We start from the raw sequence: 55,756 nt of genomic DNA, 5'->3' as shown, positions 1-55,756 counted from the left end.
CGGCTTGGCGGTGCCGACCTCGCCATTATTCTGGAATGATATGAACACGACCTTGTAGCCTGCGGCAGGCTTGCGGTTCCAGCTGCCATGCAGTCCGACAAAGGCGCCATTGGTGAAAGGCGCGCCCAGTTTCATATCCTTGGCGAAGGACAGACCCAGCGGTGCGACATGGTTGCCCAAAGCATAGTCGGGGCGTTTGGTATATTCGCGAATTTCCGGGCGCTGCGGCTGGACGCGTCGATCCTCATAACCGCCCCAATAATTCCATGGCCAGCCATAGAAGCCGCCAAATTCCACGCGCGTCAGGAAATCGGGAACCAGATCGCTGCCCAGCATATCGCGTTCGTTGACCACGCCCCAGAGCGCGCCGCTATCGGGTTCAAAGGCGAGGCCCGTGGGATTTCGCAGGCCGGATGCGAAGATGCGATATTCGCCCGTCTTTGGGTTGACTTCCAGCACGGCGGCGCGGTTCTTTTCATTGTCGAGGCCGCCTTCACCGATATTGCTGTTCGATCCAATCCCGACATAAAGCAGCCCTTCAGGGCTGACGGTCAGGCTTTTCGTCCAATGATAGTTAGGGGCCTGCGCGGGCAGGTTCAGAAGCTTGCGACCCTTTTCGGTGATCTTCGTCTCGCCTTCCTTATAGCGGAAGGCCATCAACGCGTCGGTATTGGCGACATAGAGCGTGTCGCCGATCAGCGCCATGCCATAGGGCGAATTGAGACCTGTCAGGAAAGCCGTTTTCGTATCCGCCCGTCCATCTCCATCCGTATCTCGCAGCAATGTAATGCGATTGGGGGACGGAACGCCCGCGCCCGCCTTGTCCATCATATAGCTCATGATGCGATTGACTATGCCGCTTTGCGGACGTGGCGGGCTGTTGGTTTCGGCGACCAAAATGTCACCATTGGGCAGGCGCAGCATGGACCGTGGATGGGTCAGCCCATCGACAAAGCGGCTGACGGACAGGCCTTTCGCAGCCACTGGCTTTTCGCCCGCTTTCCAGCCCTCTAGCTCGGCAATGTTGACGGTCGGGATAAGTTCGTTGCGTGGCGTGGTGAAAACGGGTTCCTTGCCTACATCCGCGCCCGGAGCCAGTTGAGCCGTATCGCCTCGCGCGAAATAGAGAAACGCGCCGCCGACGATGAGCAGCGCGATAAGGGCGAGGGCGATGATATGCTTTTTCATGGCGGTCACATCTATGCCGCCATGGTCCTGACGGCAAGGCACAGGATGTTCAGGCCGACAGCTATTTTCCGCGCTCGCGGAGCCATAGCAACAAGGCGATCACCATGCCCACGACTGCGCCGATCAAAAGACCCGCGCTGGGTTGCCCCATCAGTCCGCCCACGATTGCGCCGCCCAGGATCAGCAGGGCAATGATGGCACCGGCGCCGGTGGGGTTGTTCTTTCCTGTCGTCATGTCTGGCCATTGCCATGAGCCGACCGCCAAGGCCAGCCGCTTTTGTTCGCAATCGCCTCTGCCCCGTTTTTGAACGGATTGTCCCTTTATGGGATTTTCGTGCCGGATAGGGATTTGGCTAACGGGCGGTATACTTTCCTATCCCGCTCTATCTCTCAAAACGAACAAATGGCACGCTATTTGAGGGGGGATGGAAAGCCGTGGGGGCTATGCCGAATGGGGGAATCGATGCACGTGCCATATCTTTCGGATCGCAAAAGCTATGAGCAAGCGGCCGAACTGATCAACCTGTTCGGCGACAATGCCGGCTATGAAGCCGCCGCGCGCGCAGATCGCAGCCGCGATCTGGGCAATCACGTCCATTTCTGCCGCTGGCGACAGATCGAGAGGTTGATCGTCCTGCTTTCCCATGACCAGCCGCTCGGCACCATTCACTGATCCGGGGGAGAGGCAACTTTAGAGGCGCAGTCCCGAAGTTTCCGGCAACCCGGCCAGAATATTCAGATTCTGAACGGCTGCACCCGCGGCGCCCTTGCCCAGATTGTCGAGTGCGGCAGCAAGACGCACTTGCCCGCTGTCCTCATTACCGAAAACGAACAGCGTGAGGCGATCGGTCGCACCGACATGCTCGACCCGCAGATGGGTCATGCCGGCACTTTCTTCCAGTGGCACGACCATGACGATCGGCGAGTCCGCATAAGCGGCGGTCAGGGCTTCGTGCAGGCTGGCTACCGAAGGTCTGCCCGGCATGGTGCGTAATTGCAGCGGCACCTCCACCACCATGCCGCGATGCACGTTGGCGACGGCGGGCGCGAAGATCGGCGGATGCACGAGACCGGAATAGCGCGTCATTTCCGGAACATGCTTATGCGCCAGATTGAGGCCATAGGCGCGGAAGGCTGTGGGAGCGCCGTCGGAACCTTCGAATTCCGCGATCATGGATTTGCCGCCGCCTGAATAGCCCGATGCCCCAGATACAGTCACGGGCCATTCTGCCGGCAGAAGCCCTGCCAGTGTCAGCGGTCGCACCAAAGCCAGGAAGCCAGTCGGCCAGCACCCCGGATTGGCGACGAAGCGTGAATGGGCGAGTTTTTCGCGATGTCCCGGTTCCAGTTCGGGAAAGCCGTATGTCCAGCCATCGGTCACGCGATGCGCCGTTGAGGCGTCAATCACGCGCGTCCGATCATTGTCGATCAGCGCCACCGCTTCACGCGCAGCATCGTCGGGCAAGCATAGAAGCACGATGTCCGCGCCGTTTAGCGCATCGCGCCGCGCGCTTGCGTTCTTCCGGTCCTTCTCATCGAGCGCGATGAGCGTCAATTCCGGCCGTCCGGCCAACCGTTCGCCGATTTCAAGACCAGTCGTGCCGACGCCGCCGTCGATGAAGATATGAGTCGTCATGCGCCAATCCTCCGCCGCGCAATGATGGGATCGGCATGTTCCGCCTGCAATCGCGCGACGACATCGGTCAAAGGCTCGACCACCACGGCCATCCAATGCGCGTTGGCATGCAACAGCCTATCGCCATCTGTCATGATGCCCACATGGCCTGGGAAAAAGACGAAATCCCCCCGGCGTAGCGGCACATCGCCGGGAAGGGGCGAACCGATTCCTTCGCTTTGCAGGTCCGTATCGCGCGGCGCGCTGATACCGCACTGTTCGAGTGCGACTTGCACGAGACCCGAACAATCGACTCCCCGATGGCCGCGCCCACCCCATATATAGGGTTGGCCCAGATAGCGTTCCGCGACCGCTGTCCAGTCGGTTTCTTTCTCACCGATCGTTTTAGCGTGTCGACTGTGGATAAAGCCTTCGCCGGTCATGATGAAGGCGCCATCTTCTTCGCCCGCGAACACAGCGCTGCGGGGCCAATAGTCCACCACGGGCGCCTTGATATCGGCGGCGCTGAACAGGGGCGCACAAGGTGCCGTAATCCGGTGGGTTGCCTCTTCCAGCGCATCCAGCGCTTCCCGCCGGACATATCCGACATAACCGTCATGGCCGCAAAATCCCCATGCCCAATCGGTCGTGAAATCCAGCGCATGAAAAATGTCGCCCCGCAACAGTTCGCTCACCGCCTGCGCCGTGGCGCCGGGCGCCGACAGCAAGGGCGCGCCGGCAGCGACGCATGTCAGTTTGATCGCGCGTGCATAATGAGCGGAAAACAGCACGCCGGCCAGCGACACGTCGGCAAGATCGCCGCGTGTTGCATGAACGCGGCCGTCCAGTGCGACCGACCTGCCTTCCAGCTTGAATCGGATTCTTTCAGGCGGAGCGATCCGCGTGGGTGTATCTATGACGTTCATCGCGCGCGGTTCCTGCGATGAAATGGTGAAAGGCGTCAAGGAATTCCGCCCCCTTGGGTGTGCGTACTATGAAAATATTGCGCCGATCGGCGGCATCGCGCTCCCGCCGCACATAGCCAAGCGCGGAAAGCTTGTTGAGCGCGCGGGTGATAACCGGCTTGGAAACATGGAGCACTTCGGCCAATCCGCGAACGGTGTGAGGCCCGGAATCGATATAAACCGTCATCATCAGGGCCATCTGACGATTGGTCAGGTCGGGCTTTCCCGATCGGACATAATCGACCAGGGTCTGCATCCATTGGCTAAGCGGCCCGATGCCGGGACGATTTTTTTGCGTCACCGATTCTTTGGCAGTAGAGGCATCCATGAGCCCCTAACGCACGATGGCCAATCCGGTTGCGTAACGGATGTGAAGGATTGTTGGCTTTAATCCAGTTAACCGTAACGCTGCTGCAAAAATCTGAAAATAGCCCGCAATCCAAGCGCTTCGCCACCCTTCGGCCTGCCCGGCCGTGCCGACGGCCTCCAGGCGAAGGTATCAATGTGCAACCAGGGTGTATCGTCTGGTACGAACCGCCGAAGGAAAAGCGCCGCCGTGATGGCGCCTGCAAAGCCGCCTTCGCCTGCGTTGTTGATGTCGGCCGTGTCGGACTTCAGCATGTCGGCATAACCGTCCCACAGCGGCAGGCGCCAGCTTGGATCGTCCACTTCCGCGCCTGCCGCACTCACGGCGGCGGCAACATCATCGTCATTGGCGAACAGGGCAGGAAGATCGGGGCCGACCGCAACGCGCGCGGCGCCCGTCAACGTGGCATAATCAATGATGAGGTCCGGCTTGTCTTCGCTCGCCCGGGCCAGCGCATCGCCCAGCACCAACCGGCCTTCTGCATCGGTATTGCCGATTTCGACGCTTATTCCCTTGCGGCTCTTCAATATGTCGCCGGGACGGAAGGCATTGCCGCCCACTGCGTTCTCGGCTGCCGGGATCAGAAGGTGCAGTCGCACGGGTAAACGGGCACCCATCACCAGCTGCGCGAGTGCAAGGGCATGGGCGGCCCCACCCATATCCTTTTTCATCAGGAGCATGGCCGAAGCCGGCTTGATGTCCAAGCCGCCACTGTCGAAGCAAATGCCCTTGCCGACGATGGCGATGCGCGGCTTTCCCGGATCGCCCCATTGCAGTTCGATCAGGCGGGGAGCGAAGCTCTTGTCCGCCGCTTTTCCAACGGCATGGATCATGGGATAACCCTGCTCCAGTTCATCACCCTTGGTGACTGTAAACGCGGCATCGTGGCGTTTGGCGAGCACTCTTGCCGCGTCTTCCAGCTGCGCTGGCCCCATGTCTGCGGCGGGCGTGTTGACCAGATCGCGGACGAGTGCGACCGCATTGGCCAATTGCACGGTGGTGTCGATGCGCCCGATGTCCTTGGTCAGCAGCGTGCGGGGGCCAACCGGATTGTCCTCCTTGCGATAGCGGCCAAAGCGATATTGTGCGGTCAGCCAACCCAATGCTGCAGCGCCGGGTGCGCCTTCGCTCAGCCGATAAGTGCCTTCGGGCAGGACTTCGGCTAGTTTAGCAAGGCACCATGTGCCTAGCTTTTTATGATTGGCGACGCCGGCAACTACGGACCAGCCATCGTCTCCCTGTGCAGGCAGGATGGCATGTTCACTTGCTTTTCCACGAAATTTCTGCGCGCCGACAAGTGCCCGAACCGGTTCGGACTGCTCGTTCAGCCAGCTTTCAAACCGATTGCTGTCCACAAGGTGGATCAAACGGGCAGGCTGATCGTTGTCGGCTTTGAACAGGTCGGAAAAGTCGGTCATGCGGCAGGGATGTAAGGGAAAGGCGGCGGTGATGGAAAGCGCATTTTTCGTCGTTCGATCCAGTCGGTTGGTCCTGCCGTCCTTTGCAGCCGGGCAATTGCCGGCTTAGGATCAGACCGATTAGGAAGCTTGAAGGAGAATAGAGATGTTCCACGCTGATGACAGCAGCCTGCAGGCCATTCGCGCCCGCGCCTACAAGCTGGCGGAAAGTGGCCGGTTCGATGGCGCCCATGCGATTGAGAGGGCGCTGATCGCGGAAGGCTGGTCCAATGCCGGCCGGGCTTTCCAGAGCGATTATATGCGAAAGGCGATCAGCGAACGCTGCATGGCTGCGGCAAAGGTTCATTGATGCGTTATACCCGCCTTGGCGTGACGATGGGGTCGCTGGCAACGGCGGCCCTTTTCACGTCTGCCTGTTCACCATCCTCTCACGATAATGCCGCGTCGGCGAATCGCGTAACCGACGAAGAAGTGGCCAGCTTTGCCAACCGCATGGCGGGCGAAGCTCCTCCGCCGGTTCCGGTTGGCAAACCCTTCGCGCTTTCCGAAAAGACCGACCTGCTGGAGTTCGTCTATGCCTATCCGGGGCAAGCGGCGGCGGTTCCCGCATTGTCGTCCAAACTCGGCAAAGCGATGGCAGAGGCAAAGGCCAACGCCCTCAAAATGGCGCGCGAGGACCAGAAGTCGGCCAAGGATGCAGGTTATCCCTTCCGTCCGCACAGCCTGGAGACGCGCTGGACGGTGACGGCCGATACGCCGCGGTTTCTGGCGCTGAAGTCGCAGACCTACATCTTCACGGGCGGCGCGCATGGCATGACGGGCTATGATACATTGCTATGGGATCGTCACGCCAAGCTCGAAACCAGCCTCGCGGCAATGATGACGTCCTCCACGGCGTTCGCGTCAGCAATACATGACCGCTTTTGCGCTGAACTCGACCGGCAGCGCGCGGAAAAGCGTGGCGCGCGCGTAATCCGGGGTGACGACGATTTCACCAGATGCATTGATCCGATGAAGGAAGTGCTGGTGTTGACATCGAAGGATGGCAAGTTGATCGATGGCGTCACCGTGGTGGTCGGCCCCTATAGCGCCGGTCCCTATGCGGAGGGCACCTACGATGTGGCGCTCCCGATCGACGGAGCGATCCGCAAGGCGATCAAGACGGAGTATCAGGACGCCTTCGTCCCGGCACGGTGAGTTTCATTCTGGGCGGGCGGTGCTGTCCAACCGCCCGCCACCTTATGCAGTGGAGCCTTGCGGCACGCCATAGAGGTCATGCTCATCGGCATCCTCGATCAGTACCGTCACTATATCGCCCGGCTGCCGGCCTTCGCCCACATCGCGCAGGAAGACATTGCCGTCGATTTCCGGCGCGTCGGCCTGGCTGCGCGCCGTAGCGCCGATGGAGCCATCCTCATCCGGTTCGCCAATCTCGTCGATGATGACGGGCATCGTCCGCCCCACCTTGGCGGCCAGCTTGGCGGCGGAGATGGCGGCGGTCTTCTCCATGATCCGCTGATAGCGCTCTTCCTTCACCTCTTCAGGCACCACATCGGGTAAAGCGTTGGCCGCAGCGCCCTCGACAGGCTCGAATCGGAAAGCGCCGACCCGGTCGAGTTGGGCTTCGCCCAGCCAGTTGAGCAGATATTCGAAATCCGCCTCCGTCTCGCCAGGGAAGCCGACGACGAAGGACGATCGGATCGCGATGTCCGGGCATATGTCACGCCATTTGCGGATTCGGTCCAGCACCTTGGCTTCATTGGCCGGGCGCTTCATGGCTTTGAGCACATTGGGCGAAGCGTGTTGGAACGGAATGTCCAGATAGGGTGTCAGCAATCCTTCGGCCATGAGCGGGATCACCTGATCCACATGCGGATAGGGATAGACATAATGGAGCCGCACCCATGGCGGCGTCCCCTCGCCGGTACGAAGCTGACCCAGTTCTCGCGCCAGATCGGTCATATGCGCGCGAACCTCGCGGCCCTTCCAATTGCGCGCCTCATGCCGGGTATCGACGCCATAAGCCGATGTGTCCTGGCTGATGATGAGCAATTCCTTCGTGCCCGCATGCACCAGCTTTTCCGCCTCGCGCAACACTGCATCCACCCTGCGGCTGACCAGATCGCCGCGCAGCGAAGGGATGATGCAGAAGGAACAGCGATGATTGCACCCCTCGCTGATCTTTACATAGCTATAGTGGCGCGGGGTCAGCTTCAGCCCGCCCTCGGGCACCAGATCGACAAAGGCGTTAGGCACGGGCGGCGATGCTTCATGCACCGCGCTCACCACCGCCTCATATTGATGCGCGCCGGTGACGGCCAGAACCTGCGGGAATTTCGCGCGGATCAACTCCGCTTCATTGCCCATGCAGCCGGTGACAATGACGCGGCCATTTTCCGCGATCGCCTCGCCAATGGCCTCCAGCGATTCTTCCTTCGCCGAATCGAGAAATCCGCAGGTGTTGACCAGCACGACGTCCGCGCCGGAATAGTCCGGCGACATCTGATAGCCATCGGAACGCAGCTTCGTCAGGATGCGCTCGCTATCCACCAAGGCCTTGGGACAGCCGAGCGACACCATGCCGACCTTGGGTGGCGAAGGGATTTTGGTTGCCATGATCGGCGCGCACATAAGGATTTTCGCACCAAATGTCACGGCCTGCTTAAAATGGAGCGGAATCGAGGCCTTCTTCGCCGATTTCACCGACGATCTCGATGATCATATCGCCGGTCTGGAGTTGCTTTGCGGCATCTTCCCAGAAGCCGATAGGCCGATTCTCCCGATACACCCGGACGCCAAGGCCCGTGGTGACGGCGGACAGCGGCTTTCCGATTTCCTCCGGCAGCACGAACCGCTCATTGAGTTTCACGCGTCCGCCCGATGCCGCCAGATCGGCCATATAGTCCGCAATATGCCGTCCGCTGGTGCTCCCTGCCAGCAGCAGCCCGGCAAAGCTGACGGGATTGATGACGGTGGTCGCGCCCGCCTGCCGCGCTGGCAGTTCATTGTCCTCATTCCGCACCACTATGCTGATCGGCAGACGAGGCGCCAGATGCCGCGCCGTCAGCGTGATGAGGATAGAGGTGTCATCCCGCCCCGCCGACACGATCATGCTGCGTGCGCGGTGGATTGCCACGTCCTTCAACGTCTTGTCTCGCGTGGAATCGCCGCACATGACGTTGCAGCCCATCTCCTCCGCTTCGGTCAGCGCCCGTTCGATCGGATCGACGACCACGATCTCCCGCGCATCGACGCCTCGCGCGAGCAACTCGCGCACAGCTTCGCTGCCGGACGTGCCAAAGCCGGTGACGATGATATGATTGTGCAGATCGGCCTGAATGCGTGCCATGCGCCACCTGTAGAGGATATTGCGGAAAAAAAGATTATAGGCTGTTCCCAAAAAGATCAGCCACACGAACAATCGGATGGGCGTCACCAATATCGCTTCAAACAGCCGGGCTTCCGGGCTGACCGGCACGATATCGCCATAACCTACCGTCGTCACCGTGACGGTGGTGAAGTAGAGCACGTCCACAAAGCTGATATTATTGTCCAGCGTATCCTTCAATCCGTCGCGGCCGATCCAGTGGATCAGCAGGACAAGCGCGATGAGCCCGAATACCAGTGCCACGCGCCACACAAGGTCTGCCCATATGGGAAGAGAGGATCGCCGACGCAGGAAACCGGCCATGGGCGATCGCAAGGGGATGGACCTGACCTTCATCGCTGCTCCCTTGGCAGATGATCGAGTGGATTGACGGGCGTCCGATCCTTACGCAATTCGAAATGCAATTTGGGACGGCTGGCGTAACCGCTGTCGCCGCTCAAACCGATGATCTGTCCCTTTCGCACCTTTTGGCCACGCACCACGTCAACCCGGCTCGCATGGCCGTAAGCGCTCACCCAGCCGTCGCCATGGTTGACGAGCATCAGTCCGCCGAATACGGCCACCTTGTCGCCCGCATAGGCAACCACGCCATTGGCGGCCACGCGGATGGGCGTTCCGGCGGGAATTGCGATGTCGATGCCATTATTGCGCGCGCCAGCCGTGCCGGGCCCGAACCGCGACAATAAAGCTCCATGCGCTGGCCAAGCGAAGCCGCCGGTAAATTGCGCCGGCTCCGTAATGGGTACATTGGAGGGCAGGGCGCGCGGCTGGCTGGAAGCCGCAGGCCGCCCGCTTTGGCCGCTCGCGGGCTGGCCGCCAGTCAGGACATCGTCAATGTCGATCCGGAAAGCGGCGGCGCGTGCCTCCATCGTGCTGGGCTTGCGGGCGGCGTCATCGGGCAGCAGCAGGCGCTGGCCGTTGCGTAGGATATAGGGTTCGGGAAGGGCGTTGATATCGACAATCCGGCTCCATGCCACGCCATAGGCGGCGGCGATGGCGATGCCCGTTTCCCCTTCCGACACACGATGATAGCGTCCGCCCGGAATGAGAAGCTTCTGCCCTTCCCGGATGAGATAGGGATATTTGAGGGCATTGGCCCGCGCTATGCTTTCCGATCCGGCCCCGCTGCGATTGCCGACGCCGCGCAGCGTTTCGCCTGCTTTGACGATATAGGTGGAGGGTGGGACTATTACCGCATTGGCCACCACCTGCTGCATTTTCCAGACGGGCTGGTTTTCGATGACGCTGACCGGGCTGTCCTTATTTCCGCGTGTTTCCGCCGCCGTGGCGGCAAGACCCGCCGCCAGGAAAAAGCCAGGAAAAAGGAGCATCGGCGGGCGCGGCATCATATCCTCTCTAGCCGCGTCGTCGCAGTCTTGTCATCCCTGTCGGGCGATCAGTCCGCAAAGGCCTGAACTGTCGCCGCCATTGCGCTGTCCTGCGTCAGGTCGAAGTGGAGCGGCGTGACCGCCACATAGCCTTCCGCAATCGCAGCAAGGTCCGTGCCTTCCGGGACCGCATCGCTGGTGCCAAGGCCAAACCAGTAATAGCGATAGCCGCGCGGATCGACGCCTTCGACGATGGAGGTGCGGTCGATGTCGTGAAAGCCCTGCCGCGCCACGCGTACGCCCTTGATCTGATCCGGGTCCATTGCGGGGAAATTGACGTTGAACAGCATCCGCGGGGAGGCGGGCATAGCGATTAGCGGTCGCAGCACCTTCTCTCCCCAGGCGCGCGCAGCGGCGAAGGGGACAGCGTCGCCCATGCCCTCACGCATATAGACCTGGCTGAGCGCGATGGAGCGGATACCGGAAATCGCGCCTTCCATCGCGGCGGAAACGGTGCCCGAATGGGTCACGTCCTCCGCCAGATTGGCGCCGCGATTGACGCCCGACAGCACCAGATCGGGCTTGCAGTCCTTCATCAGATGACCGACCGCCATCATCACCGCGTCGGTGGGCGTGCCGGTGACGCTGTAATGCTTATCTGCGTGCTTGCGGATACGCAGCGGGCGGGTCAGCGTCAGGCTGTGGCCCGCGCCCGACTGCTCCTCGTGAGGAGCAACGATCCAGATGTCGTCGGACAGCGTTCGGGCGATCTCCTCCAGCACCCGGAGTCCTGGAGCATAAACGCCATCGTCATTGGTGAGAAGGATACGCATAGGTAATCTACCACTTCGGTTCGCTTCGGGCGAAGTCGAGAAATCCATGCGCCCGTTTTCGACTTCGCTCGAAACGAACGAGGCAAGCCCTTATCTCGGTCGCAGCCGAGTGGTGCCGCCCATATAAGGCGCCAGCGCCTCCGGCACGATAACGCTGCCATCCTCCTGCTGGTAATTTTCCAGCACGGCGACCAGTGTGCGGCCGACCGCCAGTCCCGACCCGTTCAGCGTGTGGAGGAAGCGGGTCTGCTTCTCGCCTTCCGGCTTGAAACGTGCGTTCATTCGCCGCGCCTGGAAGTCACCGCAGTTCGATATGGAACTGATCTCGCGATAGGTTTGCTGGCTGGGGAGCCAGACTTCGAGGTCATAAGTCTTGCGCGCGGAAAACCCCATGTCGCCCGTGCATAGCAGCATCTTGCGATAAGGCAGGTTCAGCGCCTGCAATATGCCTTCCGCCGCCCCGCACATGCGTTCATGCTCGGCTTCGGAAGCCTCGGGCTTGCAGATGGCGACCAGTTCCACCTTCTCGAACTGGTGCTGGCGGATGAAGCCGCGCGTGTCGCGGCCAGCCGATCCGGCTTCGGAGCGAAAACAGGGGGTGAGCGCGGTGAGGCGCAGCGGCAGGCTTTCCATCGGAACGATCTGTTCGCGCACCAGATTGGTGAGGCTGACCTCCGCCGTGGGGATCAGCCAACGTCCGTCGGTGGTGCGGAACAGGTCTTCGGCGAATTTGGGCAATTGCCCGGTGCCGAATAGCGCCTCGTCGCGGACCAGCAGGGGCGGGTTCACTTCCTCATAGCCATTCTCACCCGATTGGCGGTCGAGCATGAACTGGGCGAGCGCCCGGTGAAGCCGCGCCATCTGGCCGCGCAATGCAGCGAAGCGCGCGCCCGACAGCGCCGCCGCGCCCTCGAAATCCAGTCCCAGCGCGGGACCAAAATCGGCATGATCCTGCGGGGTGAAAGGGAAGCTGCGCGGCTCGCCCCAGCGGCTGAGTTCCACATTGGCTGCTTCATCTTCACCCGGTGGAACATCGTCGGCGGGAAGGTTAGGGATGGCGGCCAGCATCGCCTGGAGCGCTTCGCCGGTTTCCCGGTCTTCTGCTTCCAGAGCGGGCATCTGTTCCTTGAGCGCGGCGACTTCCGCCTTGAGGCTTTCGGCCTTTTTCATGTCCTTGATGGCGATGGCCTGACCGATGGCCTTGCTCGCTTCGTTGCGACGCGCCTGGCCCTGCTGCAATTCGGTCTTGATCGCGCGGCTGCGCTCGTCGAGCGCCAGTATCCCGGCAGAGAGCGGCTCAAGACCCCGACGGGCGAGGGCGGCGTCGAAAGCGGCGGGGTTTTCGCGGATGAAGCGGATGTCGTGCATGGCCCAGCCCTATGCCGTTACGCGATCGGCCGCGCAACCCTGCGCGCTGCCGTCCGTTGGTGACAGTGAACTCAAGAAGGAGATGGCGATGCGAATCGATCATGATGCGGTGGTGATGGTGGTGGATGGGCGCAAGTTGTTATTGTTCCGTAACAAAGGCGATGACGCCTTTCCCAATCTGGAAACGGAGACGACCAGGACGCAGGATAACCCGCCCGATCGCGATCAGGCGTCCGACGCGCCGGGCCGCGCTTTCAATTCCGTCGGCAGCCATCGCAGCGCGATGGAACAGACGAATTTTCACGATCTGGAGGAAGCCCGTTTCGCGACGGAAGCGGCGGACCTGCTGAAGCGCGGGGCATTGGCGAAGGATTATGAAAAGCTGATCATCGTCGCGCCGCCCACGGTGCTAGGCGAACTGCGTAAACATTATCACAAGGAAGTGCAGAGCCGCCTGGCCGGTGAGATCGCCAAGGATCTGTCCAATCACCCTGTGCCGGAGATCGAGCGGATCATCCTGGAAAACTGACCCACTGTCGCGCGCCCGCAAAAAAGGGCGGGCCGTTGACCGGCGCCGCCCTTTTCTGTTGCCCCGGGGGCGTTCCGTCAGGCCGCCGCCTTGGTCTTCCGCTCGGCGAAGCGGCGGCGGGCGACCAGCGCCACCGCGCCAGCGCCGAATAGCAGGACCATGGGCGGCGCGGGAACGTCCGTGCCCCCGGTGCTGCTGGACGTGCCGCCCGAACTGCTCGACGAGGAGCTGCTCGACGACGAACTGGAGGAGCTTGAACTGCTGCTCGTCGTGCCGAAGCTTGACGAGGAACTGCCCGATGAACCGCTGCTCGACGAGCTGGATGAGGAGCCCGACGAACCCGACGACCCATGGCCGTGTCCGCCGCTCGAACTGCTCGACGAACTGGAGGAGGACGAAGAAGAGGATGAGGAGGAGGACGAACTGGACGAAGAAGTGCTGACGCCCGAAGAGGTCGACACATTGCCGGACGATGTGGAGACATTGCCCGACGAGGTGGAGACGCCGCTGGATGTCGACACGTTGCCGCTGGAGGTCGAGACGCCACCGGTTGAGGTCGAAACACCGCCCGTGGAGGTGGAAACGCCGCCCGTGGTCGAACTGGTCGAACTGCTGATGCCACCGGTCGAACTGCTGGTGGAGGAGATCACCACAGAACCGCCGCCGCTGCTGCCGCCCCCGCCACCGAAGAAGCCGCCGATGAACCCGCCTCCGCCGAATCCGCCGCCCATGACGACCGGAACGGCCGACCCGCCCGACATCATCGGCATTTCAGCCACCGGCATGGGCGCGGAAAGGGGAATGGGCGCGGCCTGGGTAGTGACGGTCACCGTGGACGGCGCGCAGGCGGTCACCGTCTTGACGACCTTGCGTTTCACTGTGTGGACCGCGTAGCGTTTCCTGGGCGCGGCCTTCACACTCTTGGTGCTTTGGACCCCCGCGGGACGCGCGCTTTCCGCGACATGGACGGCTCCCCCGCCAATGATCGCTCCGCCGCAAGTGCAGGCGCACAATTTTGCCAATGCCATCCGTACCGACATAGGTTTGCTCTTTTCCTTTATCCCCTGGTCGCCCGTCGCTGGCTTGGCCCAGTGAAGGGGCGGCGGGTTTTCCCTATGTGCAGGAACGCAAAATAAAGCGTTAACCGCAACGCCGTTAACCCTGAATGTCGTCCTCAAGTCGAGCAGATTCCGGCAGCGACATGGGCAAATATGGTTAACGTCCCACTATGGAACATTCCCGCGCGGCGAAATGAATCCGGCTTGCCGTCCGATGCCTGCACGGCCGCATCCAAGGGACTCGGCGCATCCTTGCGCTCGCGGAAAAACGGACAGGCGGCAAGCGGTAAGAAGCGGAGAATGTTCGCTTGTGTCGCTGTGCGCCCGTGGCTATTAGAGCGCCCAATCATAAAGGAATGGCTGTCCGGTCCTTTAAGTGCCGGGGCCCATCGAGTCGGAGAGCCAGATGGCATCGGTTTTGAATTCCGAGAAGGACGGCGACAAGCCGCCGAAATCGGCTGTAACACTCCCTACCGACTATCGTCCTTCCCCGGACGAGGAATTCATGAATCCGGTGCAACTGGAATATTTCCGGCAGCGCCTGTGGGACTGGAAGAAACAGATTCTCGCCGAAGCGGAGGGAACGCTCGCCGTCCTCCAGAATGAACCGCTGCGCGAACCCGACCTTAACGATCGCGCATCGAGCGAAACGGACTGGTCGATCGAACTGCGTACCCGCGATCGCCAGCGCAAGCTGATTTCCAAGATCGACGCCGCGCTCCGCCGCATCGATGAGGGCGAATATGGTTATTGCGAGGTGACAGGCGAACCGATTTCGCTGGGTCGGCTGGAAGCCCGCCCGATCGCGACCATGACGGTGGAAGCGCAGGAACGCCATGAGCGGCAGGAAAAGATTTCGCGCGACGACTGACGATTAACATTTTGTCCATGTGCTGCTGGCAATGATCCGGTCTTTCCACAAATAATATGCGACGGGTCGGTCAATGGGCATGGAACAGGATGGGTTGGAGCGCGGCCCTGCCAGAACGTCGCCACGAGACAGCCTTTTTCTGCTGACGAATCTGGTCAGGGATGACGGTATGCCGCTGTGTCAGGCGCGTGTCCGCAACCTGTCGGCCACCGGATTGATGGCGGAGTGCGAACGGCGGATCGCGGTGCAAACCCGCCTCACTCTGGAATTGCGGGGCGTGGGCAAGGTGTCCGGTCAGGTCGCCTGGACCCATGGCGAGCGAATCGGCGTCGCTTTCGACAGGCCGATCGACCCCCGGCTGGTCCGGCGTCCGGCGGGCAGCGGCAAAAGGCATATGATGCCCGATTATCTCCGCCCGCATTCCATCCGCGCCCGTTGAATCGCAGCCGGACCTGAGCGCGGTACGGCGGGTTGCGGCCAAGTCGGCCATTGCCGGCAAAAGTCGGCGTTGCTAGACATCGCCTGTCGAAAAAGGGGAGATCGGTGCGGTTGGCCCGATCCCTGCGGAGCAGGCCCTGACCTTCGCTGCGGCGTCGAGTCCCAAGACCTTGAACGTTGACCGCAGCGGTGCGGCAGCGAAAGAAAGGGCTTGATATGCAGCAACAGATTTCCGTGATCACATTGGGCATTCGCGATCTGCCGCGCTCGCGCCGATTTTATACTGAAGGCTTCGGATGGGCCCCGGTGTTCGAGAATGACGAGATCATATTCTATCAGATGAACGGATTGGTTCTGGGAACCTTTGAAGCGTCGGCGCTGGAAAAGGACATGAGCCGCTTCGGCTTATTGTCGCCGGGGGCATTTTCCCTGGCGCATAACGTGCCCGGTCAAGCGGACGTGGAAGTTGTAATCGGGAAACTGGCCAATGCCGGCGGCCGCATCATCAGACCGGCAGATGCCCCGCCGCCTGGCGGTTTCCGTGGATATGTGGCCGATCCTGACGATCACGCCTGGGAGATAGCGTGGAACCCGGCCTGGCTCATCGATGAAAACGGCCTGGTGCAGTTTGCGATCTGATCTTGGCTTGACGGTCCGCTGATCCGCGAGGGAGGCGCGCAAGCTGGGAATGCCCCAATAAAAAGCCCCGCGCGAACGGGGCTTTATCTTTCGGGCTTCACCTCCATCTGATGAAGCCCGCCATGCTATGATGGCCGCGCTTAATGTTGCGCCGTCATCTCCTCCTTCAACCGCAGTTTCTGCTTCTTGAGCGAAGCGACGAGCGTTGCGTCCGGCATGGGCCGACTCGTCTCGGTCTTGATTCGTGCCTCAAGTCCGGCGTGCTTGGCTGAAAGAGCGGAAATATGGCTGTTTTCCATGACATTCTCCTGACGAGGGTGATGGATGATCGAATAGATCATGAATCGTCCCGCTTGTCTCGGCCCTATTGGGGCTTTGCGATGGGTCGCGCGGAAATTTGCGATGGCCCGCATGGGCCCGGCAGGCTATCAACGGCTCGTCATGGGAACGGGAGTTCTGGGAAGCGAATGCGGTGAGCCGGGAAGACATCATGCGTCGATTGGAAATCCTGCGCGTCGAGCATCGCGACCTCGACAGCGCGATTTCCGCTCTGGTCGATTCGGGCGCGGGCGACCAGATGCAGATCGCCCGGCTGAAGAAGCGCAAGCTGCGCCTGCGCGACGAAATGTCGTTGCTGGAAGATTCGCTGGTGCCGGACATCATCGCCTGAACCGGTCGCCCCTGAATGGGACAACCCTTCGGCGACGCGCGAGGCGGGACTGACAAGGCGCGAAGAATATGCCACCCATGCGAAATGGGAAAAGCAGCATCGCTTGATCGGGGACTTCATCGGCGTCTGGTGGACGGCCTCTATCTGGAAGCCATGGTCATGGCGGACGAGGCGCGTTCCTATTTCGATTCCGGGGCACTGCCCGAAGATCTGGCCGAGGAACCTCTGCAACGGGTCGCCTTCGCCTGCGAATCGCTCAAGGTGACGACGCGCCTCATGCACATCATCGCCTGGCTGCTGAGCCAACGGGCGTGGCAGCGGGGAGAGATTGGCGACGCGGAACTGGGCGAAGAGAAATATCGGCTGGGCGCGGCGGCGCAAAGCGATGAGGGGCTGGTCGCCGCATTTCCTTTCGCGGCGCGATCCCTGGTCGAGGCGAGCCAGGAACTTTATGCGCGCGTGGCGCGCCTGCAGGAACGCATCGACCTGATGCTGCGTCCCGATGGCGAGGAACGGCAAAGCCCCGCACGCGCTTTGATGGACCGGCTCAGCACGTCCTTCTGAAGGCGGCCGCTGCGATGGAATGATGCGACCGGCTTGCTTCTTGACTGGCATTGGGCACTGCATCTGGTCTAGATCAGGCGCATGACCAACGGCTTGCGGACCCGATGCCGCTTTTCAGGCTGCCCGCATGCCGCACGGCTTGTCCTTGCGCCGTTGTTGCTGGCCGCGCCATGGGCCGTTCATGCCCAGACTGCGCCCGCGCCCGCGCAGGACGAAGCGCAGCCGCTCGACCCCATGCCCGACATCGGCATCGACTGGCCCGACATGGGACAGCCGGACAAGGTGGAGCCGCTCCCCGCCGACCCCCATGCAGAGGCCGCCGACGCCGATAGCGAGAGCATGGCGGAAGCGCCCGTGGTCGAAGAGCCGGTCGAGCAGAACCCCGTTTTCACCGATGCGGGGGAAGAGCGGCGCTACAGCGTGAAGCTGAACGGCGTGGAGGGGATCGCGGACGAGCAGTTCAATCTGCGCTTCAAGGAATTGTCGACCCTGTCGCAGGGCGAGCGCCGCCGGGCCAATCTGGCGCAGATCAACCGGCGGTTGAAGGAAGATCGCGAGCTGCTGGACCAGTTGCTGCGGGCCAAGGGCTATTATGCGGCGCGCATCCGCGGTTCAGTGTCGGCGCCGCCACCGGGGAGCGACAGGCTGGCGGTGCAGTTCGATGTCGTGCCGGGGAGGCAATATCTGTTGTCCTCGGTCGAGTTGACGGGGCTGGCAGAGACGGGCGCGCGGGAACCCAAGCTGCGCGAGGCTTTTCCGGTCAAGGCGGGCGATCCGGTGGACGCGGACCGGATATTGGCGGGGCGCGATTCACTGTCCAATGCGCTGGCGGAAAATGGCTTCCCCTTCGCCAGGATCGACGAGCCGGAGGTGCGGATCGACCATGAGGAGCGCAAGGGCGATCTGGACATGGCCGTCGCGCCGGGCGGCTATCGCACTTTCGGCGACATCATCCTCAATGACAACAAGCTGTTCGATGCCCGGCACCTTCAGGAAATAGCACGTTTCGATCCGGGCGATCCCTATATGGCGTCGGATGTGGAGGATCTGCGGCGCGCCATCGTGGCGACCGGCCTTGTGTCCACCGTCACGCTGAAGCCCAGGGATGCGGGCGACGGCGAACATGTCGATCTGGACGTGAATGTCCGTTCCGCGCCGCTTCGCACCATTGCGGGCGAACTGGGCTATGGCACGGGGGAGGGGTATCGCGCCGAGGTGAGCTGGCAGCATCGCAACCTGCTGCCGCCCGAAGGCGCGGTGACATTGCGGGGCGTGATCGGCACGCAGGAACAGACCGCGAGCGCCCTTTATCGCCGTAACAATTTCCATCGCCGCGACAATGTGCTGACCGGGCTGCTGTCGATCAGCAACATCAAGCGCGACGCCTATGATGCGCGCACCATCACCGTCGCGGGCGGGCTGGAGCGGCAGACGAACATCCTGTTCCAGAAGAAATGGGTGTGGCGCATCGGCGCGGAAGTGATCGCGTCAGACGAGGCGGATTTCTTCAGCGGCGGCGCGCGGCGAACCTTCTTCATCGGCGCGGTGCCCCTCAGCCTGACCTATGATGGCAGCGACGATCTGCTGAACCCGACCAAGGGGTTCCGGCTGGGGGGACGATTAAGCCCGGAAGTGTCGTTCCAGAGCGGCACCTTCGGCTATGCGCGGGTGCAACTGGACGGCAGCGTCTATCAGCCAATGGGCGATCGGATCGTGCTGGCGGCGCGGACGCGGTTTGGGACGATATTGGGGTCCACGGTCGACCGGATCGCGCCGTCGCGGCGCTTCTACGCGGGCGGCGGGGCGTCGGTGCGCGGCTATGGGTATCAGAAGATCGGGCCGCGCTATGGGCCGGACGATGATCCGGTGGGCGGCAAGAGCCTTGCTGAATTCTCGCTGGAGGCGCGGGTGCGCTTCGGCAATTTCGGGGTCGTGCCCTTTGTCGATGCGGGCAATATCTCGACCAGCTTCGTGCCACGCTTCCGCGACCTGCGGATCGGGGCGGGCATGGGCGTGCGTTATTATAGCAGCTTCGGGCCGATCCGCGTGGATGTCGGCACGCCGATCAACCCGCAGAGCGGCGATCCCAAGATCGCGGTCTATGTTTCGCTGGGGCAGGCCTTCTGATGGCGGACGATCAGCCCGTGGAAGCGACCCCCAAGCCGCCCCGGCCCCGCCGGGCATGGGACGGGCGGTGGCAACGGTGGGTGACGGCTGTCCTCGCCGCGTTGCTGCTGATCGTGGTGGGCGCGCTGGCATGGCTGGATACGCCTTCCGGGCATCGCTTCCTCGTGTCGCGGATTGCCGCCATCAGCCCGCCTTCGGGCCTGCGTATCCGGGTCGAACGGATCGATGGCAGCATCTATCGCCGGGCGGTGCTGCACGGGCTGGTGTTGTCCGATCCCAAGGGCCGCTTTTTTGACGCGCCAAGGGTGGAGCTGGACTGGTGGCCCTTTGCCTGGCTGTCGAACCGGCTGGATATCGACCGGCTGGTGATCCCGCGCGCGACGCTGCACAAATTGCCCAGGCTCAACCCGAGCGAGCGGCAGGGGCCGATATTGCCGGGCTTCGACATTCGCCTGATGCAGTTGTCGGTGGACCGTCTGGCGATAGACCGCAGCATCACGGGGCGGGCGCAGGAAGCGACGTTGAGCGGCGACGCGGATATTCGCGGCGGCCGCGCGATCATCGACATGTCCGCGCGCGTCCTGAACGGTGAGGATGCGTTGAACATCACGCTCGACAGCCGCCCGGATGACGACAAGTTCGACCTCGATGTCACGATGAACGCGCCCAAGGGCGGCGTGCTGGCGGTGATGGCGGGGTTGAAGCAGGACGCCAATCTGCGCGTCCATGGCAAAGGAAGCTGGACGCGTTGGGACGGACAGTTTGCCGGAACGCTGGACGCGCAGCCGGTGATCGCCCTCGACCTGACGGCGCGCAAGGGACGTTATAGCGCGAAAGGATCGATCGAGGGGCCTGCGCTCGCGGGCAATGGGCTTGTCGAGCGGTTGTCGACGCCGCGCCTGTCGGTGCGCGCGGAAGGCAGCATGGAAAATCGGGTGATCGACGGCACCCTATCGCTGCGGTCTGCCGCCATCGATCTGACCGCCGACGGCGCGATCGATCTGCGGAACAATGCGCTCGACAATCTGCTGGTGGACGTGAAGCTGTCGCGGCCCGAAGCCTTGCTCAGGAATATGCGTGGGCGTGATGTGGTGGCCCGCATTCGTCTCGACGGTCCCTTTGCCAGCCCCGGCTACGAATATCTGCTGACGGCAAAGCAGCTTGTCTTCGACAAGACGACGATCAGCGACGTGCGCGCCGATGGCAAGGGGCGCAAGGCGAAGAATGGCCCGGCGCTGATCCCCGTTCGCCTGCGGGCGCGGCGGCTGGACGGGCAGGGGGAGCTGGTCGAAGGCATTTTCCGCAACTTCGCGCTGGACGGGGTGCTGCAACTCAAGGGGCAGCAGATCATCAGCAATCCCATGGAGGTGCGCTCCGACCGGCTGCGCGGGCGGTTGCTGATGATGGCCGACCTTAAGACCGGACGCTATGATTTCGGGCTGGACGGACAGATCAACGGCCTGCTTATTCGTGGGCTCGGGGTGGTCGACCTGACGTCGAAGCTGCGCGCGGTGCCGGGGCCGAAAGGCGCGTTTTCCTTGAGCGGTCATGCGCTGGCGCGGATGCGGCGGCTGGACAACAGCTTCCTGCATTCGCTGGGCGGCGGGTTGCCGACGCTGCGGAGCGCACTGGCGCTGGGGCCGGATGGGCAACTGGCCCTTCATGATCTTGTCCTTCAATCGCCGCTGCTGTCGCTGAACGCGAACGGCTATCGCCGCCGCGACGGGACATTCCATTTCGAGGGCAGTGGACGACATGGCCAATATGGGCCGTTGCAACTGGTGCTGGATGGAAAGATCGACCGCCCCGCCGTGGACCTCGTGCTGCATCGTCCGATGGATGCGCTGGGCCTGAGTGAGGTGAAGGCGCGATTCGATCCCGATGACACGGGTTATATATTCACGGCAGAGGGCGGATCGACGCTGGGGCCGTTCACCGGCAATGGCGCGATCCTGCTGCCCCAAGGCGGACAGGCGATCGTGCGCGTGGCGCGGCTGGAGGTTTCAGGGGTGACGGCGAGCGGGGATATTCGCCCCGTGACCGGCGGGCTGGACGGGCAGCTCGCCGTCGTCGGTCCGGTGACCGGCACGGTCGGTTTCCGGCCAGTGAACGCTGTGCAGCAATTGCAGCTGCAACTGGCCGCCAACGGCGCGCATTTCGATGGGCCGACGGCCATTGCCGTGGGGCGCGGCAAGCTGGATGCGACCATATTGCTCGACCCGGACGGCACCTCCATCGATGCGACGGTGCAGGCGCAGGGATTGCGGGTTGGCGGCATATTGCTGGGCCGCATGGCGGGCACCGCGAAGCTGGTGGATGGCAAGGGCACGGTGCGCGGCAGCCTTTCGGGGCAGCGCGGCCGCTTGTTCGACCTTCAGGGCGAAGCGCAGGTCGCGCCGGACCGCATCCGCCTGTCGGCCAGCGGGACGATCGACCGCAAACCGATCCGGCTGACCCGCGCGGCTTTGCTGACGCGGACGCAGGAAGGCTGGCACCTGTCGCCCGCGACGATCCGCTATGCGGGGGGATCGCTGCAGCTTGCCGGTGATCTGGGTAGCGAATCCGTCGCGATAGAGGCGCGGATGCAGACGCTGCCGCTGTCGCTGCTGGATATCGCTTATGACGATCTGGGTCTTGGCGGCGTCGCTACGGGCACGCTGAGCTACGCCAAGCCGCGCGGCGGGATGGCGACGGGGAAGGTCGAACTGCGCGTCCGGGGGCTGTCGCGGTCGGGCCTGTCGCTCAGTTCCCGTCCGGTCGATGTCGGCGTCAATGCGGTCCTCAATCAGGACCGGCTGGCGACGCGGATGGTCTTTGTGTCGGAAGGGCGCACCATCGGCCGGGCACAGGCGTTGCTGACGCCGCTGGGCCGGGATGGCAGTCTGGTCGAGCGCCTGAACCGCGCGCCCTTTTTCGCCCAGCTCCGCTATAATGGAGCGGCCGATACGCTCTGGCGGCTGACCGGGGTGGAAATCGTCGATATTGTCGGGCCGGTGAACGTGACGGCGGATATTCGGGGCACGTTGGGCGAACCGGTGATCGCGGGAACGCTGGCCACGGACAATGTCGCGATCAACAGCCCGGTAACGGGGATGCGGTTGAGCGGCGTCAAGGCTCAGGGGCGTTTTTCCGGGGACCGGCTCGTCATTTCCAGTTTTGCCGCGACGGCGCGCAACGGCGGTTCGGTGACCGGCACCGGCTCCTTCACCTTCAAGGGCACGGCGGGCGTCGGCATGGACCTGGCGTTGCAGGCGGACAATGCGACGCTGCTGGAGCGCGACGATCTGGGCGCGACGGTGACGGGGCCGATCACGCTGCGGTCGGATGGAAGTGGCGGCACCATTGGAGGCAACCTCAAGCTCATCAAGAGCCGATTCACGCTGGGCCGGGCAGCCGCCGTCGCCCAGTTGCCGCAGCTCAAGGTGGTCGAGATCAACCGCCGGGGCGAAGAACTGGAGCGCCCGCGCGGCAATGCGCCATGGGCGCTGGCGATCAAGGCGCAGGCGCGCAACCGGCTGATGGTCACAGGCCTTGGGCTGGACAGCGAATGGCGGGCCAATCTGGACCTGGGCGGCACGGTGACCAATCCGGCGATTGCCGGCACGGCGCAACTGGTGCGCGGCGATTATGAATTTGCGGGCCGCCGCTTCGAACTGCGCGAAGGGCTGATCCAGTTCGATGGCCGCACGCCCGTCAATCCGACGCTGGATATCACGGCCGAGGCGGACGTCAGCGACCTGACGGCCTCCATCCATGTCGGGGGCACCGGGTTGTCGCCGGACATCAGCTTCACCAGCGTGCCCGCCCTGCCGCAGGATGAACTGCTGTCCCGCATCCTGTTCGGCACGTCGATCACAAACCTGTCCGCGCCCGAAGCGTTGCAGCTGGCGTCGGCGGTGGGATCCTTGCAGGGCCAGGGCGGCCTTGACCCCATCAACGCGGTACGCCGGGCCGCCGGGCTGGACCGTTTGCGGATCATCGCCGCCGATCCCACGCAGGGACAGGGCACGTCCATCGCGGCGGGCAAATATCTGACGCGCAAGACTTATGTGGAACTGATCACGGACGGGCAGGGCTATTCCGCGACGCGGATCGAATATCAGGTCACGCGATGGCTCTCGCTGCTGGGCGCCATTTCCACCTTGGGCCGCGAAAGCGCGAATGTCCGGGTCTCGAAGGATTATTGAGCGGCACGGGGGATGGCGTGTTGGGTGGACTGTCCGCCATTCCCATCCCCGTTCGCCCCGAGCGAAGGCGAAGTGCGTAAGGGAGGCTCTTTGCTTCGCTCAGCGTAAAGCCCTTCGACGCCGCCTGCGGCGTCACTCAGGACAGATTTCGACTTAGCTCAGCCCGAACGGAGGTGGGTTGTCCGCCATTGGCCGAAAGTAGCCATTACAGGAACGCGGTTCGTCCCGATTGGCGCACAGATTGACGGCGAGCCGTCGCCATATGTGGCATATTGACAACATAAGCCTTTGTTTATCTTAGGTTCATGCAACCAACGGCTTTGCTCCGCTTTCACCGTCTAGTCCCTGCAGGGGGACGCAAGAACAAAGAAGACGGAGTTATTTTTATGCGAAAGATGATGGTCGCAACCTTTCTGGCCGGTAGCGCAATCGCAGCCCCGGCGCTCGCGCAGGATGTCGCCCCAACCTTCACCGGTCCGCGCGTCGAAGCGATCCTGGGCTATGACCATGTCGGCGCGGGCAGCGATATCGACAATGACAATGGCCGCGACGACCAGTCGATCGACGGCCTGCTTTATGGTGTAGGCGCGGGCTATGACGTGAACCTGGGCAGCGCCGTTGTCGGCGTGGAAGGCGAGTTCACCAATTCCACCGCCAAGAGCAACCGCCATGATTTCACCGACGATTTCGGCTTCGGGCGGGTGAAGCAGGGCCGTGACCTGTATATCGGCGCCCGCGCCGGTATCCTCGCGGACCCGGCAACGCTGGTCTATGTGAAGGGCGGTTATACCAACAGCAAGCTGAAGGTGCTGGCGGGCGATACCAATGAAACCACCGATACGGCGTTCAAGCTGGACGGCTGGCGCATCGGTGCGGGCGTGGAACGCGCCATCAACACCAATACCTTCGCCAAGCTGGAATATCGCTATTCCAACTATAATGATGGCAAGATCAAATTTGGCGATGGCGCGACCAGCAGCGAATTCAACGTCGACACCGATCGCCATCAGGTGGTCGCCAGCGTCGGCTATCGCTTCTGATGAAAGGGCGGGGGCTGACTATTTAGCCCCCGTCGCTTTTTGCTTCAAAGCGTCGCTTCGATTTCCCGTGCGGCCGTATCCGGATTTTCAGCGAGGCTGATCGGGCGGCCCACGACCAGAATGGAAGCGCCGCGATCAAGCGCTTCACGCGGCGTGACGGCGCGCTTTTGATCGCCCATGGCGCCACCCGCCGGCCTGACGCCGGGCACCACGAAGAAGCCTTCGGGCCATGCCTGCCGCACCAGCGCCACTTCCGCGCCGGAGCAGACGATGCCGTCCAGTCCCGCGCTGCGCGCCAGGTCGGCGAGGCGCGCAACCTGATCTTCCGCCCTGCCGCCGACGCCTGTGTCGAGCAGGTCGCCATCATCCAGACTGGTCAGCACGGTGACGGCGACAACCTTCGTATGGGCGCCCGCCGCGGCCTTTGCATTCTCCAGCATGGCGCGGCCGCCCGCTGCATGCACGGTCAGGATCGCGGGCTCCAGAACATGGAGCGACTGAATGGCCTTCGCCACGGTATTGGGAATGTCGTGCAATTTCAGGTCGAGGAAGATCGGCAGGCCGAACTTCATCATTTCATGCACGCCGTGGTGGCCGTTGGCGCAGAAAAATTCCAGCCCCAGTTTCAATCCGCCGACATGATGGCGCACCTGCCCCGCTAGTGCCTGCGCCTTTTCCAGCTCTGGCGTGTCGATGGCGACGTAGATGGGGCTGCTCATGCTGTTCCTGTTGTGTGAAGGGAGGATGTCGCAGGGGACAGGGCTGATTCATCGCCCTGCGTCTTTGGCATGGAGGAAAGGGAAGGTGGCGACGGCGCGGCGGCGGCGGTGACAGCCGCGAGCGCGCGTTCCGTGCTTTCCAGTCTGCGTTTCATGCGCCAGCGGGTAGCCCGCGCCATGATCCAGAAAGGCCCGGCGCCCAGAAGGAAGGCGCCGATAAGCAGAACCGGCAATTTGGTTTCCATCACCAGATCGCCCCAGAGCCGAACCGTCACCGGCACATAATTCGCCATGCAGAAAAAGGCGAGGGTGACGGCGATGACGACCCAGAAGGCGGTGCGTAGAAATTGCATCGGCGATCCTTTGGTTGCTGATCCGTGGGCAGCTTAGGCGATTTTGACGGAAGGCGGAAGCGTCTCGTCCCGGCAAGCCGCGATCGTTACATCAGGGGCATGATTATGCTTTGGCGTAAATGCAAGCACATTGCAGGGAATGCACCTTCATCGGGCATTTTGCCCTCTTCCCCCTGATGCCATTGTTGCTTAGCATGGGGGATCATGAGCAAGATCGAAGATAATCCGCCAGAAACCGCGTCGCAAACCGTTGAGGAAAAGGGCGCGCCGACCCATCCCCCCGCCGGAAAAACGCCTCCGCGAAAAGGCGGTAAGGCGGCGTGGACGGGAGCGGCCGTGGGCATAGGTTCAGCCGCCATCGTCGCGGCTCTCCTCTATACCAACAAGAAGCGGTCCTGACACTTACCGGGCGGTGAGTCCAAAAAAAGAGGCGGCGTGGCCTTCGCTCACGCCGCCTGGTGCGACCCTTCGGGGTATCCGTTTCCTGCTTCGTGACAGGGATCGCCTTTCAGGATCAGCCCGCGATCAACCCGCGCCGCCGCCCAGGAAGCTGACCAGCTCAGGCTTGCTGACGGACGTGCTCTTGTCCGCATCGGCCGTGGCGAAGGCGCCCTCGGCCCAGGCCGTCACTTCGGCGGGCGGCAAGGTCTTGCCGGTCGCTTTCATTTCCTGATCTTTCAACGCGACCATCCATTTGGAAAATTCCGCCTTGTCGAGCTGACCGTCCTTGTTGAGGTCATAAGCGGGAAATTCGCTATCCACGATGGACGCGACCGTATTGGCCTGACTGGAAGGCGACGCGGCCTGCGGCTGCGCGGCCGCGCCCGGCTGTGTTGCGGCGTCGGGTTGGGCTGGCGCGGTCTGCGCCGGAGCGGTCGGCGTCGTGCCTTGCTGCGGCGTGGCAGCTTCCTGAGCGATCGCGGGGGCGGTGATGGCAAGAGCGGTCGAGAAAAGAACGGTACGCAGCATATCAATCTCCTGAATTGTCATTCCGTTGGTGAATTTGTTTCAAACGGCATCGTTGTGATCTTTGCAGGGATAATATCCCAATACTCGATAAGGTTCCTGAATGGTTGTTCATCAACTTCCATTCGTCTTTTTGGACCGCTCGTTTCGGCTGTGATTTCTATTGCAATTGCGACGAATGGATGACGGTTTTTACCCGAAGCCTGCCGATTTGCTCTTGGCTGGGGACGCTGCTAGGCGGCGCGGCATCCGTTCACGCCAATATGCAGGATTCGCCATGGTCCCTCGCTACGCCCGCCCGCAAATGACTGCTCTTTGGGAGCCGGAAGCCCGCTTCCGCATCTGGTTCGAGATCGAAGCGCACGCGACCGAGGCGCTCGGCGAACTGGGCGTGGTGCCGAAATCGGCGGCGAAGGCGTTGTGGGACTGGTGGGCGACCAACCCGGCCATCGACGTGCCCGCGATCGATGCGATCGAGGCGGTCACCAAACATGACGTCATCGCATTCCTCACCTGGGTCGCGGAGCAGGTGGGCGACGAAGCGCGCTTCATGCATCAGGGCATGACGTCGAGCGACGTTCTGGATACATGCCTCGCGGTGCAGCTTGCGCGCGCGTCCGACATATTGATCGAGGATCTCGACAAGCTGCTCGACGTCATCAAGCGCCGCGCCTTCGAGCATAAGCTGACCCCGACCATCGGCCGCAGTCATGGCATCCACGCCGAACCCGTCACCTTCGGCCTCAAGATGGCGGAAGCCTATGCGGAGTTCAGCCGCTGCAAGGCGCGCCTGATCGCCGCGCGCGAGGAAGTCGCGACCTGCGCCATTTCGGGCGCGGTCGGCACCTTCGCCAATATCGATCCGCGCGTGGAAGAACATGTCGCGGAGAAGCTGGGCCTTGCCATCGAGCCGGTGTCCACGCAGGTCATCCCGCGTGATCGCCATGCGATGTTCTTCGCCACGCTGGGCGTCATTGCTTCGTCCATTGAGCGGCTGGCGGTGGAAGTCCGTCACCTCCAGCGCACCGAGGTTCTGGAGGCGGAGGAATATTTCTCGCCCGGCCAGAAGGGCAGCAGCGCCATGCCGCACAAGCGCAATCCGGTGCTGACCGAGAATCTCACCGGCCTTGCCCGCATGGTCCGCAGCTACGCTATGCCCGCGATGGAGAATGTGGCGCTCTGGCATGAACGCGACATCAGCCATTCGTCGGTGGAACGCTATATCGGGCCGGATGCGACGATCACGCTCGATTTCGCGTTGGGTCGGCTGACCGGCGTGATCGACAAGCTGCTCGTCTATCCTGAGCGGATGATGAAGAATCTCGACAAGATGGGCGGACTTGTCCACTCGCAGCGCGTGCTGCTGGCGCTGACGCAAGCGGGGGTGAGCCGTGAGGACAGCTACCGTTACGTTCAGCGTAACGCGATGAAGGTGTGGGAATCGGACGGCCAGCTTTCGCTGCTGGAATTGCTGAAGGCCGATCCCGATGTGTCCGCGGCGCTGACCGCCCAAGAGATCGAGGAGAAGTTCGACCTCGGCTATCACTTCCGTCAGATTGACACGATCTTCAGGCGGGTGTTCGGCGAAGCCTGACTCCTATTTCTGCGTCGCGAGGCGGGTCATGCGTGATCCGCCCGCGTCCAGCACGGTTTCCATCGCCACATAGGTCGATGTGCTCGCCACATGAGGCAGGCTGGAAATTTTCTCGCCCAGCACCGTGCGGTAGCGGCGGATGTCGGACGTCCGCACCTTTAGCAGATAGTCGAAGCTGCTGGCGATCATATGGCATTCCTCGACTTCGGGGATACGCCGCACGGCCGCATTGAATTCGCGCAGCGCCTGTTCGCGTGTGTCGGACAGCTTCACTTCGGCAAAGGCGACATGATCCATGCCCAGCTTCGCGGGGTCGACGATGGCGCGAAATCCTGTGATGACGCCGGCGTCGATCAGCCGCCTGAGACGCACCTGACAAGGCGTTTTCGACAGCCCCACCGTGCGGGCGAGGTCGGTGACGGTCATGCGCCCATCTTCGATCAGCGCAGCGATGATCTTGCGGTCGAAATCATCCAGATCGACTGACTTTGGAGGTTTGTCCATCCATATTGCCTATCAGATGACTGAAAATAAGTCATGAGATAGGTCGATGGCCTTTTTAAAAGTCGGATCGCATCGCGCCGCGATGATAATATGGTCGCATGACGACACCGCCGCCCTTCGCCGATTTCGCTCCCGCCATCCGGGAGCGGTCTTCCCTCCGACGCGCCATCACCGCCGCCTATCGCCGCGATGAAGCCGCCTGCATGGCGCCCCTGATCGAAGCGGCCGCCTTGCCCCATGCGACACGTCAGGCCGTGCGCGAAACGGCCCGGGCGCTGGTCACGGCGCTGCGGGCCAATCGCAAGGGCAATGGCGTCGAAGCATTGGTGCAGGAATATTCGCTTTCCAGTCAGGAAGGCGTGGCGCTGATGTGCCTGGCCGAAGCCTTGCTGCGGATTCCCGACGATGCGACCCGCGACGCCCTGATCCGCGACAAGATCGCGGACGGGGACTGGGGATCGCATATGGGCGGGGGCAAATCGCTGTTCGTCAACGCGGCGACATGGGGCCTTGTCGTCACCGGCAAGCTGGTCGGCAGTGTCGACGACAGGGGATTGAGCGCGGCGCTCACCCGCCTGATCGCGCGGGCGGGCGAGCCTGTGATCCGGCGCGGCGTCGATCTGGCCATGCGGATGATGGGCGAGCAGTTCGTGACTGGCGAAACCATCGCCGAGGCGCTCAAACGCGCGAAGGAGATGGAGGCGAAGGGCTTCCGCTACAGCTATGACATGCTGGGCGAGGCGGCGACGACCGCAGCCGATGCGGCGCGCTATTTCGATGATTATGAGCGCGCCATCCATGCGATAGGCAAGGCGTCCCATGGGCGCGGCGTCTATGAAGGGCCGGGCATCTCCATCAAGCTGTCGGCGCTCCACCCACGCTACAGCCGCGCGCAGGCCGGCCGCGTGATGAGCGAGTTGCTGCCCCGGCTGAAGTCGTTGGCGCTGCTCTCAAAAAGCTATGACATCGGTTTTAATATCGACGCGGAGGAGGCGGATCGGCTGGAGCTGTCGCTCGACCTGCTGGAAAGTTTGGCGCTGGACCCGGATCTGGCGGACTGGAACGGGCTAGGCTTCGTGGTGCAGGGCTATGGCAAGCGCTGCCCCTTCGTCATCGACTGGATCATCGATCTGGCGCGGCGGGCGGGACGGCGGATCATGGTGCGGCTGGTCAAGGGCGCTTATTGGGACGCGGAGATCAAGCGGGCGCAGGTCGATGGGCTGGCCGACTTCCCGGTCTATACGCGCAAGGTGCATACCGATGTCGCCTATATCGCCTGTGCGAAGCAACTGCTGGCCGCGCCGGACGCCGTGTTTCCGCAGTTCGCGACGCATAATGCCCAGACGCTGGCGACGATCTATCAGCTTGCCGGGCCGGATTTCGCGGTGGGCCGCTATGAGTTCCAGTGCCTGCACGGCATGGGCGAGCCGCTTTATGAGCAGGTGGTAGGCCCCAAAGGGCTGGACCGCCCCTGCCGCATCTATGCGCCTGTCGGCACGCATGAGACGCTGCTCGCCTATCTGGTGCGGCGTTTGCTGGAGAATGGCGCGAACTCGTCCTTTGTGAACCGCATTGCCGATCCCGCCGTGCCGGTCGATGAACTGGTGGCCGATCCCGTCGATATGGTGCGCGCCATGCCGTATCCGGGGCATCGGCATGACCAGATCGCGCTGCCGTCGGCGCTCTATCCCGACCGGCGCAATTCACAAGGCGTTGATCTGAGCGACGAAGATGCGCTCGCGGCGCTGGCCGTGGCACTGCGGGAGAGCGCGACCATCGCATGGACCGCCGCGCCGGAGGGCGGGGAGGGGACGGAGCGCCCGGTGTTCAATCCCGCCGATCATCGCGATGTCGTGGGCACAGTCACTGAAGCTTCGCCCGGCCAAGCCCGCGCCGCCGCTATCCGCGCTTCGCAAAGCCTGTGGGGCAATGTCCCGGTCGCCGACCGGGCCGCCGCGCTGGAGCGCGCCGCCGACGCCATGCAGGCGCGGATGCCGGTGCTGTTGGGCCTGATCGTGCGGGAAGCGGGCAAGTCCTTTCCCAACGCCATCGCCGAGGTGCGCGAGGCCATCGACTTCCTGCGCTATTATGCAGCGCAGGCGCGCACGACTTTTGGAGCGGAACAGAAGCCGCTGGGTCCGGTCGTCTGCATCAGCCCGTGGAATTTTCCGCTCGCCATCTTCACCGGGCAGGTGGCTGCCGCGCTGGTCGCGGGCAATCCGGTGCTGGCGAAGCCCGCTGAGGAAACTCCACTGATCGCGGCGGAGGCCGTTCGCCTCCTCCATGAGGCGGGCGTGCCTGCCGATGCGCTGCAACTGATCCCCGGCGATGGCGCCATCGGCGCGGCCCTTGTCGCGGCATCAGAGACGGCGGGCGTCATGTTCACCGGATCGACCGAAGTCGCCCGCCTGATCCAGCATCAACTGTCCAGGCGTCTTTCACTCCAGGGCTATCCCATCCCGCTGATCGCCGAAACGGGTGGGCAGAATGCGATGATCGTCGATTCCTCCGCGCTGGCAGAGCAGGTGGTGGCGGATGTCATCGCCTCCGCCTTCGACAGCGCGGGGCAGCGTTGCTCGGCGCTCCGCATCCTGTGCTTGCAGGAGGATATTGCGAACAGGACGCTCGCCATGCTCAAGGGCGCGCTCACGGAACTCAGGATCGGCCGGCCCGACAGGCTGGCGGTCGATACCGGCCCCGTCATCACCGCCGAAGCGAAGGCGACGATTGAGGCGCATATCGACGCCATGCGAAAACTCGGCCGCAAGGTGGAACAGCAGACGCTGCCCGACGAAGCCGCCCATGGCACTTTCGTGCCGCCCACGATCATCGAACTGGAAAGCATCGCTGACCTGAAAGGCGAGGTTTTCGGGCCGGTGTTGCACGTCATCCGCTTTTCCCGCGACCGGATCGACCCGTTGATCGATGCGATCAACGCGACCGGATATGGCCTGACCTTCGGCCTGCATACCCGGCTGGACCAGACCATCGCGCATGTCATGCAGAGGGTGCAGGCGGGCAATATCTATGTGAACCGCAATGTCATCGGCGCGGTGGTCGGGGTCCAGCCCTTTGGCGGGCGGGGGTTGTCAGGCACCGGCCCCAAAGCGGGCGGGCCGCTGTATCTGGGGCGCCTGACGGCCGTTGCGCCGACGGTGTTGCAGGGGACTGAAGGGATGACCGCGCCCCTGTCCGTCTTTATCCAGTGGCTTGATGCGCGGGGGGATGATGCCGCAGTTGCCGTGGCGCGCCGCTATGGAGAGCGATCGGCGCTGGGCATCGAAAAGCTGCTGCCGGGGCCAGTGGGCGAACGCAATCTCTATACGCTGCATCCGCGTGGAGCCGTGCTGATGCTCCCGGCGACGCAGCAGGGGCTGTTCGACCAGATGGCCGCCATCCTTGCCACCGGGAATAGCGGCGTGCTGGAGGGCATGGCATTGCCCGCCGATCTGCCGCCGCTTGTCGCAAGCCGTTTCTGCGCCGATCTCGCCATGCCTGTGGCCGCTGCTCTGGTAGAGGGCAAGGCGGACAAGATCGCCGCGACAGGCCAGTTCCTTGCCGAGCGGCCGGGGCCGATCATTTCCCTCCATGCCGCGCCGCTGGGCCGCATGGGATGCCATCCGGTCGACCTGCTGCTGGAGGAGGTGTCGATTTCCATCAACACGACGGCGGCTGGCGGCAATGCCAGCCTGATGATGATCGGTTGAAATGCAGCTCGCCCGCATGGTTTTGATGAAACGGCACGCCGCTTCGCTGGCGCATTCCAGCCGCAAGATGGATAGAGTTTTTGGTCGGGGAGAGAGGATTCGAACCTCCGGCCCCTGCCTCCCGAAGACAGTGCTCTACCAGGCTGAGCTACTCCCCGACCGTCGGCGGTTTCGCTGGGCGATCCCGCTGGGCAGGCCGCAGCCTATAGAGGTGGCTTTTCGGGCTGGCAAGCGGTGGATGCGCTTTTTTTGCAGCTACAACAACCCCGCTGCCCGGAAGCTGAATCGATCGTTCCGCGCATCTATCACATGATCGGCGAGCAACATCCCCAGCGGGCGGATGCGGCGGTAAAGCGAACGGGTCAGCACGATGTCGGAAGGACGGAGCGTGGCGACCCTGTCCCTCTTGCGCCGCTGATGAAGGGCCAGCCACCGGCTTTTGAACAGCAATAATTGCCTTGCCGTGGAACGCCAGTCCTCGTGCGGATGCAATCGATGGAGCGGCCGCCAATGGTCGTCCAGTATCACCAGCGCGATTTCCACATCTCCCTGCATGAGGGGATAGTGCCGCCACCGGGCGAGGCGGAGCTATCGGAACCCTGTCCGTTCCGCTCGCCAGCTTTCGCCATTTCGGTGCAATTCCCTTCGGGCGCGATTTGCTTGGCAGGGGCGCCATGCTGCGGGTAGACGCGGAAGGAACGACAGACTCACCGATCCGTCCGGAAGGCCGCTGCATTGACCGAACACTCCGCCTCGACCGCCCCGCATTATGAGCAGCAATATCTGGACCTGATGCGCCGGATCTGGACGGAAGGCGATGAGAGGATCGACCGCACGGGCGTCGGCACCCGTTCCATATTGGGCGCGATGATGCGTTTTTCGCTGGCGGACGATCATGTGCCGCTGCTCACCACCAAGCGGGTTTACTGGAAGGTCGCCGCGCGGGAGATGCTGTGGTTTCTGACCGGTGACACCAACATCCGCGAACTGGTGCGGCAGGGGGTGCATATCTGGACTGACTGGCCGCTCGACGCCTATCGCAAGGCGACAGGGGAGGAAATCGACCGCGATGCTTTCGAGCAGCGAATCGTCGACGACGCCGCTTTCGCGGCGCGCTGGGGCGATCTGGGACCGGTTTATGGCGCGCAATGGGTGAACTGGCCGCTATATGAACCGGCGGGAGAAGGGCTTTACCGTCGCGCCGAGAAGGGGCGCAACCAGATCGCCGAACTGATTGAAGCGATTCGCCGGACACCGGGGTCGCGCCGCCTGCTCTTCACCGGCTGGAATGTCGCGGAAGTGCCGCGCATGGCGCTGCCGCCCTGCCACATGACCTACCAGTTCCAGGTGGCCGATGGGCGGCTCAACGGCCTGCTGTTCCAGCGCAGTTGCGATCTTGGATTGGGCTTTGCGTTCAATATCTTCGGCCTGTCGATGATGACCCGGATGCTCGCCCAGCAATGCGATCTGGAGCCGGGCGACGTGGTCTGGCAGGGCGGCGACGTGCACCTTTATCTCAACCATGCGGAACTGGTGGAGCAGCAGCTCAGCCGCTTGCCGTCCGGCGCGCCGAAATTGCGGATCAATCGGCGGCCCTCAAGCATTTTCGACTATAGGATCGAGGACTTCGAAGTGCTGGATTATACGCCGCAATCCCATATCGCCGCCCCGGTGGCGGTGTGAGGCGGACAAGGGTCTGATATGTTTGGGTAAGCAACCCTTGCCTTTCGCGGCGTTGAAATATAATAATTACGGACGGTAATTTTATTGCAACGCGCAAGAGGAGGCAGGATGAGCGACCGGACAGAATCTGGCGCGAGCGAAGGCATGGCGGGACGCAACCTGCCGACCCTTGAGTTGCATGTCCCCGAACCGAAATTCAGGCCCGGCGACAGCGTCGATTTTTCCCATTTCGATATTCCCGCCGCCGACGCCACGCTGCGCCCCGACGAAGCGGTTCAGCCCGCCGAGATTCGCGACCTGGCCTATGGGTTGATTCGCGTGCTGGACGAGGATGGCGGAGCGGTCGGCCAATGGAATCCCAATTTGCCGCCCGAAACGCTGCTGCGGATGCTGCGCGCCATGGCGCTGACCCGCGCTTTCGACGCGCGCATGTTCCGCGCCCAGCGGCAGGGCAAGACCAGCTTCTACATGAAATCCACCGGCGAAGAGGCCGTGTCCATCGGCGCAGCGCTGGCGCTTGCCCGCGACGATATGTGCTTTCCCAGCTATCGCCAGCAGGGCATATTGATCGCGCGCGACTGGCCCATCATCGACATGATGAACCAGATCTATTCCAATACCGGCGACCGGCTGAAAGGGCGCCAGCTTCCCATCATGTATTCAGCGCGGGAGGCAGGGTTCTTCTCGATCTCCGGCAACCTCACCACCCAATATCCGCAGGCGGTGGGCTGGGCGATGGCGAGCGCGGCCAAGGGTGATACGCGTATCGCCGCGACCTGGTGCGGCGAAGGCTCCACGGCGGAGGGCGACTTCCATTCCGCCTGCACCTTCGCCAGCGTCTATCGCGCGCCGGTCATCATGAATATCGTGAATAACCAGTGGGCTATCAGCAGCTTTTCAGGTTTTGCGGGAGCTGAAGCCACAACCTTCGCGGCGCGCGCCGTGGGCTATGGCATTGCCGGTTTGCGCGTCGACGGCAACGACGTGCTGGCGGTCTATGCCGCTACCCGTTGGGCGGCGGACCGGGCGCGATCCAATGCCGGGCCGACGCTGATCGAGCATTTCACCTATCGCGTTGAGGGGCATAGCACTTCCGATGATCCCAGCGCCTATCGGTCGGCGGAGGAGAGCAGTTTGTGGCCGCTGGGCGACCCTATTGCGCGGCTGAAGCAGCATTGCATTCGCCTCGGCATATGGGACGAGGAGCGCCATGCCGCGATGGATAAGGAACTGGCCGAAATGGTCCGCGATGCCGCGCGGGAGGCGGAGAAGAACGGGATATTGGGCCATGGCCTCCATCATCCGATGGAATCCCTGTTTGAGGATGTGTTCGAAGAGATGCCCTGGCACCTGAAGGAACAGCAGCAGCAGATGCTCGACGAATGGAAGGCGGCGGGACTGTGAGCGAAGGCATGATGCAGGAGGCGCGCGCCGACGCGCAGCAGATGAACATGATCCAGGCGATCAACAGCGCGCTGGACGTGATGATGGAGCGCGACGCGCAAGTGGTCGTGATGGGCGAGGATGTCGGATATTTCGGCGGCGTCTTTCGCGCGACGGCGGGCTTGCAACAGAAATATGGCAAGAACCGCGTGTTCGACACGCCGATCACCGAATGCGGCATCATCGGTGTGGCGGTGGGCATGGGCGCCTATGGCCTGCGCCCGGTGCCGGAAATCCAGTTCGCCGACTATATCTATCCCGCGCTGGACCAGCTTGTCTCCGAAGCCGCGCGCCTGCGCTATCGTTCGGCGGGTGAGTTCATCGCGCCGATGACAGTGCGCTCGCCCTTTGGCGGCGGCATCTTCGGCGGGCAGACGCACAGCCAGTCGCCTGAGGGCATTTTCACTCATGTGTCGGGCGTCAAGACGGTGATTCCGGCGACGCCCTATGACGCCAAGGGGCTATTGATCGCCGCCATCGAGGACAATGATCCGACGATCTTCTTCGAACCCAAGCGCATCTATAACGGGCCGTTCGACGGCCATTACGATACGCCCGCGAAAAGCTGGGCCGGGCATCCCGACGCGCAGGTGCCGGCCGGCTATTACCGCATTCCGCTGGGGCAGGCGCGGACAGTGCGGGCGGGCGAGGCGCTCACCATATTGTGTTACGGCACGATGGTTCATGTGGTCGAAAACACCGTCGCGGCCATGGGACTGGACGCGGAGATCGTGGATTTGCGGACGCTGGTGCCGCTCGACATCGAAGCTATCGAGGCGTCCGTGAAGAAGACCGGGCGCTGCCTGATCGTCCATGAGGCGACGCGGACCAGCGGCTTTGGCGCGGAACTGTCCGCGCTGGTGCAGGAACGCTGCTTCTACCATCTCGAAGCGCCGATCGAGCGCGTCACCGGCTTTGACACGCCTTATCCGCACAGTCTGGAATGGGCCTATTTCCCCGGTCCCGTGAGGATACGCGAAGCCATCGCCAAGATCATGAAGGATTGATCATGTCCAACCCCTTCCGTTCGTTTCGAGCGAAGTCGAGAAACGGAAGTGTGTTCACCTTGCCTCGTGTCTCGACTTCGCTCGACACGAACGGAGTTCTGTAATGGCACTGTTCACATTCAAGCTGCCGGACATCGGCGAAGGCATTTCCGAGGCGGAGATCGTTGGCTGGCACGTCAAGGTCGGCGACCGGGTGGAGGAAGATCAGCCTATCGCCGACATGATGACCGACAAGGCGACGGTGGAAATGGAAAGTCCGGTCGCAGGCATTGTGATGCGCCTTGCGGGCGAGCCGGGCGATCAGGTGCCCATTGGCTCCATGCTGGTGGAGATCGAGACGGACGGGGAGGGTGAGGTCGTCCCCGCCGCAGAAACTCCGCCGCCGTCGGAAGAGGTCATCGCGGCGGAGACGCCCGGAGAAGCGGTGATCGAGGAAGCGCACACGCCTCCCTCCATTCGCCCTGAGTCTGTCGAAGGGCACGCGGTGGAATCCACCAAGGAACAGAAGGGCCTCGACAAGCTCAGTCCGAACGGGACAGGGGAAGCCAAGGCCGAAACGCCGATCCTTGCATCACCCGCCGTCCGGGCGCGGGCCAAGGAACTGGGCATCGACCTTGCCCAGGTGAAGCATGGCGGCGAGCGCATTCGTCACGCCGATCTGGACGCCTATCTGCTCTATGGTGCGGGGCAGGGTTATCATCCGGCTGGCCGTTCGGCCAGGCGCCCGGACGAAGCCGTCAAGGTCATAGGTATGCGCCGCCGCATCGCGGAGAATATGGCCGCGTCGAAGCGTCACATCCCGCACTTCACCTATGTCGAGGAAATCGACGTCACCGAACTGGAAGCTTTGCGCGAGCAACTGAACGCCGGCAGGGGGGATCGGCCGAAGCTGACCCTGTTGCCGCTGCTGATCGTGGGAATATGTCGCACGCTGCCGGAATTTCCGATGCTGAACGCGCGCTATGACGATGAAGCGGGCGTGGTGACGCGCTACGGCGCGGTTCATCTGGGCATGGCGACGCAGACCGACGCGGGCCTGATGGTTCCTGTCATCCGCGACGCGCAGGATCGCAATATCTGGCAACTGGCGTCCGAAATCCGCCGCCTCGCCGAAGCCGCGCGCACGGGCAGGGCGAAGTCGGAGGAACTGTCCGGCTCGACGCTCACCATCACATCGCTGGGGCCGCTGGGCGGCATCGCCACCACGCCGGTCATCAATCGGCCGGAAGTCGCGATCATCGGCCCCAATCGCGTGATCGAGCGGCCCGTTTTCCGGGGACGGGAGGTCGTGGCGGCCAAGCTCATGAACATGTCGATAAGCTGCGACCACCGCGTCGTCGACGGGTGGGACGCGGCGAGCTTCGTCCAGGCGCTCAGGAAGCGTCTGGAAACGCCCGCGCTGCTGTTCGTGGATTGAGGAGACTGGAATTGGGTGGGGAGCGGAGAGTCTGCTTTCCCATCCTCCGTTCGCTCAGTTCCTACTCAGGGCGAATGGGCATGGGCTATGTTCGCCATTGATCGTAAGCGGTCGCTCAATTTCCGAAGAAAATGGAAGGGCTATCGGGCGACGGCGCGGTAGCTTAGCCGGCCGCTTTCGCCGGGGAGGGCGCTGCGAGGCAGGGGCCAGCGCACATGCGTCACATCTTCGGCGACGGCGCGGCGCATTCCGCCTAGCGGGGTCGGCAGCCATAGCTGGTCCAGCCGTCCCCAATGCGCGCCGCCATCGACCGACACGTCCATCCGGGGATCGCTGGTATCGATCCGTGCGCCGCGTGGCACCGCTTTGGTGATCGCGAAACCTCTTGCCGGATTGCTGCCTTCGTTGCGCCAATGGACCACGAAGATGAGCTGGTCGCCCGGCGCCACCCGATCCGCATTGGAAAGGATGCGGCGTTCGCGTCCGTTGAGGTCGGTCATCACCCGCTCCACGAAGATCTGCGTATCAAGCCGCATGTCCTGTTGCGCGGCTGCTACCGATGGCATGGCCAGAACCGCCAGGGTGCAAAGCCAGCGTATGATCGTCATGTGAAGCCCCGTTCCTTCATCCCTGAACCGGATAGTGCCGCGCAGAAGCGAACATTCGGTTAAGGCGGCGTTTTCCTTCCTGTCGTCGCCCTGCGATCCGAATCCAAATTGACGGCCCCTGTCTACAGGCGCAGAGCATTTTCCATAAAGTGGGGCAATAACGGATTCTGGCGCGATGTTACCGGCGGAAGAACAGGAGGTCATCAGGCGTCGCGACCGGCTGCTCGCTTCCATTGCGCTCAGTGCGGGGCTGGGGCTGTTGCTGGCCTTGCCCTTCGCGCTCAGCGCGGGCGCGGAATTTTTCCTGCCGCTGACCGCCGCTCTGGTCGTCGCCATTGCGCTGGTGCCCTTTCTGGAGTGGATGGAACGGCGCGGCCTTCCATCCGCTTTTGCGGCCCTGCTCGCCGTCATCGTCTTTCTGGTGGTGGCCAATACCGCGCTTGTGCTGATTATCGTCCCCGCGACGGACTGGTTCGGCATATTGCCGCAGCGGCTGCCCCGGATTCAGGCCAATCTCGCGCCGCTTATCGACTATTATTCCCAGTTGCAGCGCTTCGTCGACGAAACCGTCCAGATGCTGGCGAGCGGCCCTGTCGCGGCGGCCCAGACCGCGGCGGTCGAAGCGCCCCGTTCGCTGCTGCAATTCGCGGCGACCTCGGCCCCGTCCGCGATCATCCAGATGGTGTTCGGCCTGCTCATCATCTATTTCTTCCTTGCGGGCTGGACGAAGCTGCGGCGACGCACGATCAACAGCCGGGACAGTTTCGACGGAGCCATGGCGGTAGCCCGCGTGATCCAGAACGTCGTGGACGCGACATCCGCTTATGTGTTGACCATTGCGACGGTGAACCTCTGCCTTGGCGGTGCGGTGGCGCTGTCGTTGTGGCTGGTGGGGATGCCATCGCCGCTGATGTGGGGCGGCATCGTCGCGCTGCTCAATTTCATCCCCTATTTCGGGCCGATGCTGGCGGCGGTGCTGTTGGCGCTGGGCGGGTTGATGGTGTTCGACGATCCGTGGTGGGCGCTGCTCCCCGCCGCCTTGCAGGTGGGCTTCCATCTGGTCGAGGCCAATGTGGTGACGCCGATGATATTGGGACGGCGGCTGACGATGAACCCGCTGCTGATTCTGGTGTCGCTCGCCTTTTGGGGATGGGTGTGGGGCACGCCCGGCGCGCTGCTGGGCGTGCCGCTGCTCATCATCATCCAGACCGTCGTTTCGGCAGCGGGAACCCCGGATATTGCCGGTTTCCTGTTCGAGCGGGGGACGCTGGTGGTGTCTCCGCGCAAAGAAAATGAAGAGAAAGAAGAAAGTCCTGTTACGGATGGTTGACAGGCGAAGCGCGCCCGCATAGATGCCCGCCCACACCAAACGCGGGTGTAGCTCAGTTGGTTAGAGCGCCGGCCTGTCACGCCGGAGGTCGCGGGTTCGAGCCCCGTCACTCGCGCCATCTTTCACGAAGGATGGCCACTGGTTTCGACCAGATTTTCCCGCTTCATGACAATAGCCAATGGGCCGACGCCGAAGCATCGGCCCGATGCGTCAAGCTACAGATTCTCGCCCACGACGGCGGGCGCCTTCGGTTCTTCTGCCAGCCAGCGATAGACGCCGCCGGCGATCACCGCGCCCGCAATCGGCGCAATCCAGAACAGCCAGAGCTGATGCAGGGCGATCCCCCCGACCAATAATGCCGGGCCCGTGCTACGCGCGGGATTGACCGACGTATTGGTGACAGGAATGCTGATAAGGTGGATCAGCGTCAGCGACAGTCCGATCGCGATTGGCGCGAAACCGGCGGGCGCGCGGCTGTCTGTCGAGCCCAATATCACGCTCAGGAAGCCGAAGGTCAGCACGACTTCGATCGCGAAGGCCGATGACAGCACATAGCCGCCCGGCGAATTGGCGCCATAGCCGTTCACCGCAAGGCCGTTGCCCATCAATACGAAGTCCGGCTCACCGCTTGCGATATAGAGAAGCAGCGCGGCGGCGATCACGGCCCCCACCAGTTGTGCGACGATATAGGGCGCGATGTCCCGTACGGGAAAGCGTCCGCCCGCCCACAGGCCGATGGTTACGGCGGGATTGAGGTGGCATCCGGATATATGGCCGATGGAATAGGCCATGGTCAGCAATGTCAGGCCGAAAGCCAGGCTGACGCCCAGCAGACCGATGCCTACATCGGGAAAGGCCGCCGCCAGCACGGCGCTGCCGCATCCGCCGAAAACAAGCCAGAATGTACCGAAGGTTTCCGCAAACAATCTCTTGCTCATTGGCACCATCTTGTCCTCCTGTTGCGCTGCGCCACCATCATGTCGGGTGTCGTGGCGGGGTGGCTTCGCCAGTGATGCTGGAAAGGGTGATGCGGAAGAAGAGTGCGCGCGGGAAAGGAGCGCCTTCACGGGCGCGTCCGGGTCGCAATAGCAGGCATGGGAACATGCCTTCGCCTCCCCCTCTTGTAGCAGGGGTGGCGGTATTCCGTCAGGTGCGGATATCCGTTACGACCCCTTAACGGCTTGGGAGATATACCGAAAAGGGAAGGCTGTCACGGCTTATCCGCGCCGCCAGCGGCCCGTCTCCATCCAGGCGAGCAGGCGCTTGAGGGGCAGAACCCAGATCCAGATGAGGCCGAGGAAAATATAGACCGGCACCTGCGCGATCATCGGCAACTGTCCGATGAGGCCCGACAGGCTACCCACCAGCACGGCCCACAGCAGGATGAGCGCCAGGATCATGAACATGCCCGCGGGCTTGCGCCAGCTCGGTTCATAATGTTTCATGACTCTTCCCCCTCGATCAGTTCCACTTCGGTCAGCACCATATGAAGCGGCAAATCCCAAGGATCGGCGGGAATCGCCTCCTGCTCCTGCACCGACCATGCCAGCCCGACACGCAGCGCGTCCGGGTAGCGGGCAAAGGCCCGGTCATAATAGCCACCGCCCTGACCCAGCCGGTTCATCGCCCGGTCAAAGCCCAGCAGCGGCGCAATGATGGCGTCCGGCGCCACAGGACCATCGCCCTGTTCGGGGTGACTGGTGCCAAAGCGGCCGGGCAGCAGCGGCGCGTCCGGATGCCATGCCAGGAATTCCATGCTCCCCATCCGGTCGATCACGCGCGGCAAGGCCACCGTCCTGCCAGTCTCGATCAGCTTTGCGGCCAGCCTTTGCGCGGGGGCTTCATCCTCGATCCCCATATAGAGCGCCACCGTCCGCACATCCGCCAGCCGCCTCGCGAGAGGGGAAGGCAGCACCTTGAACGCCAACCGGTGCGCCAGCGGGTCCAGCCCCGCCACGAAGGCGCGCCGCCGCTGCCGCGCGATGGCGCGTAATGTGGGCTTGTCCGGCATGCCGCTATGTTCGTCGCTCATGAACAAGCCCTTTGCGTCAGGGTGGCGGCGATGGGAAGAGGAATATAGGGAAGGCGGGTGACGGGACCACCTTGGCCGTTGGCTGGAAAATCCTCTGACGCCTCAACGTCAGGTGGGGACCATGTAGATCGGGCCAGGGCCCGCCCAGGGACAGCCCCCGTGGATGTGATTATCGCCTCAGGGATGTTCGCTAAAGCTCGTACCAGGCAGTGCCCGTCGCCTTACTATCTAGGCGTCCGGCAAGGGCGCGGCAAGCCTGTCGCTCAGCTTTTCCAGCCGCGCCGTCAAAACCTCTATCGCCAGCACAGCCGGATCGCCTCCGTCGTCAAGTGGCAGGGCTTCCTGCCGTCCGGCGACTTCCCTCTTCATGTCGTTGAGTTCGTCGGCCAGGAACAGCGCCGCGAACAGCAGTGTCCGCACCTCCGTCAATCCCGGCGTCGCCTGTTGCGCCAGCCGTGCCTTGCGCTCGATCAGGCCCGCGAGATGCGCCAGATGCGCTTCCTCGCCATCGCGGCAGCGCAGATCATATTGCCGCCCGGCTATATAAAGCGTGGTTTCAGCCATGGGCGCCTTCCTTGAGTTCGCCGATCAGCGCGTCCAGCGATTTGAGCGCCGCGCGGGCGGCTGTCGCATCGACGCCGGAAGAGGGAAGGGAAGAAGTGGACGGCCCCAGCCTGTCCATATTCTGTTCCAGACGGTCGATTGCGCGCTCCAGCGCGTCGATCGCCTGCTTCATGCGGTCGCTTGCCATGGCCCTGCATAGCGAAACTTGCCGTCCCGAAAAAGCCGTGATTGAACGGTCCGGCGCAGCGTCCGCCCCGCCTATGGTTGACGCATGGGGCTTGACGCGACAAAGGAGGCCCGATTCCGACTCGCCTGCATAATGCGGGCATTTCGATAGACAGGAAAGACGCCCGCCCCCGATGACCGTTTCCGAAAAGACGCTCGCCAACGCCATTCGCGCCCTCTCCATGGACGCGGTTCAGGCTGCCAATAGCGGGCATCCGGGCATGCCGATGGGCATGGCCGATGTCGCCACGGTCCTCTTTTCCGACTATCTGAAGTTCGATCCGGGCCAGCCCAAATGGGCCGACCGCGACCGCTTCGTGCTGTCGGCGGGGCATGGGTCGATGCTGATCTATTCGCTTCTGCACCTGACCGGCTATGCGCGTCCGACGATAGAGGACATCCGCAACTTCCGTCAGCTAGGCAGTCCCTGCGCTGGCCATCCGGAGAATTTCGAGCTGGCAGGCGTCGAGGCGACAACCGGGCCGCTGGGTTCGGGCCTCGCCACGGCCGTGGGCATGGCGATTGCGGAACGGCACCTGAATGCCCAGTTCGGCGACGACCTGGTCGACCACCGGACATGGGTGATCGCAGGCGACGGTTGCCTGATGGAAGGTATCAACCATGAGGCTATTGGCCTTGCGGGGCATCTGAACCTTGGCCGCCTGATCGTGCTGTGGGACGATAACAAGATCACCATCGACGGCGCGGTGGACCTGTCCTCCAACGAAGACGTGCGCGCCCGCTATGCCGCGACCGGCTGGCATGTCGTGTCCTGCGACGGCCATGACACGGCCGATGTGCGCCGCGCCATCGACGAGGCGCTGGCCGATCCGCGTCCCTCGTTGATCGCCTGCTCCACCAAGATCGGTTATGGCGCGCCCAACAAGGCAGGCACGTCCGGCGTCCACGGCTCCGCGCTGGGCGAAGCGGAAGTCGCCGCCGCGCGCGAATTTCTGGGCTGGGCAGCCGAACCGTTCGTCATTCCCGAAGATGTCGCCGCCGGATGGCGCGAAATCGGCGCGAGGGGCGCGCCTGCTCGCGCCAAGTGGGAAGGTAGTCTCGCAAGCAACGGACAAAAGGCGGAATTCGAGCGCCGCATGGCGGGGGAACTGCCCGCCGGCTTCTCGCTCGACGCCTATATCGACAGCCTGATCGCTGCGCCGCAGAAGGTGGCGACCCGCAAGGCCAGCGAACTGGCGCTGGGCGCGATCAACGACCTGCTGCCGGAAACCGTGGGCGGATCGGCGGACCTCACCGGCTCCAACAACACCAAGACCAAGTCCACCGGGCCGCTGACCCGTGACGATTATGCGGGCCGCTACATCTATTACGGCATCCGCGAATTCGGCATGGCCTGCGCGATGAACGGCATGGCGCTGCACGGTGGCGTCATTCCCTATGGCGGCACATTCCTCGTCTTCTCCGACTATATGCGCGGCGGCATCCGTCTGGCCGCGCTCCAGCAGCAGCGAGTGATCCACGTTCTGACGCACGATTCCATCGGCCTTGGCGAAGACGGCCCGACGCATCAGCCGATCGAGCATGTCATGTCGCTTCGCATGATCCCCAATCTCGATGTCTATCGCCCCGCCGATGTGGTCGAGACGGCGGAATGCTGGGAACTGGCGCTTAAGGACGCGACTGGCCCCTCCGTATTGGCGCTGACCCGCCAGAATCTGCCGCAGCTCCGCACGGAGAAGGCGGGCGAGAATCTGTCGGCCAAGGGCGCCTACCGCCTGCGCGCGGCCAAGGCGGACCGCAAGGTCGTGCTGATCGCCACCGGATCGGAAGTCGAGATCGCCGTCGCCACTGCCGAAGCGCTCGAAGCGCAGGGCATCGGCGCGGATGTCGTCTCCATGCCGAGCTGGGCGCATTTCGAAGCGCAGACGCAGTCGTACAAGGACGACATTCTGCCGCAGGGCGTCTTGCACGCGTCGATTGAGGCGGGCACGACTTTCGGCTGGGAACGCTATGCCGCGCTGCGTTTCGGTATCGACAGCTTTGGCGCATCGGCTCCGGCCGAAGTGCTCTACGACCATTTCGGCCTCACGGCCGCCAAGATCGCGCCGCAGATCGCGGCCGCGCTCGCCTGAACATATTCAAGCCAACACGCAAAACGGGAGTCAATTGCAGTGGCAACGAAGGTAGCAATCAACGGTTTCGGGCGCATCGGCCGCCTTGTCGCGCGCGCCATTCTGGAGCGTAACGATCATGACCTGGAACTGGTCAGCATCAACGATCTGGGCGATGCCAAGTCCAACGCCCTGCTGTTCAAGCGCGACAGCGTGCACGGCAATTTTCCCGGCGAAGTGAGCGTCGACGGCGATGCCCTCGTCATCAACGGCAAGCGCATCGCCGTCACCGCCGAACGCGATCCGGCCAAGCTGCCCCATGCCGCGCAGGGCGTGGACATCGCCCTCGAATGCACCGGCATCTTCGCCGACAAGGCGAAGGCAAGCGCGCACCTGACCGCAGGCGCGAAGCGCGTCGTCATCTCCGCCCCCGCGACGGGCGTGGACAAGACCGTTGTTTACGGCGTCAACCATGACTCGCTGAGCGCCGACGATGTGGTGATCTCCAACGCGAGCTGCACCACTAACTGCCTCGCCCCGCTCGCCAAGGTGCTGCACGACGCCATCGGCATCGAAAGCGGCTTCATGACGACGATCCACAGCTATACCAACGACCAGAACACGCTGGATCAGATCCACAAGGACATGCGCCGCGCCCGCGCCGCCGCTTTGTCGATGATCCCGACCACCACCGGCGCCGCCCGCGCGGTGGGTGAAGTGCTGCCTGACCTCAAGGGCAAGCTGGACGGCTCCTCGGTCCGCGTGCCGACCCCGAACGTCTCGGTCGTCGACCTCAAGTTCATCGCCAAGCGCGACACGACTGTCGAGGAAGTCAACGGCCTGCTCAAGGCCGCGTCGGAATCCGGCCCGCTCAAAGGTATCCTCGGCTATTCGGACGAACCGCTGGTGTCGATCGACTATAATGGCGATCCGCGCAGCTCCACCGTCGACAGCCTGGAAACGGCGGTCATCGACGGCAAGCTGGTCCGCGTGCTGAGCTGGTATGACAATGAATGGGGTTTCTCGAACCGCATGATCGACACGACCGGCGTGGTCGCGAAGTATCTTTAATATCCTTGCCGCCGCCGGTCCCGTGACCGGCGGCGGCTTTCCTTGCAGCAGGGGAGTGCGCGTGAAGCCCTTCAAGACGCTTGACGATATGGGCGACATCCACGGCAAGGCCGTGCTGGTGCGCGAGGACCTGAACGTGCCGATGCAGGACGGTTCGGTCAGCGACGACACCCGCCTGCGCGCCGCGATGCCCACGATCCTCGAACTGGCCGACCGCGGCGCGAAGGTGCTGATCCTCGCCCATTTCGGCCGTCCCAAGGGCCAGAAGAACCCTGAGTTCTCGCTGAGCAAGATCACGCGTCCGCTGTCGCAGGTGCTGGGCCGCGAAGTGCAGTTCATCCCCGATTGCGCGGGACAGGCGGCGGTCGACGGTATCGCGGTGATGCGCCCTGGCGATATCGCGATCCTGGAGAACACCCGCTTCCACCCCGGCGAGGAAAAGAACGATCCCGCACTGGCGGATGCGATGGCCGCGATCGGCGACCTTTATGTGAACGACGCCTTTTCTGCCGCCCACCGCGCCCATGCCTCGACCGAGGGGGTGGCGCACAAGCTGCCCGCCTTCGCAGGCCGTTCTATGGAGAAGGAATTGGACGCGCTCCAGGCGGCGCTCGGCGAGCCGGTGAAGCCGGTCGCGGCGGTCGTCGGCGGGGCGAAGGTTTCGACCAAGCTCGATGTGCTCAACAACCTCGTCGCCAAGGTCGATCATCTCATCATCGGCGGCGGTATGGCCAATACGTTTCTCCACGCACGGGGGGTCGATGTCGGCAAGTCGTTGTGCGAAAAGGATCTGGCGGACACCGCCGAAGCCATTTTCGAAGCCGCCGACAAGGCGGGCTGCACCATCCATTTGCCCTATGACGTGGTGGTGGCGAAGGAATTCGCGGTCAATCCGCCGTCGCTCCGCACCTGCAACGTCCATGAAGTCGCGGCGGACGAGATGATTCTCGATATTGGCCCCGCCGCCGTGGAGGCGCTGGGCGACGCGCTCAAGAATTGTCGCACGCTGGTCTGGAACGGCCCGCTTGGCGCGTTCGAGATCGCGCCCTTCGACAAGGCGACCGTGGCGCTCGCCAAGACCGCCGCCGCCCTCACCAAGGAAGGGCAACTTACGTCCGTCGCAGGTGGAGGTGATACTGTCGCAGCACTCAACCATGCGGGAGTTGCGGGCGATTTCACCTTCGTCTCTACTGCGGGCGGCGCTTTCCTTGAATGGATGGAAGGCAAGGAATTGCCGGGCGTCAAGGCGCTGATGGCCTGAACGGCCGCGCGCCTGTCTTTCGTCGCCGGGAGAGGGCGACATTTTCCCTATCACAGCGCCGCCGGAGGGGTGGCGCGACCAATCGAGAAGGTATGTGCAGATGCTGGATCAGGAAATGACCAACAAGATAGCGGACGGCAACGGCTTTATCGCTGCCCTCGACCAGAGCGGCGGTTCGACGCCCAAGGCGCTCAAGGGCTATGGCGTCGAAGAAGACGCCTGGTCGACTGAAGAGGAAATGTTCGGCTTGATCCATGGCATGCGTAGCCGGATCATCACATCGCCAGCCTTCGCCGGCGACAAGGTGCTGGGCGCGATCCTGTTCGAGCGGACCATGGACGGGCAGGCGGGCGGACAGCCCGTGCCGCAGGCGCTGATCGAGCGCGGCGTCGTCCCCTTCATCAAGATCGACAAGGGCCTTGAGGACGAAGCGAATGGCGTCCAGCTCATGAAGCCGATGCCGGAACTGGATGCGCTGCTGAAGCGTGCCAAGGCGCTGGGCGTCTACGGCACCAAGGAACGCTCGGTCATCAACCTCGCCAACCGCGAGGGCATCGCCGCTATCGTCAAGCAGCAGTTCGAAGTTGGCCAACAGGTGCTTGCCGCCGGTCTGATGCCGATCATCGAGCCGGAAGTGAACATCAAGTCGCCCGAACGGGCCGAAGCCGACCAGATATTGCTGGAGGAAATCCTCAAGAATCTCGACGCGCTGCCGGGCGATGACAAGGTGATGCTCAAGCTTTCGCTTCCCGCCAAGTCCGGCTTGTTCGATCCGCTGGTCGACCATCCCCGCGTGTTGCGCGTCGTGGCGCTGTCGGGCGGCTTCAAGCGCCCCGAAGCCTGCGTCGAACTCGCCAAGAACCGGGGCATCATCGCCAGCTTCAGCCGCGCGCTGCTGGAAGACCTGCGCCACCAGATGAGCGATGATGAATTCAACGCCTCGCTGGGCGGGGCGATCGAGGAAATCTACAACGCTTCGACCGCCAAGACCCCGGTCGCGGCCTGACGGGCAAGGGTGACGGCCGTGGATGCCCCAGAGCTTTCCGCCGCCGTCACCCGCCTGACAGCGGCGGGTGGCGTCCGCTGCTGCGCGCGGCCAATGCGCCGTTCGCGGAGGTTTTGAAGACCCCGCCTCCTATGCCGGAAACCCTCCGCCGGACGCCTGGCTGGCGGACCTGCTCGTCGATCCGCGCTTCATCGCGCTGGTGACAAAGCGTGGCGAAAGGGTGATCGGCGCGCTCGCCGCTTATGCATTGCGGAAATCGAGTAGCAGCGCAGCGAAATCTACATCTACGACCTTGCCGTGGCAGCGGGTGAAAGGCAGCGTGGCATCGCCGCCGCGCTGATCGACGCGCTCCGGCCCATTTCCGTCGAAAGCGGCGCATGAAGGCCGATCATGGCGACGATCCGGCTATTGCGCTCTACACGAAGTTGGGCGCGCGCGAGGATATGCCGCCTTTCGATATGGCGCCGCGCTGAGAGCGGATGCCGCCGGGTCCGTCATCCCGAAACATGCCCTAAGACTTCCGTCCCGCGCCGCCTTGTTCTACTGCACAGCCCATGACTGACTTCACCGAAGAAGAACTGGCCCTCGATCCGCGATTCGCTGACCAGTTCGAGCGGGGCTTTCGTCCCGCCTGCAAGCTCTACCTGATTTCTCCGCCCGCCATCGATGCGGCCTTCACCGACCGTCTTGCCGCCGCCCTGGACGGAGGGGAGGTTGCCGCCTTCCAGCTTCGGCTGAAAGGGATCGATGACCATGCCATCGCCCGCGCCGCCGAGCCGCTGCAAAAGCTCTGCGCTGACCGCGAAGTCGCCTTCATCGTCAATGACAGCGTCGCCCTCGCCAAGCGCCTGGGCGCGGATGGCGTGCATCTGGGCCAGTCCGATGGCGACCCGCGTGAAGCCCGCAGCATCCTGGGCCCCTCGGCCCAGATCGGCGTCACCTGCCACGACAGCCGCCACCTTGCGATGGAAGCGGGCGAGGCGGGGGCGGATTACGTCGCTTTCGGCGCCTTCTATCCCACCACGACGAAGGAAACGCGCCATCGCCCGGAGCCATCTATCCTGAGTTGGTGGGTCACATTGTTTGAATTGCCCTGTGTCGCGATTGGCGGCATCACGGCGGAGAACGCGGCTCCGCTCGTCGCGGCAGGCGCCGATTTCCTCGCGGTCAGCAGCGCGGTCTGGAGCCATGCGGATGGCCCGGGGGCAGGCGTGGCAGCCTTCGCGCCGTTACTTGCCACCAAAGGCTGACGCATCTTTTTGAAGGCTTGCGGCGTTTCCCTGAAAAATCAGGAGAATGCCGTGCGTCCTTTCATGCTTTCCTCGCTCATCGCGCTCTGCGCGACTGCCTGTAACAGTCAGCCTTCCGCGCCTGCGCCGCAGGAGAGGGGGCAGGAACAGCAGCCGACCGCTCCGGCCGATCCCTATGCCTTCGCCGTTCAGCCCGAACCGGCGAACCAGCCCCAACGCGCCGATTCGATCCTTCAGGCGCAGGTTGCGCTCGACCGGGCGGGTTTTTCTCCCGGCGTGATCGACGGGAAGGAGGGCATGTCCTTCACCGACGCGCTGCGCGGTTTCCAGCAGGCGCGAGGCCTGCCTGAAAGCGGCAAATATGACGAGGCCACAGCCAAGGCGCTGCTGGGGGACAATCCCCAGCCCGCCACATGGCTCGTCCGCATACCCGAAGGCTTCGCGAAGGGGCCGTTCTTCGCCATTCCCAAGGATCTGAACGACCAGGCGAAGCTTCCTGCGCTAGGCTATCGCAACCTGCTCGAAAGGCTGGCGGAACGCTTCCATACCAGGCCCGAAGCGTTGTTGGCGCTTAATCCGGCGAATACGAAGGTCGGGCCGGGCGCGATCATCCGCGTGCCTGCCATCGCCAACCAGCCCGTCGCCCGGATCGAAGGCGACGATCGCGGCTGGGGCGAAACGCTCGCCAGCCTGGCTGTTGCCGCCGGCCAGACGCAGGCCGACCATATCGTCGTCGACAAATCCGAAGGACTGCTGAAGGTCTATGACGACAAGGACCAACTGATCGCCCAATTCCCCGCCACCATGGGGTCGCAGCATGATCCGCTGCCGATTGGCGACTGGACGATCAAGGGGGTCAGCCGTAATCCCGATTTCCAGTATAATCCAGACCTGTTCTGGGATGCGGACGAATCGGACAAGAAAGCCTTGCTGAAACCCGGTCCGAACGGGCCGGTGGGCGTGGTTTGGATCGACCTTTCCAAACCGCACTACGGCATCCACGGCACGCCGGAGCCACAAAATATCGGCCGCACCGAAAGTCATGGCTGCATCCGCCTGACCAATTGGGATGCGGCTCGCCTTGCCCAGATGGTGAAGGTCGGGACGAAGGCGCATTTCCAGCCATGAGAGGGTCATGAGGATCGGCGCGCGGGGTTGGGCGGGGATTGTGGTCGCGGTTCTGCTCTGCGTGCTGTTCCTGTCGTTTTGCGTGCGGATCGTGCCCGCCGATGCGCCGCATGACTCCGAGCCCCTATCCTCCGCCTCGTCGTCCGCGACGGAGCTGTTGATCCCAGTGGAAGGGGTGCCCGCAGTGGTGCTCACCGACACTTTCACGCAATCCCGCGCGAACGGCGCCCGTCCGCATGACGCCATCGACATCATGGCCGCGCGGGGCAGCACCGTTCTCGCCGCCGCCGATGGCCGCATCGAAAAACTGTTCTGGAGCGAGGAGGGCGGACGGACCGTCTATGAACGCTCCCCGGACGGAAGGCGCATCTATTATTACGCGCATCTGGATAGCTACGCGCCCGGATTGCACGAAGGGCAGGCGGTGCGGCGCGGCGACCGCATCGCGGCGGTCGGGAGCACCGGTAATGCCGATCCGTCCGCCCCGCATCTCCATTTCGCCGTGCATGTCGCGGAGCCGGGAGAGCCATGGCATGGCGGGCGAGCGGTCAATCCCTATCCGTTGTTCGCCCGGTCGCCCTGACCCGCTATCCTGTAGCCACGTGACGCGGGCGATGTTAAGCCCCTCTTGCCCTACGGCCCGTCTGGATGTAGACGCGCGCCCAGCCTCAAAAAGGCCGGCTCTTTTCCATCCACAGACATATAGGCAGGCTCTTCCCATGAAGATCAGCGGCGTGGACATCCGTCCCGGCAACAATATCGAATATGAAGGTGGCCTGTGGCGCGCCGTCAAGATCCAGCACACCCAGCCCGGCAAGGGCGGCGCCTATATGCAGGTGGAACTCAAGAACCTGATCGACGGGCGCAAGAACAACGTCCGTTTCCGCTCCGCCGAAACGGTCGAGCGCATCCGGCTCGACACCAAGGATTTCCAGTATCTCTATGCCGAAGGCGACATGCTCGTCTTCATGGACACGGAAACCTACGAACAGATCAACCTCCCGCTTGATCTGGTGGGCGACGCCGCCGCCTTCCTTCAGGACGGCATGATGGTCATGCTCGAAATGTATGAGGAACGCCCGATTTCGGTGCAGCTCCCCGAAACGGTCGAAGCGACCGTGGTGGAGGCCGATGCCGTGGTGAAGGGGCAGACCGCCTCGGCCAGCTACAAGCCCGCCATCCTCGACAATGGCGTGCGCGTCATGGTGCCGCCGCACATCGTTTCCGGCACGCGCATCATCGTCGACGTCTACGAACGCGAATATGTAAAACGCGCGGACTGATTGCATAGTCGCCCTTCCGCCTGCGGAAGGGACAGGGGGGTGGGTGGCGAGCGCAGGCGAGCCTTCCGCCTTTTCCTTTTCAGGGCGTCTCCAAACCCCGCACCCATATCCCTCCGTTGGTGGAGGGAGGAGAAAAGAACATGGTATCGCACTCCGGCCTTCTCACCGTCATGGAACGCGCTGTCCGCAAGGCAGGCTCCAAGCTGCGCCGCGATTTCGGCGAGGTCGAGCATCTCCAGGTCAGCCGCAAGGGGCCGGCGGACTTCGTGTCTCTGGCCGACAAACGCTGCGAGGAAACGCTGGTCGAGGAATTGCAGCGCGCGCGCCCCGACTGGGGTTTCCTGCTGGAAGAGGGCGGCATGATCGAGGGCGATCCCACCAAGCCGCGCTGGATCATCGACCCGCTCGATGGCACCACCAACTTTCTGCACGGGATTCCGCATTTCGCGATCTCGATCGCAGTGGAAGAGCCGCTTTATGGGGGCAGGAAGGAAATCACCACCGGCCTGGTCTATCAGCCGATCACCGACGAAAGCTATTGGGCCGAAAAGAACCGGGGCGCATGGCGACATGATCAGCGCCTGCGAGTCTCGGCCCGTCGCGACATGGGCGAATGCCTGATCGCGACCGGAATCCCCTTCATGGGCCATGGCGACTTTGCCCAGTGGACCCGAATCTTCGGCGCGGTGGCGCCTTCCGTCGCAGGCATCCGCCGTTTCGGCGCCGCCTCGCTCGACCTCGCTCATGTCGCGTCCGGCCGCTATGACGGCTTCTGGGAGAGCGGCCTGCAACCCTGGGATGTCGCAGCCGGCATCCTGATGGTGCGTGAAGCAGGCGGCTTCGTCACGGATTTTCGCGGCGGCGATCAACCGATCGAGCGGCGGGAGATTATCGCGGGCAATGATGCCATCCACAGCAAGCTGCATAAGCTGCTCGCCGGAGCGTTGCGCTAGGGGCGTTTGAGCCAAACACTTCGAGCACTTGGGCTTTTTGCGATTCATTCTCAGGGGTATGCCCCCTTGCTTCGCATATGCAGCGGTCCTAAAGCGCGCCCGTAATCATTTTCGCCCAGGGGATTCCGTTGGTCGATCTCGCTCAATATCTGCCGATCCTGATTTTTCTGGGGATCGCCCTGCTGCTCTCCAGCGCCTTCGTCTTTCTGCCGATGCTGGTGGGTCGCCTGACCGGCGCGCACAAGCCCGACCCGGCCAAGCTTTCAGAATATGAATGCGGCTTCCCGGCCTTTGAGGAGCCGCGCAGCCAGTTTGACGTGCGTTTCTATCTCGTCGCGATCCTGTTCATCATCTTCGATCTGGAGGCGGCGTTCCTTTATCCGTGGGCGGTCAGCCTCGATCAGATCGGCTGGACCGGCTGGGCGACGATGATGGTGTTCATAGCAGAGCTGGTGCTTGGCCTTGTCTATGCGTGGAAGAAGGGAGCCCTGGAATGGGAGTAGAACTGACGAATCCCGCGCCCGGCACCATGCCGCCGGTGGGGACACAGCCCGACCAGGATTTCTTCAACGCGCTGAATTCTGAAGTCAGCGACAAGGGTTTCCTTGTCACCTCGACGGAGGAATTGTTCCATTGGGCGCGCACCGGATCGCTGTGGTGGATGACCTTCGGCCTTGCCTGCTGCGCGGTGGAAATGATCCACGTCAATATGCCTCGTTATGACATGGAGCGCTTCGGTGTCGCTCCGCGCGCGTCCCCGCGCCAGTCGGACGTGATGATCGTGGCTGGCACGCTCTGCAACAAGATGGCCCCGGCGTTGCGGAAGGTTTACGACCAGATGTCAGAACCGAAATATGTGATTTCCATGGGCTCCTGCGCGAATGGCGGCGGCTATTATCACTATAGCTATTCCGTGGTGCGCGGCTGCGACCGGATCGTGCCGGTGGATATCTATGTCCCCGGTTGCCCGCCGACCGCCGAAGCGCTGCTCTATGGCGTGATGCAGCTACAGCGGAAGATCCGCCGCATTGGGACTTTCGAGCGCTGATATGGGACATCCTGCTCCGAAGATCGCTGCCATCCCCGGCATCGCGGAAGAAATTGCCGGACTGCTGGGTTCGATGCTGATCGAAACCGTCGATCATGCAGATGAACTGAGCTTCACTGTGGTTCGCGAAAAGCTGGCCGACGCGATGGAAGTGCTGCGCGACCGCGCGCACTATCAGCAGCTCATGGAAGTGGCGGGCGTCGATTATCCCGAACGGCCGGAACGCTTCGAGGTCTGCTATCATCTGCTGTCCGTCACCCGCAATCACCGCGTCCGCGTCAAGGTTTCCACCGACGAAGACAGGCCGGTTCCGAGCGTCACGCATATCTGGCCCGTCGCGGGCTGGCTGGAACGTGAAGTGTTCGACATGTATGGGGTGATTTTTTCCGGCAATCCCGACCTGCGCCGCATCCTGACCGACTATGGGTTCAAGGGCTATCCGCAGCGCAAGGACTTTCCGCTGACCGGCTATGTCGAGCTGCGCTATTCCGAAGAGGATAAGCGCGTCGTCTATGAGCCTGTTCGCCTCGCGCAGGATTTCCGCAGCTTCGATTTCATGAGTCCTTGGGAAGGCGCGCAATATGTGCTGCCGGGCGATGAGAAGGCGCCGCAGGCGCCCGGTGCGCCGTCGCCCGCGCCTGCTCCGCCGCCGCCGCCCGCCGCCCCCAAGGGCGAGGAGAAGGGCGACAAGCCGAAGGTAACGGAAAAGTCCGGCGATAGCGGAGCCGGCGAGCCGACCGACAGTAAGGCGAACGCGAAGTCCCCTGAAGCGCCGGCCAAGCCCGCCGCCGACACCGATGAAGGCAAAGGCGTTGCCAAGCCCGAGGACAAGGCCTGATGTCCGATTATATCGAAAAACTGGATCATAAGATCAATGCCGACGATCCGACGCTCGGCGATACGGAGATTCAGAACTACACCATCAACTTCGGCCCGCAGCATCCCGCGGCGCACGGCGTGTTGCGCCTTGTCATGGAACTGGACGGCGAGATCGTGGAACGCTGCGATCCGCATGTCGGCCTGCTCCATCGCGGCACCGAAAAGCTGATCGAATATAAGACCTATTTGCAGGCGCTGCCTTATTTCGACCGGCTGGACTATTGCTCGCCGCTCGGCATGGAGCATAGCTATGTGCTGGCGATCGAGAAGCTGCTGAACCTCGAAGTGCCGCTGCGCGCCCAATATCTGCGCGTGTTTTTCGCGGAACTGACCCGCATCAGCAACCACATGCTGAACCTTGGCTCGCACGTCATGGACGTCGGCGCGATGACGCCGAACCTGTGGCTGTTCGAAATCCGTGAGGACTGCCTCAACTTCTTCGAGCGGGCGTCCGGCGCCCGCATGCATTCGGCTTATTTCCGGCCGGGCGGCGTGCATCAGGATGTGCCCTTGAAGCTGCTCACCGACATCGCCGACTGGCTCGACACGCGCTTGCCGCGCCTGTTCGAGGACGCGATCTCGCTGGTGGCGGACAACCGCATCTTCAAGCAGCGCAATGTGGACATCGCCGTTGTCAGCAAGGAAGATGCGCTGAAATGGGGTTTCTCCGGGCCGATGATCCGAGGCAGCGGCATTGCATGGGATATCCGCAAGTCGCAGCCCTATGATGTCTATGACCGGATGGAGTTCGATGTGCCGGTCGGCACCAATTACGACTGCTACGACCGCTTCATGGTGCGCGTCGAGGAAGTCCGTCAGTCCGCGCGGATCATGAAACAGTGCCTCAACGACATGCCGGAAGGTCCGATCGCCAGTTTCGACCGCAAGGTCTCCCCGCCCAAGCGCGGTGAGATGAAGCAGTCGATGGAAGCGCTGATCCACCATTTCAAGCTCTATACCGAGGGATTCCATGTGCCCGCGGGCGAGGTCTATGTGGCGACCGAAAGCCCCAAGGGCGAATTCGGCGTCTATCTGGTCGCGGACGGCAGCAACAAACCCT

General features: G+C 63.0%; 58 protein-coding genes and 2 tRNA genes (2 of these 60 running past the window's edge). 36 read left to right on the top strand and 24 right to left on the bottom strand.

The annotated features are described in order from the left end of the window. On the bottom strand, positions 1–1,188 hold the 5' portion of the coding sequence (locus LDB26_RS11865; protein ID WP_257538538.1) for a sorbosone dehydrogenase family protein. Its footprint begins 141 nt before the window's first position; 1,188 of the gene's 1,329 nt are visible here — the first part of the coding sequence; its start codon is at positions 1,186–1,188; its stop codon lies beyond the left edge, outside the window. A 61-nt stretch (positions 1,189–1,249) separates the two neighbouring features. Then, positions 1,250–1,423, bottom strand: coding sequence for a hypothetical protein (locus LDB26_RS11860; RefSeq protein ID WP_197413615.1), 174 nt, complete (start codon positions 1,421–1,423; stop codon positions 1,250–1,252). Between the two features lie 228 nt (positions 1,424–1,651). Between LDB26_RS11860 and LDB26_RS11855 the strand changes: the two genes are divergently transcribed. Then, positions 1,652–1,861, top strand: coding sequence for a hypothetical protein (locus LDB26_RS11855; protein WP_197413614.1), 210 nt, complete (start codon positions 1,652–1,654; stop codon positions 1,859–1,861). Positions 1,862–1,879: 18 nt separating this feature from the next. On the opposite strand, the gene argC is transcribed toward LDB26_RS11855, so the two are convergent. From argC to LDB26_RS11835, 4 genes are all read right to left on the bottom strand, one after another. Continuing rightward, positions 1,880–2,824, bottom strand: a complete 945-nt coding sequence (gene argC / locus LDB26_RS11850) for an N-acetyl-gamma-glutamyl-phosphate reductase (protein ID WP_257538537.1) — start codon at positions 2,822–2,824, stop codon at positions 1,880–1,882. Further along, positions 2,821–3,729, bottom strand: coding sequence for an NlpC/P60 family protein (locus tag LDB26_RS11845; protein ID WP_062066809.1), 909 nt, complete (start codon positions 3,727–3,729; stop codon positions 2,821–2,823). The genes argC and LDB26_RS11845 overlap by 4 nt, the downstream gene beginning before the upstream one ends. Next, on the bottom strand, positions 3,689–4,096 hold the full coding sequence (locus LDB26_RS11840) for a MarR family winged helix-turn-helix transcriptional regulator (protein WP_062066806.1): 408 nt from the start codon (positions 4,094–4,096) through the stop codon (positions 3,689–3,691). Before LDB26_RS11840 ends, LDB26_RS11845 begins: the two co-directional genes overlap by 41 nt. 68 nt (positions 4,097–4,164) lie before the next feature. Then, a complete protein-coding gene (locus tag LDB26_RS11835; RefSeq protein ID WP_257538536.1) occupies positions 4,165–5,553 on the bottom strand; it encodes a M17 family metallopeptidase in 1,389 nt (462 codons plus the stop codon). Positions 5,554–5,698: 145 nt separating this feature from the next. Here LDB26_RS11835 and LDB26_RS11830 point away from each other — a divergent pair, with 145 nt between their 5' ends. Together LDB26_RS11830 and LDB26_RS11825 are read left to right on the top strand one after the other, a co-directional pair. Next, the gene (locus LDB26_RS11830; RefSeq protein ID WP_062066800.1) at positions 5,699–5,902 is read left to right on the top strand and encodes a hypothetical protein; all 204 of its coding nucleotides are present in this window, start codon (positions 5,699–5,701) and stop codon (positions 5,900–5,902) included. Next, entirely contained in the window at positions 5,902–6,750 is an 849-nt protein-coding gene (locus LDB26_RS11825) for a DUF4163 domain-containing protein (RefSeq protein ID WP_062066797.1), read from the top strand. Before LDB26_RS11830 ends, LDB26_RS11825 begins: the two co-directional genes overlap by 1 nt. A 42-nt stretch (positions 6,751–6,792) precedes the next feature. Here LDB26_RS11825 and rimO read toward each other — a convergent pair whose 3' ends face one another. The 5 genes from rimO to serS all read right to left on the bottom strand — a co-directional run bounded on the left by rimO (position 6,793) and on the right by serS (position 12,470). Then, the gene (gene rimO / locus LDB26_RS11820; RefSeq protein WP_197413752.1) at positions 6,793–8,184 is read right to left on the bottom strand and encodes a 30S ribosomal protein S12 methylthiotransferase RimO; all 1,392 of its coding nucleotides are present in this window, start codon (positions 8,182–8,184) and stop codon (positions 6,793–6,795) included. 31 nt (positions 8,185–8,215) lie between these two features. Then, a complete protein-coding gene (locus tag LDB26_RS11815) occupies positions 8,216–9,277 on the bottom strand; it encodes a TrkA family potassium uptake protein (protein ID WP_257538535.1) in 1,062 nt (353 codons plus the stop codon). Then, the gene (locus tag LDB26_RS11810) at positions 9,274–10,272 is read right to left on the bottom strand and encodes a M23 family metallopeptidase (protein WP_257538533.1); all 999 of its coding nucleotides are present in this window, start codon (positions 10,270–10,272) and stop codon (positions 9,274–9,276) included. The genes LDB26_RS11815 and LDB26_RS11810 overlap by 4 nt, the downstream gene beginning before the upstream one ends. A 65-nt stretch (positions 10,273–10,337) precedes the next feature. After that, the gene (gene surE, locus LDB26_RS11805) at positions 10,338–11,102 is read right to left on the bottom strand and encodes a 5'/3'-nucleotidase SurE (RefSeq protein ID WP_257538531.1); all 765 of its coding nucleotides are present in this window, start codon (positions 11,100–11,102) and stop codon (positions 10,338–10,340) included. A gap of 90 nt (positions 11,103–11,192) precedes the next feature. Then, the gene (serS, locus tag LDB26_RS11800; RefSeq protein WP_257538530.1) at positions 11,193–12,470 is read right to left on the bottom strand and encodes a serine--tRNA ligase; all 1,278 of its coding nucleotides are present in this window, start codon (positions 12,468–12,470) and stop codon (positions 11,193–11,195) included. 88 nt (positions 12,471–12,558) lie between these two features. Here serS and LDB26_RS11795 point away from each other — a divergent pair, with 88 nt between their 5' ends. The 5 genes from LDB26_RS11795 (at position 12,559) to LDB26_RS11775 (ending at position 16,005) form a co-directional block, all read left to right on the top strand. Then, positions 12,559–12,999 (top strand): host attachment family protein, encoded by a 441-nt coding sequence (locus LDB26_RS11795; protein ID WP_062068929.1) that lies wholly within the window; start codon positions 12,559–12,561, stop codon positions 12,997–12,999. 90 nt (positions 13,000–13,089) lie between these two features. Beyond that, positions 13,090–13,893 carry a hypothetical protein gene (locus LDB26_RS11790; protein WP_257538529.1) on the top strand — a complete coding sequence of 268 codons (804 nt, stop codon included), beginning with the start codon at positions 13,090–13,092 and terminating at the stop codon, positions 13,891–13,893. Positions 13,894–14,463: 570 nt separating this feature from the next. Next, positions 14,464–14,928, top strand: a complete 465-nt coding sequence (dksA, locus tag LDB26_RS11785; protein WP_062068925.1) for an RNA polymerase-binding protein DksA — start codon at positions 14,464–14,466, stop codon at positions 14,926–14,928. 73 nt (positions 14,929–15,001) lie between these two features. After that, positions 15,002–15,367: a PilZ domain-containing protein gene (locus LDB26_RS11780; RefSeq protein WP_062066783.1), complete on the top strand. Its 366-nt coding sequence runs from the start codon at positions 15,002–15,004 to the stop codon at positions 15,365–15,367. Positions 15,368–15,543: 176 nt separating this feature from the next. Continuing rightward, complete coding sequence (locus LDB26_RS11775) at positions 15,544–16,005, top strand: VOC family protein (protein ID WP_257538528.1); 462 nt, start codon at positions 15,544–15,546, stop codon at positions 16,003–16,005. Positions 16,006–16,145: 140 nt separating this feature from the next. Here the strand turns inward: LDB26_RS11775 and LDB26_RS11770 are convergent, their stop codons facing one another. After that, on the bottom strand, positions 16,146–16,304 hold the full coding sequence (locus LDB26_RS11770; protein WP_082635336.1) for a YdcH family protein: 159 nt from the start codon (positions 16,302–16,304) through the stop codon (positions 16,146–16,148). A 191-nt stretch (positions 16,305–16,495) separates the two neighbouring features. Here LDB26_RS11770 and LDB26_RS11765 point away from each other — a divergent pair, with 191 nt between their 5' ends. From LDB26_RS11765 to LDB26_RS11745, 5 genes are all read left to right on the top strand, one after another. After that, positions 16,496–16,675, top strand: a complete 180-nt coding sequence (locus LDB26_RS11765) for a YdcH family protein (protein WP_062068923.1) — start codon at positions 16,496–16,498, stop codon at positions 16,673–16,675. 84 nt (positions 16,676–16,759) lie between these two features. After that, entirely contained in the window at positions 16,760–17,239 is a 480-nt protein-coding gene (locus LDB26_RS11760; protein ID WP_062066774.1) for a DUF1465 family protein, read from the top strand. A gap of 81 nt (positions 17,240–17,320) precedes the next feature. After that, complete coding sequence (locus LDB26_RS11755) at positions 17,321–19,366, top strand: autotransporter assembly complex family protein (protein WP_257538527.1); 2,046 nt, start codon at positions 17,321–17,323, stop codon at positions 19,364–19,366. Continuing rightward, positions 19,366–23,553 (top strand): translocation/assembly module TamB domain-containing protein, encoded by a 4,188-nt coding sequence (locus LDB26_RS11750; RefSeq protein WP_062066771.1) that lies wholly within the window; start codon positions 19,366–19,368, stop codon positions 23,551–23,553. Before LDB26_RS11755 ends, LDB26_RS11750 begins: the two co-directional genes overlap by 1 nt. Positions 23,554–23,939: 386 nt before the next feature. Beyond that, positions 23,940–24,593, top strand: a complete 654-nt coding sequence (locus LDB26_RS11745) for an outer membrane protein (RefSeq protein ID WP_257538526.1) — start codon at positions 23,940–23,942, stop codon at positions 24,591–24,593. A gap of 44 nt (positions 24,594–24,637) precedes the next feature. Here the strand turns inward: LDB26_RS11745 and pyrF are convergent, their stop codons facing one another. Both pyrF and LDB26_RS11735 read right to left on the bottom strand, forming a co-directional pair. Then, on the bottom strand, positions 24,638–25,312 hold the full coding sequence (gene pyrF / locus LDB26_RS11740) for an orotidine-5'-phosphate decarboxylase (protein ID WP_062066765.1): 675 nt from the start codon (positions 25,310–25,312) through the stop codon (positions 24,638–24,640). After that, positions 25,309–25,665 (bottom strand): lipopolysaccharide assembly protein LapA domain-containing protein, encoded by a 357-nt coding sequence (locus LDB26_RS11735; RefSeq protein WP_062066762.1) that lies wholly within the window; start codon positions 25,663–25,665, stop codon positions 25,309–25,311. The genes pyrF and LDB26_RS11735 overlap by 4 nt, the downstream gene beginning before the upstream one ends. Positions 25,666–25,869: 204 nt before the next feature. Between LDB26_RS11735 and LDB26_RS11730 the strand changes: the two genes are divergently transcribed. Continuing rightward, entirely contained in the window at positions 25,870–26,064 is a 195-nt protein-coding gene (locus tag LDB26_RS11730; RefSeq protein WP_062066759.1) for a hypothetical protein, read from the top strand. Between the two features lie 126 nt (positions 26,065–26,190). Here the strand turns inward: LDB26_RS11730 and LDB26_RS11725 are convergent, their stop codons facing one another. Beyond that, positions 26,191–26,634: an EF-hand domain-containing protein gene (locus LDB26_RS11725; RefSeq protein ID WP_062066756.1), complete on the bottom strand. Its 444-nt coding sequence runs from the start codon at positions 26,632–26,634 to the stop codon at positions 26,191–26,193. A gap of 274 nt (positions 26,635–26,908) precedes the next feature. On the opposite strand from LDB26_RS11725, the gene purB reads away from it, so the two are divergent. Continuing rightward, complete coding sequence (gene purB, locus LDB26_RS11720) at positions 26,909–28,225, top strand: adenylosuccinate lyase (protein WP_257538525.1); 1,317 nt, start codon at positions 26,909–26,911, stop codon at positions 28,223–28,225. Positions 28,226–28,228: 3 nt separating this feature from the next. Here the strand turns inward: purB and LDB26_RS11715 are convergent, their stop codons facing one another. Further along, complete coding sequence (locus LDB26_RS11715) at positions 28,229–28,729, bottom strand: Lrp/AsnC family transcriptional regulator (protein WP_062066750.1); 501 nt, start codon at positions 28,727–28,729, stop codon at positions 28,229–28,231. Positions 28,730–28,827: 98 nt separating this feature from the next. Here LDB26_RS11715 and putA point away from each other — a divergent pair, with 98 nt between their 5' ends. Further along, a complete protein-coding gene (gene putA, locus LDB26_RS11710; RefSeq protein WP_257538524.1) occupies positions 28,828–32,436 on the top strand; it encodes a trifunctional transcriptional regulator/proline dehydrogenase/L-glutamate gamma-semialdehyde dehydrogenase in 3,609 nt (1,202 codons plus the stop codon). An 81-nt stretch (positions 32,437–32,517) separates the two neighbouring features. Here the strand turns inward: putA and LDB26_RS11705 are convergent. Next, positions 32,518–32,594 (bottom strand) — tRNA-Pro (locus tag LDB26_RS11705). Between the two features lie 97 nt (positions 32,595–32,691). After that, positions 32,692–32,991 carry a hypothetical protein gene (locus tag LDB26_RS11700; RefSeq protein ID WP_062066744.1) on the bottom strand — a complete coding sequence of 100 codons (300 nt, stop codon included), beginning with the start codon at positions 32,989–32,991 and terminating at the stop codon, positions 32,692–32,694. Between the two features lie 180 nt (positions 32,992–33,171). On the opposite strand from LDB26_RS11700, the gene thyA reads away from it, so the two are divergent. The 4 genes from thyA to LDB26_RS11680 all read left to right on the top strand — a co-directional run bounded on the left by thyA (position 33,172) and on the right by LDB26_RS11680 (position 37,986). Further along, entirely contained in the window at positions 33,172–34,119 is a 948-nt protein-coding gene (gene thyA, locus LDB26_RS11695) for a thymidylate synthase (RefSeq protein ID WP_257538523.1), read from the top strand. Positions 34,120–34,227: 108 nt separating this feature from the next. Next, positions 34,228–35,523, top strand: coding sequence for a 3-methyl-2-oxobutanoate dehydrogenase (2-methylpropanoyl-transferring) subunit alpha (locus LDB26_RS11690; protein ID WP_257538522.1), 1,296 nt, complete (start codon positions 34,228–34,230; stop codon positions 35,521–35,523). 41 nt (positions 35,524–35,564) lie between these two features. Continuing rightward, positions 35,565–36,569 (top strand): alpha-ketoacid dehydrogenase subunit beta, encoded by a 1,005-nt coding sequence (locus tag LDB26_RS11685; protein ID WP_062068917.1) that lies wholly within the window; start codon positions 35,565–35,567, stop codon positions 36,567–36,569. 103 nt (positions 36,570–36,672) lie between these two features. Then, the gene (locus LDB26_RS11680) at positions 36,673–37,986 is read left to right on the top strand and encodes a dihydrolipoamide acetyltransferase family protein (protein ID WP_257538521.1); all 1,314 of its coding nucleotides are present in this window, start codon (positions 36,673–36,675) and stop codon (positions 37,984–37,986) included. 140 nt (positions 37,987–38,126) lie between these two features. Here the strand turns inward: LDB26_RS11680 and LDB26_RS11675 are convergent, their stop codons facing one another. Beyond that, complete coding sequence (locus LDB26_RS11675; protein WP_257538520.1) at positions 38,127–38,594, bottom strand: hypothetical protein; 468 nt, start codon at positions 38,592–38,594, stop codon at positions 38,127–38,129. Between the two features lie 175 nt (positions 38,595–38,769). On the opposite strand from LDB26_RS11675, the gene LDB26_RS11670 reads away from it, so the two are divergent. Continuing rightward, positions 38,770–39,924, top strand: a complete 1,155-nt coding sequence (locus LDB26_RS11670) for an AI-2E family transporter (RefSeq protein WP_257538519.1) — start codon at positions 38,770–38,772, stop codon at positions 39,922–39,924. 41 nt (positions 39,925–39,965) lie between these two features. Then, positions 39,966–40,042 (top strand) — tRNA-Asp (locus LDB26_RS11665). Between the two features lie 97 nt (positions 40,043–40,139). Here the strand turns inward: LDB26_RS11665 and aqpZ are convergent. The 5 genes from aqpZ to LDB26_RS11640 form a co-directional block, all read right to left on the bottom strand. Beyond that, the gene (aqpZ, locus tag LDB26_RS11660; RefSeq protein WP_062066729.1) at positions 40,140–40,871 is read right to left on the bottom strand and encodes an aquaporin Z; all 732 of its coding nucleotides are present in this window, start codon (positions 40,869–40,871) and stop codon (positions 40,140–40,142) included. 270 nt (positions 40,872–41,141) lie between these two features. After that, a complete protein-coding gene (locus LDB26_RS11655; protein ID WP_062066726.1) occupies positions 41,142–41,369 on the bottom strand; it encodes a DUF2842 domain-containing protein in 228 nt (75 codons plus the stop codon). Further along, positions 41,366–41,956, bottom strand: a complete 591-nt coding sequence (locus tag LDB26_RS11650) for a 5-formyltetrahydrofolate cyclo-ligase (RefSeq protein WP_257538518.1) — start codon at positions 41,954–41,956, stop codon at positions 41,366–41,368. The genes LDB26_RS11655 and LDB26_RS11650 overlap by 4 nt, the downstream gene beginning before the upstream one ends. A gap of 228 nt (positions 41,957–42,184) precedes the next feature. Beyond that, a complete protein-coding gene (locus tag LDB26_RS11645; RefSeq protein WP_062066720.1) occupies positions 42,185–42,520 on the bottom strand; it encodes a cell division protein ZapA in 336 nt (111 codons plus the stop codon). Then, positions 42,513–42,707: a hypothetical protein gene (locus tag LDB26_RS11640; RefSeq protein WP_231746311.1), complete on the bottom strand. Its 195-nt coding sequence runs from the start codon at positions 42,705–42,707 to the stop codon at positions 42,513–42,515. The genes LDB26_RS11645 and LDB26_RS11640 overlap by 8 nt, the downstream gene beginning before the upstream one ends. 172 nt (positions 42,708–42,879) lie before the next feature. On the opposite strand from LDB26_RS11640, the gene tkt reads away from it, so the two are divergent. The 14 genes from tkt to LDB26_RS11570 form a co-directional block, all read left to right on the top strand. Beyond that, positions 42,880–44,838, top strand: a complete 1,959-nt coding sequence (tkt, locus tag LDB26_RS11635) for a transketolase (RefSeq protein WP_257538517.1) — start codon at positions 42,880–42,882, stop codon at positions 44,836–44,838. A gap of 39 nt (positions 44,839–44,877) precedes the next feature. Continuing rightward, on the top strand, positions 44,878–45,888 hold the full coding sequence (gap, locus tag LDB26_RS11630) for a type I glyceraldehyde-3-phosphate dehydrogenase (protein ID WP_257538516.1): 1,011 nt from the start codon (positions 44,878–44,880) through the stop codon (positions 45,886–45,888). 88 nt (positions 45,889–45,976) lie between these two features. Then, positions 45,977–47,149: a phosphoglycerate kinase gene (pgk, locus tag LDB26_RS11625; protein WP_062068913.1), complete on the top strand. Its 1,173-nt coding sequence runs from the start codon at positions 45,977–45,979 to the stop codon at positions 47,147–47,149. 100 nt (positions 47,150–47,249) lie between these two features. Then, positions 47,250–48,155, top strand: coding sequence for a fructose bisphosphate aldolase (locus tag LDB26_RS11620; protein ID WP_062066711.1), 906 nt, complete (start codon positions 47,250–47,252; stop codon positions 48,153–48,155). 67 nt (positions 48,156–48,222) lie between these two features. Next, the gene (locus LDB26_RS11615) at positions 48,223–48,495 is read left to right on the top strand and encodes a hypothetical protein (protein WP_062066708.1); all 273 of its coding nucleotides are present in this window, start codon (positions 48,223–48,225) and stop codon (positions 48,493–48,495) included. A gap of 214 nt (positions 48,496–48,709) precedes the next feature. After that, positions 48,710–49,405 (top strand): thiamine phosphate synthase, encoded by a 696-nt coding sequence (gene thiE, locus LDB26_RS11610; RefSeq protein ID WP_062066705.1) that lies wholly within the window; start codon positions 48,710–48,712, stop codon positions 49,403–49,405. Positions 49,406–49,468: 63 nt separating this feature from the next. Next, the gene (locus LDB26_RS11605; protein ID WP_257542100.1) at positions 49,469–50,533 is read left to right on the top strand and encodes a L,D-transpeptidase; all 1,065 of its coding nucleotides are present in this window, start codon (positions 49,469–49,471) and stop codon (positions 50,531–50,533) included. 7 nt (positions 50,534–50,540) lie between these two features. After that, positions 50,541–51,116, top strand: coding sequence for a M23 family metallopeptidase (locus LDB26_RS11600; protein WP_373886110.1), 576 nt, complete (start codon positions 50,541–50,543; stop codon positions 51,114–51,116). Positions 51,117–51,252: 136 nt separating this feature from the next. Beyond that, on the top strand, positions 51,253–51,816 hold the full coding sequence (gene efp / locus LDB26_RS11595) for an elongation factor P (RefSeq protein ID WP_062066699.1): 564 nt from the start codon (positions 51,253–51,255) through the stop codon (positions 51,814–51,816). A gap of 140 nt (positions 51,817–51,956) precedes the next feature. Next, on the top strand, positions 51,957–52,769 hold the full coding sequence (locus LDB26_RS11590) for an inositol monophosphatase family protein (RefSeq protein ID WP_062066696.1): 813 nt from the start codon (positions 51,957–51,959) through the stop codon (positions 52,767–52,769). A gap of 128 nt (positions 52,770–52,897) precedes the next feature. Next, entirely contained in the window at positions 52,898–53,272 is a 375-nt protein-coding gene (locus LDB26_RS11585) for an NADH-quinone oxidoreductase subunit A (protein ID WP_062066694.1), read from the top strand. Continuing rightward, positions 53,263–53,817: an NADH-quinone oxidoreductase subunit B family protein gene (locus LDB26_RS11580; RefSeq protein ID WP_062066691.1), complete on the top strand. Its 555-nt coding sequence runs from the start codon at positions 53,263–53,265 to the stop codon at positions 53,815–53,817. The genes LDB26_RS11585 and LDB26_RS11580 overlap by 10 nt, the downstream gene beginning before the upstream one ends. Before the next feature lies 1 nt (position 53,818). Further along, on the top strand, positions 53,819–54,655 hold the full coding sequence (locus tag LDB26_RS11575) for an NADH-quinone oxidoreductase subunit C (RefSeq protein ID WP_062066688.1): 837 nt from the start codon (positions 53,819–53,821) through the stop codon (positions 54,653–54,655). Further along, a protein-coding gene (locus LDB26_RS11570; RefSeq protein WP_062066685.1) for an NADH-quinone oxidoreductase subunit D crosses the window boundary here: on the top strand, positions 54,655–55,756 show its 5' portion. 134 nt of this gene lie beyond the right edge of the window; 1,102 of the gene's 1,236 nt are visible here — the first part of the coding sequence; it begins with the start codon at positions 54,655–54,657; its stop codon lies beyond the right edge, outside the window. Before LDB26_RS11575 ends, LDB26_RS11570 begins: the two co-directional genes overlap by 1 nt.

The sequence above is a fragment of the Sphingobium sp. CFD-1 genome (assembly GCF_024611115.1).
Lineage (GTDB): Bacteria > Pseudomonadota > Alphaproteobacteria > Sphingomonadales > Sphingomonadaceae > Sphingobium > Sphingobium baderi_A.
This window is presented reverse-complemented; position numbering and strand designations above follow the sequence as displayed.

Coding starts and splice junctions, on each gene's coding strand:
- LDB26_RS11755 (WP_257538527.1), top strand. CDS start 17,321: ATGACCAACGGCTTGCGGACCCGATGCCGCTTTTCAGGCTGCCCGCAT.
- LDB26_RS11860 (WP_197413615.1), bottom strand. CDS start 1,423: ATGACGACAGGAAAGAACAACCCCACCGGCGCCGGTGCCATCATTGCC.
- LDB26_RS11770 (WP_082635336.1), bottom strand. CDS start 16,304: ATGGAAAACAGCCATATTTCCGCTCTTTCAGCCAAGCACGCCGGACTT.
- LDB26_RS11840 (WP_062066806.1), bottom strand. CDS start 4,096: ATGGATGCCTCTACTGCCAAAGAATCGGTGACGCAAAAAAATCGTCCC.
- LDB26_RS11650 (WP_257538518.1), bottom strand. CDS start 41,956: ATGAGCGACGAACATAGCGGCATGCCGGACAAGCCCACATTACGCGCC.
- LDB26_RS11690 (WP_257538522.1), top strand. CDS start 34,228: ATGAGCGACCGGACAGAATCTGGCGCGAGCGAAGGCATGGCGGGACGC.
- LDB26_RS11765 (WP_062068923.1), top strand. CDS start 16,496: ATGCGTCGATTGGAAATCCTGCGCGTCGAGCATCGCGACCTCGACAGC.
- tkt (WP_257538517.1), top strand. CDS start 42,880: ATGACCGTTTCCGAAAAGACGCTCGCCAACGCCATTCGCGCCCTCTCC.
- LDB26_RS11670 (WP_257538519.1), top strand. CDS start 38,770: ATGTTACCGGCGGAAGAACAGGAGGTCATCAGGCGTCGCGACCGGCTG.
- LDB26_RS11750 (WP_062066771.1), top strand. CDS start 19,366: ATGGCGGACGATCAGCCCGTGGAAGCGACCCCCAAGCCGCCCCGGCCC.
- LDB26_RS11780 (WP_062066783.1), top strand. CDS start 15,002: ATGGGCATGGAACAGGATGGGTTGGAGCGCGGCCCTGCCAGAACGTCG.
- purB (WP_257538525.1), top strand. CDS start 26,909: ATGGTCCCTCGCTACGCCCGCCCGCAAATGACTGCTCTTTGGGAGCCG.
- LDB26_RS11735 (WP_062066762.1), bottom strand. CDS start 25,665: ATGCAATTTCTACGCACCGCCTTCTGGGTCGTCATCGCCGTCACCCTC.
- LDB26_RS11795 (WP_062068929.1), top strand. CDS start 12,559: ATGCGAATCGATCATGATGCGGTGGTGATGGTGGTGGATGGGCGCAAG.
- thiE (WP_062066705.1), top strand. CDS start 48,710: ATGACTGACTTCACCGAAGAAGAACTGGCCCTCGATCCGCGATTCGCT.
- putA (WP_257538524.1), top strand. CDS start 28,828: ATGACGACACCGCCGCCCTTCGCCGATTTCGCTCCCGCCATCCGGGAG.
- LDB26_RS11600 (WP_373886110.1), top strand. CDS start 50,541: ATGAGGATCGGCGCGCGGGGTTGGGCGGGGATTGTGGTCGCGGTTCTG.
- LDB26_RS11730 (WP_062066759.1), top strand. CDS start 25,870: ATGAGCAAGATCGAAGATAATCCGCCAGAAACCGCGTCGCAAACCGTT.
- LDB26_RS11605 (WP_257542100.1), top strand. CDS start 49,469: ATGCTTTCCTCGCTCATCGCGCTCTGCGCGACTGCCTGTAACAGTCAG.
- LDB26_RS11590 (WP_062066696.1), top strand. CDS start 51,957: ATGGTATCGCACTCCGGCCTTCTCACCGTCATGGAACGCGCTGTCCGC.
- LDB26_RS11760 (WP_062066774.1), top strand. CDS start 16,760: ATGGGAAAAGCAGCATCGCTTGATCGGGGACTTCATCGGCGTCTGGTG.
- LDB26_RS11725 (WP_062066756.1), bottom strand. CDS start 26,634: ATGCTGCGTACCGTTCTTTTCTCGACCGCTCTTGCCATCACCGCCCCC.
- pgk (WP_062068913.1), top strand. CDS start 45,977: ATGGGCGACATCCACGGCAAGGCCGTGCTGGTGCGCGAGGACCTGAAC.
- LDB26_RS11620 (WP_062066711.1), top strand. CDS start 47,250: ATGCTGGATCAGGAAATGACCAACAAGATAGCGGACGGCAACGGCTTT.
- argC (WP_257538537.1), bottom strand. CDS start 2,824: ATGACGACTCATATCTTCATCGACGGCGGCGTCGGCACGACTGGTCTT.
- surE (WP_257538531.1), bottom strand. CDS start 11,102: ATGCGTATCCTTCTCACCAATGACGATGGCGTTTATGCTCCAGGACTC.
- pyrF (WP_062066765.1), bottom strand. CDS start 25,312: ATGAGCAGCCCCATCTACGTCGCCATCGACACGCCAGAGCTGGAAAAG.
- LDB26_RS11835 (WP_257538536.1), bottom strand. CDS start 5,553: ATGACCGACTTTTCCGACCTGTTCAAAGCCGACAACGATCAGCCTGCC.
- LDB26_RS11580 (WP_062066691.1), top strand. CDS start 53,263: ATGGGAGTAGAACTGACGAATCCCGCGCCCGGCACCATGCCGCCGGTG.
- LDB26_RS11745 (WP_257538526.1), top strand. CDS start 23,940: ATGCGAAAGATGATGGTCGCAACCTTTCTGGCCGGTAGCGCAATCGCA.
- LDB26_RS11680 (WP_257538521.1), top strand. CDS start 36,673: ATGGCACTGTTCACATTCAAGCTGCCGGACATCGGCGAAGGCATTTCC.
- dksA (WP_062068925.1), top strand. CDS start 14,464: ATGGCATCGGTTTTGAATTCCGAGAAGGACGGCGACAAGCCGCCGAAA.
- LDB26_RS11640 (WP_231746311.1), bottom strand. CDS start 42,707: ATGGCAAGCGACCGCATGAAGCAGGCGATCGACGCGCTGGAGCGCGCA.
- efp (WP_062066699.1), top strand. CDS start 51,253: ATGAAGATCAGCGGCGTGGACATCCGTCCCGGCAACAATATCGAATAT.
- LDB26_RS11575 (WP_062066688.1), top strand. CDS start 53,819: ATGGGACATCCTGCTCCGAAGATCGCTGCCATCCCCGGCATCGCGGAA.
- LDB26_RS11655 (WP_062066726.1), bottom strand. CDS start 41,369: ATGAAACATTATGAACCGAGCTGGCGCAAGCCCGCGGGCATGTTCATG.
- LDB26_RS11685 (WP_062068917.1), top strand. CDS start 35,565: ATGAACATGATCCAGGCGATCAACAGCGCGCTGGACGTGATGATGGAG.
- LDB26_RS11845 (WP_062066809.1), bottom strand. CDS start 3,729: ATGAACGTCATAGATACACCCACGCGGATCGCTCCGCCTGAAAGAATC.
- LDB26_RS11825 (WP_062066797.1), top strand. CDS start 5,902: ATGCGTTATACCCGCCTTGGCGTGACGATGGGGTCGCTGGCAACGGCG.
- aqpZ (WP_062066729.1), bottom strand. CDS start 40,871: ATGGTGCCAATGAGCAAGAGATTGTTTGCGGAAACCTTCGGTACATTC.
- LDB26_RS11830 (WP_062066800.1), top strand. CDS start 5,699: ATGTTCCACGCTGATGACAGCAGCCTGCAGGCCATTCGCGCCCGCGCC.
- LDB26_RS11675 (WP_257538520.1), bottom strand. CDS start 38,594: ATGACGATCATACGCTGGCTTTGCACCCTGGCGGTTCTGGCCATGCCA.
- LDB26_RS11810 (WP_257538533.1), bottom strand. CDS start 10,272: ATGCTCCTTTTTCCTGGCTTTTTCCTGGCGGCGGGTCTTGCCGCCACG.
- LDB26_RS11700 (WP_062066744.1), bottom strand. CDS start 32,991: ATGCAGGGAGATGTGGAAATCGCGCTGGTGATACTGGACGACCATTGG.
- LDB26_RS11645 (WP_062066720.1), bottom strand. CDS start 42,520: ATGGCTGAAACCACGCTTTATATAGCCGGGCGGCAATATGATCTGCGC.
- LDB26_RS11715 (WP_062066750.1), bottom strand. CDS start 28,729: ATGGACAAACCTCCAAAGTCAGTCGATCTGGATGATTTCGACCGCAAG.
- rimO (WP_197413752.1), bottom strand. CDS start 8,184: ATGTGCGCGCCGATCATGGCAACCAAAATCCCTTCGCCACCCAAGGTC.
- LDB26_RS11855 (WP_197413614.1), top strand. CDS start 1,652: ATGCACGTGCCATATCTTTCGGATCGCAAAAGCTATGAGCAAGCGGCC.
- LDB26_RS11815 (WP_257538535.1), bottom strand. CDS start 9,277: ATGAAGGTCAGGTCCATCCCCTTGCGATCGCCCATGGCCGGTTTCCTG.
- serS (WP_257538530.1), bottom strand. CDS start 12,470: ATGCACGACATCCGCTTCATCCGCGAAAACCCCGCCGCTTTCGACGCC.